The sequence below is a fragment of the Pseudomonas serboccidentalis genome (assembly GCF_028830055.1).
Taxonomy (GTDB): domain Bacteria; phylum Pseudomonadota; class Gammaproteobacteria; order Pseudomonadales; family Pseudomonadaceae; genus Aquipseudomonas; species Aquipseudomonas serboccidentalis.
Window position 1 is genome coordinate 4,384,599 of sequence record NZ_CP101655.1, and the last position, 57,671, is coordinate 4,442,269.

The following is a 57,671-nucleotide window of genomic DNA, read 5'->3' on the forward strand; positions in this document are numbered from 1 at the left end:
GCTGACGCTAGCGTCGTCGATGGCCGGTGCGCTGATGGTGCCGACGGGCAGCGTCAGCGCCTGGCTGTCGGCATGGGCGTTGTTCAGGCCGAACAGGCAGAGACTGGACAAGAGGTACTTGTTCATCGGGGCGGTGAATCACTTCTTCAAAAGAAAGCCCGCAGCTTTTGGTTGCGGGCAGAACGGCACATTTGCGTTATACAGTAACATTAAAAAATGCCGGAGTTTAAGCCCCGGCAGTTTAAAGATCTGCCTAAAACGCGCATCTCGCCTGCTTCACGATGAAGTTGAGGCAGATTCAGGTTGGCGGCCCAGACGCGACAACAGCAGGCGGTCCAGCAACCAGACCAGCACCAGCGAAGCCCCCACCAGCGGAAAAATCAGCGCCAGCACCAGCATGATCGCCACGCCGGTTTTCCATTTCGGCAGGTCATGGCGCAACGGCGGCACGCCGAACTTGCCCTGCGGTCGACGCTTCCACCAGATCACCACTCCGCTGACGGCGCTGAGCAGAATCATCAGGCAGATCAGCAGCACGACGATCTGGTTGAAGGTGCCGAACATCTTGCCTTCATGCAGCATCACGCCGATTTCCGTGGCCCGCGCCACCGCACCGTATTGCTCGAAGCGCACATCGGCGAGGACCTTGCCGGTGTACTGATCGATATGCAGGGTGGCGTCGTTACGCGGGTCATCGGCGAACACGGCAATGGTGAACACGCCGGTAGCGGTAGTCGGCAAAGTGATGCTGTAGCCTGGCTCGACCTTGCGTTCAGTCGCGATGTTCTGCACGTCTTGCAGGCTGATGGCTGGCGCGGCGGGGCCGTGTTGCATGCCACCGTGGGCCATGTGCTCGGCATGGTCGCCGGACATCGGCATCGGCGTGTTTTCCATCGCCCACGGTACGGTCTGGCGCGCGGCGTTGTTGAGGCTGCCGGCCTCGACGTCGGAGGTCGGCACGTTGTTCCACATGGCGGCCGGGAACACGTTCCACACCTGGGCGTACTGCTTGCCCCAGAACCCGGTCCAGGTCATGCCGCTGAGCAGCATCACCAGCAGCAACGCCGCGCCCCAGAACCCGGTGACGGCGTGCAGGTCACGCCACAACACGCGCCCGCGACTGTTCAGCCGAGGCCACAGAATGCCGGCGGACTGACCCCGCGGCCACCACAGGAATACCCCCGACACCACCAGCACCACGCCCCAACCGGCGGCGAGCTCGATCAGGCGATCACCGACGGTGCCGATCATCAATTCGCCGTGAATGGCGCGGGCGATGGCTTGCAGATTCTGCTTGGCATTCTGCTCGCCGAGGATGTCGCCGTGGTAAGGATCGATGAACACGTTGAGTTCGTGGCCTTCATTCTTGACGACAAATTGTGCGCTGCGTTCGGCGTTGGCCGGCGGCAGGTACTGGGTAATCTGGCCTTGTGGGTAAGCACTCTTGACCCGTTGCAGCAGCTCATCGGCCGGCACTGTGTGATGCGCGGCCGGCACGTTGAGCAGGCTGCTGTACATCAGTGAATCGAGTTGCGGTTTGAACAGGTAAATGATGCCGGTCAGGGCCAGCATCACCATGAAGGGGGCGACGAATAGCCCGGCGTAAAAATGCCAGCGCCAGGCCAGGTTGTAGAAATTCGGTTTGGGCTTTTGCATCACGTGTGCTCCGCTTGGCGAATCATTTTTTTAGATCAAAGGATCGCAGCCTTCGGCAGCTCCTACAGAGGGCGCGCGCTCCCATGTAGGAGCTGGCGCAGCCTGCGATCTTTTGACTTTTTCTTATCAGAAGCTCATATCGACCTTGGTCCAGAGCGTGCGCCCCGGTTCATTGATCGCTTGCGGGTCGTTGGCCGGGTAGCCGAAACCGGCGTTGCCTGCCAGGTTAAGGTGTTCGGCGTAAGCCTTGCCGAACAGGTTGTCGACGCCGGTGCTGACCTTCCAGTTCTTGTTGATCCGGTAGGCGCCGTTGAGCGAGAACACGCCAAAGCCGCCGCTCTTGTCGTAGTCCTTGCCGACCACGTTGCCCTTGTTCTGGTCGATGCGGTTTTGCGCCGCAACCACGCGCCACAGTGCCCCGGCGCTCCAGTTGTCTTCGCTGTAAGTAAGGCCGAAACGCGCATCCAGCGGTGGCATTTGCGGCAGGGCCTTGCCGTCGCTGCTGTTCTTGCCCCAGGCGTAGGCCAGGGTCGCGTCGGCTTTCCAGTTGTCGGTGAGCTTGTACGCAGCGCCAAGTTCGCCGCCCATGATCCGTGCGTCGATGTTTTCCGCGCGCGAAGTGCTCATGCCCATCCTCGTCGGCGTGTAGTCGAACAGGATGTAGTCGCGCACCACGCCGACGTAGCCCGAGGCCCAGGCTTCGAGTTCGGCGGTCTTGTAGTTCACGCCAAAATCGAACTGGGTGGTCTTTTCCGGCTTGATCGAGTCGAACGCATTCAGCGAACCCGCCGGACCGGACTTGGGCGAAAACAGCTCCCAGTAATCCGGGAAGCGCTGCGCGTGGCCGAGGCCGGCGTACAGCGTGGCCGGGCTGTCAGCGAGGTCATGCTCGTAACGCACGAAGCCGCTGGGCAGGGTGTCGGCACGAGTGTCGTCGGCGGTCGGATTCGGCCGGCTCATCATCCCGGAGCCGATGCTCTGCCGATAATCCTTGGCCGAGGCGCGGTCGACCCGGGCGCCGGTGATCAGGCGATCACGGTCGGCGGCGTACCAGGTCATTTCGCTGAACACGCCGTAGTTATGGAAGTCGGCGTCCTTGGTGTACGGCTGATCCTTGTAGGTGTCGATGCCCATGCCGCTGCGCTGGCGATGCTCGTTGGTCTGCGCGTCGAGGCCGGTGATCAACTGGATGTCGGTCCAGCGCCAGGTGGCCTTGATCCGCGCGCCGAGGGTACGGCGGTCGACGTTGGACGCCATGGGCCCGGCCATCATCCCGGTGCCGGACGGCGTGCGCAGGGTGTAGTTGTCCATCACGTGGTCGGCGTAGTTGTAGTAGACCTGCGCTTCGAGTTTCTCCAGCACATCCGTGATGTTGGATTTTTCGAAACGCAGCCCGAGGCTCTCGCGCAGGAACTGCGAACCGTCCATGCCGCGCCCGGCGTAGCGCGCTTCGCCGTCGCCCTTGCCGGCGGTGAGTTCGATCAGGGTGTCGGCATCCGGGGTCCAGCCGAGCGCGATATCACCGTTCCACTTGTCGTAGCGCGACGGCACGTTGTCATGGTTGCCGTCGCGATAGTCGTCGGAATGCGCGGTGTTGCCGATCACCCGCACGTAGCCCAATGGTCCGCCAGCGGCGGCGTCGACCACTTTGTCGAAGCGCCCGTTGGAACCGGCCAGCACGCTGGCATTCACTCGGGTACCGAGTTCGCCGAAGCTTTCCGGTTCACGGTCGAAGAGGATCGTGCCGGCCGATGCGCCCGGGCCCCAGAGCACGGTTTGCGGGCCTTTGATCACCGTGAGTTTGTCGTAAGTCTGCGGCGAGATGTACGAGGTGGGGGCATCCATGCGGCCGGGGCAGGCGCCGAGCAGCATGCTGCCGTTGGTGAGGATATTCAGGCGCGAACCGAACATGCCGCGCAGCACCGGATCGCCGTTGGTGCCGCCGTTGCGCACCAGGGCAAAGCCCGGAATGGTCTTCAGGTAATCGCCGCCGTCGCTGGCCGGCACCGGTTGGCGCGGGTCCTTGGGGTTGGTGACGATGGTCAGCGGCGAGCTTGGGGCGATCGCGGTGATCACCGTCGGGCTGAGTTCTTCGTTGTGCCCGGCGTGGTCATCGGCCAGCACCAGCGGGGACAGCAGAACGCCGCAAAGGACGGCGGTAGCGTGCGAGAAACGAATGCGCGATTCGTTCAAAGCGAAGGACGCCCGAGCGGCGCTCAAACGTGGAACAGCAGAAAACCTGGACATGACAATTTCCATCAAACAGTCGTAAACGACACGGCCGGCAGCCTGGAGCTGTCTTCTTGACCGTGTGCAATCAAAGGTGCGGTGTTTACGCGGCGATGGGCGGGGCGCGGGTGCGGGCGCCGGGGAAGAAGGTTTGCCGGGCATGGCCCAGGCGCGGGGAGGGCGGGGTGAAAGTGTTGACGTGGGCGATGCTGAACGTGGCGAAGCTGCCGCCACCGGTCAGCGCCGGGCAGTTGAACAGCAGGCTGCAATAACCACACTTTTCCCACAGGGCGTGGTGCGAGGATTGCGGCGGACAATGTTCGGCGCTGGGCTGCCCGTCATAACCGCCGTGATCCATGCCCGGCATGGCCATCGACATGTCCATGCGCATCGGCATGGAAGTCGAGGCGTGCTGATCCATCGGCATCGACTGAGAAATCAGCGGGCCGATGAAGATCATCAACATGGCGAACAGGGCGATCCAGCTACCGCGGGTCAGAGCCTGGCTCTGGCGATGCTTGTTGGACGCCCCGGCGCGTTGCAGGCGCACGGGCGTGGTCAGCCGGATCGATTACTGGGCGTGATCGTGCTCGGGCATCGCTTGCGGTGGTTTCTTCTGCACGGCGACTTCGACGGTGACGTTGCCGGCCTTCTCGAAGTGCAGGGTCAGCGGGAAGCGCTTGCCGTCGCTGAGCAGGCTGCGGTCTTTCGGGTTGAGCAGCATCACGTGATAAGCCATCGGCGCGAACGTCACCTTGCCGCCGGCCGGGATCAGCACATTGGGCACCTGCTGCATTTTCATCAGATCGCCCTGCATCACATGCTCGTGCAGTTGCGCTTGGTCAGTGATTGGCGAATCGACGCTGAGCAGACGGTCGTCGGTCTTGCCGGGATTGCTGATCACGAAGTAGGCGGCGACGGTCGGCGCGTTCGGCGGCAGCTCCTGCGACCACGGGTGAGCGATTTCCAGCTCGCCGGCCTTGTATTCGTGGGCATGGGCGAAGCACGCCGGCAGCAACAGCGCAGCGATGACGATGAGTTTGTTCAACATGGCAGATCTCCAGAACGATTTGATACGCAGGTCAATTGCGAGAACAAATCAAACCAGAGGCGAGGCGCGGGGATTGAGGCACGGCCATTGCTGGCGCGGTGTCGGTGTTTGCAACGAGGGTGGCGCCACGCTGCGATTGCTTTCGTAGCGGGCGAAATACAGCTGCGGCGCATGGCCCGGCAACGCCACCAGCGGTGCCGAACCCGAGCAGCACCAGCAATGCTGCATATTGGAATGGGTGTCGTTGGACGGGGCTTTCTGCTCCGGGGTGCCGATGTTGATCGCCACCATCTTCGTCCCGCTGCCGGTGCAGAAACTGCTCCACAGCAATTGTTCGGCCGGTGAATTGGCCGCCTGCGCCATCGCCCCGGTCATCGGCATGGCGAGCATGTTGAACAGCACTGCAAAGCAGGCGATCCAGGCAAATGCGAGCCGGTGTCGGTTCATGGGACAGATCCGTTGGGTGGGCGATCAGGCGCGGCTATTTAGCCTGATCAGGGCCGATAAGTAAAAAGACGTCATGCGGTTTGGTGTCGCAGATCAATAGCAAAGCAGTGTAGCGGTAGAAATTCGCAGTGCCAGAGCCGACCGCCGATCCTGTGGGAGCTGTCGAGTGAAACGAGGCTGCGATCTTTTGATGTTTAACAGCAAGATCAAAGTCGTCCGATCGCGGCCGGTGCCTTCGGCAGCGCCTACAAGGTTTTCAGTGCTAGGAGAGTTTCATTCGTCGTCAGAAACTCCCGATCAACCCCCGGCAACTCCGGCCGCTTCAACACCATCACCGGTACCCCCAACTCTCGCGCCACCTCCAGCTTCGGCTCGGTTGCAGTGCTGCCGCTGTTTTTGCTGATCAGCACATCGATCTGCCGTCGTGCGAACAGCGCACGCTCATCTTCAAGCAGAAACGGCCCACGGGCGCCGATGACTTCGCAGCGTTCGTTGCCGGGGTAGACGTCGAGGGCGCGCAGGGTCCAGAACTGCTCGGCGGGGATTTCGTCGAGGTGCTGCAGCGGTTCGCGGCCGAGGGTGAACAGCGGGCGGCGGAACGGTTTTAGCGCGCGGATCAGTTCGGGCCAGTCGCTGACTTCACGCCAGTCGTCGCCCGGTTGCGGCTGCCACGCGGGGCGGCGCAGGGCCCAGCAGGGGATGCCGGTGAGTTGCGCGGCACTGGCGGCGTTGTGGCTGATTTGTGCGGCGTAGGGGTGGGTCGCGTCGAGCAGCAGGTCGATGCCTTCATCACGAATGAACTGCGCCAGTCCTTCAGCGCCACCGTAACCACCGACGCGCACCTGACAGGTCAGATCGGTCGGCACCCGGCCAACACCGGCGAGGCTGTAAATGTGTTCTGGCCCCAACGTGCGGGCGATGGCCAGCGCTTCAGTGACGCCGCCGAGCAACAGAATCCGCTTCATGCAAAACCTCCGGCGTGGCCGACGATGCCGCCCTGACGATCAATCGCAAACACCTCGACCTGCACCTGTGTCGGCACCACGCTGCGGGCGAAATTCAGCGCATGGCGACAGACTTCATCACCCAGGGCGATGCCCGCCGCAGTGGCCATCGCCAAGGCTTGCTGACTGGTGTTGGCCGCACGAATGCTTTGCTGCAAGACCTCATCGGCGCCAATCGCCGCCGCCCATTCGGCCAGTTGCGGCAAGTCGATGCTCGAATGCCGCGAGTGCAGGTCCATGTGCCCGGCCGCCAGTTTACTGATCTTGCCAAAACCGCCGCACAGGCTGAGTTTATCCACAGGTACTTTGCGCAGATGCTTGAGCACCGCGCCGACAAAGTCGCCCATCTCGATCAGGGCGATTTCCGGCAGGTCGTAGACCCGGCGCATGGTGTCTTCGCTGGCGTTGCCGGTGCAGGCGGCGATGTGCAGGTAGCCGTTGGTCTTGGCGACATCGATGCCCTGATGGATCGAGGCGATGTACGCCGCGCAGGAGAATGGCCGAACAATGCCGCTGGTGCCGAGAATCGACAGGCCACCGAGAATGCCCAGACGCGGATTCATGGTTTTCAGCGCCAGCGCTTCGCCGCCCTCGACGTTGACCGTGACTTCGAAACCGCCGGTATATCCGCTCTCGGCGGCAAGCAGGCTCAGGTGATCGCTGATCATTTTGCGCGGCACCGGGTTGATCGCCGGCTCGCCGACGCCGAGCACCAGCCCTGGCCGGGTCACGGTGCCGACGCCAGTGCCCGCGATAAAGCGAATCCCCGGCCCGGTCATCAGCCGCACTTGCGAATAGAGCAGCGCACCGTGGGTTACGTCGGGGTCGTCACCGGCGTCCTTGATCGTCCCGGCTTCGGCGCCGCCCTCGATCAACCGGCAGAACTCCAGGCGCATCTGCACCTGTTTGCCCTTGGGCAGGACGATCTGCACGGCGTCCGCCGAAACGCCACCGAGCAGCAGGCGTGCGGCAGCGAGGCTGGTGGCGGTGGCGCAGCTGCCGGTGGTCAGGCCGCTGCGCAGGGGCGCGGGATGTTCGGCGGTTTCGTCACGCATCGAGGGGTTTGACCAGATCGAGCAAGGTGATGGGCAGCGCCTGGCGCCAGGTGTCGAATTCGCCCAGCGGCTGCGCCTGGGCGACATGGATGCGGGTCAGTTCACCGCCATGGCGTTCGCGCCAGTTCATCAGGGCCAGTTCACTTTGCAGGGTCACGGCGTTGGCAACCAGCCGGCCACCGGGTTTGAGCTGTTCCCAGCAGGTTTCAAACACACCCTCACGGGTCACGCCGCCGCCGATGAAGATCGCGTCCGGACGCTCCAGCCCTGCGAGTGCCTGCGGTGCGCGACCGCACACCAGTTGCAGGCCGGGCACTCCCAACGCGTCGCGGTTGTGTTCGATCAATTGCTGGCGACCCTCATCCGCTTCGATTGCCAGCGCCCGGCAACTCGGATGCGCGCGCATCCATTCGATGCCGATCGAGCCACAACCAGCGCCCACATCCCACAGCAGCTCGCCGGGCGTCGGCGCGAGGCGGGCGAGGGTGATCGCGCGCACGTCGCGTTTGGTCAGTTGGCCGTCGTGGCGGAAGGCCGAGTCAGGCAGGCCCGCGAGGCGCGACAGGCGCGGAGCATCGGCATCGGCGAGGCATTCGAGGGCGATCACATTCAGGTCGGCAATCGCCGGGGCGTTCCAGTCATTGGCGATGCCGTCGATGCGCCGTTCGGCATCGCCGCCCAGATGCTCCAGAACGCTGATGCGACTGCCGCCGAAACCGCGCTCGCGCAATAACCCCGCGACTGCTGCCGGACTCTGTCCGTCATTGCTCAGCAGCAACAGGCGCACACCGCTGAACAACTGCGCATTCAGCGCGGCCAGCGGCCGGGCCACCAGCGACAGCGTCACAACGTCCTGCAACGGCCAGCCGAGGCGCGCTGCCGCCAGCGCGCAGGAGGACGGCGCGGGCAGGATCAGCATCTCGTCGCTCGGCACCTGCCGCGCCAGGCTTGCGCCGACGCCATAAAACATTGGATCACCGCTGGCCAGCACGCAGACGGCTGTGCCGCGCTGCTCCAGCACCGGGGCGAGGGAAAACGGGCTTGGCCATAACTGCCGTTCGCCGCGAATGCACACCGGCAGCAAGTCCAGTTGACGTTGCCCGCCGACGATCCGCGATGCGCTCAGCAGGGCGCGCCGGGCATTTTTGCCCAGGCCCTTGAAGCCGTCTTCACCGATTCCCACAACCGTCAGCCAGGGTGTCATGCCGTTCCTTAAATCCAGGAGTGATCTCAAGGGCGGCATGATAACGCGGCTGTCGGCATCTGACGCGGGTCTGTCGTCGAGGCGTGTTGTCCGGGAAGCGGACACTTAATGTCGAGCAAAAATACTTTTTTGAATAAGTGATTTTGCTAGTTTGGGGCGGATTCAAATCTGATGTTTAAAACATCACTCATTCTTTTAATTAATTAAATGCCAGGATGGCAGGAAGTGATATGGATACCAGCGTTAGTACACGTTTGACTCAGCATGATGCGGTGGCCGTGAACAATATGTTGTTCACCGGTCTGGCAGGTCGGGCAGAGGCCGACAACGCTTTTGTGAAGAATTGCATTTGTCTCGCTCAACTCAAGGCAGACAGTGCCTTCGATAGCAACACTCGGCCGGCAGAGTGGTTCGATTATTTCGCCGGAATCCTCTGGTCATTTGGCTGGAGTCTCGATGAGCCGCCACGGGTGTTGGTGCAGCCGGATTTTTCCGGGAGTGTGCAGGAGGCCTGGCGGCGCTTGGCCGCACCCTTATTGACGCGCACACAACTGACGCAGGTTGAGGCAGGGCTTCGCGCGCTGGAGAGCGATGCGGTGCTTTTGCAACAGTTCTCGGGCCTGGGTGGCAAGACTTTCAAGTCGCACATTTTGCCAGTCAGTCAGGACGCCAGCGGCGACTGGGTGGTGGTTCTCAGCCACATCCGGTTCATCAAGTTGGTGCTGAACACGAACTATCTTTTCTGGCAGGTTCATCAGCCGATGTCGCAACTGGATATCCGCGCCAGAAAAATACTGATCAGGCGCCGGGCCATGGACGCCAATCGTGCAGGCGTGGAGCAAGCCATTCGTGAGGTGGCGTTCAAGTTCGAGGAATACGAACTCTAAAGCGACGGTATTTGTGGCCAGGGCGGGTTTTCCGACCGGCAGGCATTTTCATGCGCTCGGGCAAAGCAGGCATAATGGCGACCTTTCGCCTACCACAGCGCTGTCTGCCAGCCGGTCATCCCTTGAACGAACGCCCGATGTCCACCGCTCTACGCCCCTCGGCTTGTCCGGGGTTGCTGCGTATCGTCCAGGCACTGGATGGCGGTATCTGCCGGATCAAGCTCAATGGCGGTTCGATCAGCGCCGACCAGGCGGATGCGGTGGCTGATGCCGCCGAGCGCTTCGCCAGTGGCGCGATCGAGGCGACCAACCGCGCGAACCTGCAGATTCGCGGCATCGGTGAGCAGTCTGCCGCGTTGATCGACAGTCTGCTGGCCGCCGGTCTCGGGCCGCGCACGGCGGCCGGCGACGATGTGCGTAACCTGATGCTCAGCCCCAGTGCGGGGATCGACCGGCAGATGCAGTTCGACACCCGGCCCTTGGCGGAGCAGATACTCGCGACGCTGCAAGGCCATCCGCGTTTCCATGAGTTGAGCGCCAAGTTCGCCGTGCAACTGGATGGCGGTGAAGCGTTGGCGATGCTCGAACACCCCCATGACCTGTGGCTTTCGGCGTTCCATCGGGACGGTGAAACACACCTGGCTTTCGGTCTGGCCGGATGTCCGACCGATCCTGCGGTTGGCGCGGTGACGCTGGAACACGGCCATGCCCTGGTCGTTGCTGTGCTGGAACTGTTTCTCGACCTGGCCCGGCCGGAGCAGACGCGGATGCGCCATCTGCTCGATGAGCTGCCAATGCGGGCCTTTCTCGAGCCATTGCGCGAACGCGTGACGATCAACGCTGCCGTTGACTGGCAGCGCCCTGCGGCAGCGGATAATCTGCGCCTTGGTATGCACCGGCAAAACACCGATGACTTTGTCTATGTCGGCGCGGTGCCGGCGCTCGGTCGTCTTGACCCGGCCATGCTGCGCGGCGCGGCTCGACTGGCCCGCGAATTCGGCGATGGCAGTCTGCGCTTCACCCCGTGGCAAAGCCTGTTGCTGCCCAGCGTCAGGCATACCGACGCGGCGCTCGTGCTGAGCCAGCTGGCGCAATTGCAATGGCTGACTGATGACGGCGAGCCGCTGTCCCGGCTGATCGCCTGCACCGGTTCCAATGGCTGCGGCAAAGGTCTGGCCGACACCAAGCAGGATGCGCGGGCGTTGGCGACGTTGTTGGCGACGGCGCAGGACGTGCATCTGTCCGGTTGCCCACGCTCCTGCGCGGCGGCGCACCGCGCGCCAGCCACATTGCTGGCCGTCAGCCCCGGCCGTTACGACCTCTATTTTCGCGATGCAACGCAGCCGGGTTTTGGCGCGCTGCACGCACGCAACCTTACTATTGAAGCGGCCGCGACCCTGCTCGACGCCCGCTCACGGAGCCCCCTTGATGCTTGATTACATCCGCGACGGTCAGGAGATCTATCGCAACTCCTTCGCGATCATTCGCAGCGAGGCCAATCTGGCGCGCATCCCGGCCGATCTGGAAAAACTCGCAGTGCGGGTGATCCACGCCTGCGGCATGGTCGAGGCCGTTGATGGTCTGCAGTTCTGCGAAGGCGCGGGCAAGGCCGGGCGCGATGCGCTGGCGGCCGGCGCGCCGATCCTGTGCGATGCGCGGATGGTCTCCGAAGGCGTGACCCGTGCCCGCCTGCCGGCCAACAATCAGGTGATCTGCACCCTGCGCGACGACAGCGTTCCGGCGCTGGCCCGTGAGCTGGGCAACACCCGTTCCGCCGCTGCGCTGGAGTTGTGGCGTCCGCACCTGGAAGGCAGTGTGGTGGTGATTGGCAATGCGCCGACCGCGCTGTTCTATCTGCTGGAAATGCTCGACGCCGGTGCACCGAAACCGGCGCTGATCCTTGGCTTCCCGGTGGGCTTCGTCGGCGCTGCCGAGTCGAAAGCAGCGCTGGCGGCTGACAGTCGCGGCGTCCCGTTCGTGATCATGCAAGGTCGGCTCGGCGGCAGTGCCATGGCCGCCGCTGCAGTGAATGCCCTCGCCACGGAGATCGAATGATGCAAGCCAAAGGACGTTTGATCGGTCTGGGCGTCGGCCCGGGTGATCCGGAACTGATTACCGTGAAGGCCCTGCGCCTGCTGCGCGAATCCCCGGTGGTGGCGTACTTCGTCGCCAAGGGCAAGAAGGGCAACGCGTTCGGCATCATCGAGGCGCACCTGCAAGACGCACAGAATCTGCTGCCGCTGGTGTACCCGGTCACCACTGAAGTGTTGCCGGCGCCGCTGTCGTACGAGCAAGTGATCAGCGATTTCTACGATGAAGCCGCCGAAACGGTGGCCGCGCATCTGGACGCCGGCCGCGACGTGGCGGTGATCTGCGAAGGTGATCCGTTCTTCTACGGCTCCTACATGTATCTGCATGACCGGCTGTCCACCCGCTACGAAGCCGAAGTGGTACCGGGCGTGTGCTCGATGCTCGGCGGTGCGTCGGTGCTGGGGGCGCCGCTGGTGTATCGCAACCAGAGCTTGTCGGTGCTGTCCGGCGTGCTGCCGCATGATGATCTGAAGCGCCGCCTGGCCGATGCCGACGCGGCGGTGATCATGAAGCTGGGGCGCAACTTCCCGAAAGTCCGCCAGGTGCTCGAAGAACTCGGGCTGGCCGAGCGTGCGCTGTATGTCGAGCGCGCGACCATGGCCAACCAGAAGATCGTGCCGCTGGATCAGGTCGAGCCAATGTCCTCGCCGTACTTCTCGTTGATCATCGTTCCCGGTGAAAGGTGGCAAGGCTGATGGCCCATTCCGCTCCGGCGATTGTCATTCTCGGCAATGGCAGCCTCGCGACCGCACGCAAGATTCAGCAGGTGTATCCGGGCGCGCTGATCCATGGATTGGCCGAACGGGTCGAAGGCGCGGACCGTGTTTATCACGAGTTCGGCGCGACCCTGCGCGAACTTTATCAACAGGACACGCCGATCATCGCGCTGTGCGCCGCCGGGATTGTGATCCGCACCCTGGCGCCGTTGCTGCTGGAAAAAGGTGCCGAGCCACCGGTGCTGGCCGTGGCCGAAGACGGCAGCGCCGTGGTGCCACTGCTCGGCGGTCTCGGCGGAGTGAATGTCATGGCCCGTGAAATTGCCGCTGGCCTCGACGTCGCGGCGGCGATCACCACCAGCGGTGAATTGCGTTTCGGCACCTGTCTGCTCAATCCACCCAGCGGCTATGCCTTGGGTGATCTGGAGCTGGGCAAGCGCTTCGTTTCGGACTTGCTGGCCGGCGAACATGTGCGCATCGAAGGCGCTGCACCTTGGTTGGCGCAAGCACAGTTGCCGCAAGATCCTCAGGCGCATTTGTCGATCCATGTCGGCAGCGCCGAACGGACGCCGGCCGCCAATGAATTATTGATCTACCCGCGCAGTGTCTTGCTGGCGGTCAGTGCCAGTGTGGCGGATTTGCCCCAGGCGATACGCGCGGCGTTGCGTCAGGCGCGAGTCGCCGTTCAATCGCTGGCGTGCTTGCTGGCGCCAGCCACGGAGATGGCCAACCCGACGTTGCGCGAAGCGGCGCTTGAACTGAGTGTTCCGTTGCGTTTTGCCTCCCCCGCCAGCGATGCCAGCGAACTGGCTCGCGCGGCTGTTCCCGGTGCGACGATTATCCCGATCGACGCGAACCTGGCGCTGGCAATCGCCGAACAGCCCCTGGACGTTACGCAAATCGGCCGCCCTCGCGGTCGGCTGGCGGTGATCGGCCTGGGCCCGGGTGCTGCCGAATTGATGGTGCCTGCGGTGAAGGCCGAACTGGCCAAAGCCACGGATGTGCTTGGCTATGAAACCTATGTACGCATGGCCGGCCCGTTTCGACCTGATCAAGTGCTGCATTGCACCGACAACCGCGAGGAGATGCAGCGTGCCCGTCACGCTTTCGAACTGGCGGCCCAAGGGCGTTCGGTGATTGTGGTTTCGTCCGGTGACCCCGGCGTGTTCGCCATGGCCGCCGCGGTGCTCGAAGCCTTGCACGAGTCGAGTGAGCCGGCCTGGCACAGCGTCGATCTGGAGATTCTGCCGGGGGTTTCTGCTTCGCTGGCGACCGCCGCGCAGGCCGGTGCACCGCTGGGGCATGACTTCTGCGTGATGTCGCTGTCGGACAACCTCAAGCCGTGGTCGATCATCGAGAAGCGTCTGGACCTGGCCGCCGCAGCCGATCTGGCGCTGGCTTTCTATAACCCGATATCCCGTTCTCGGCCGTGGCAGTTAGGCCGTGCTCTGGAAATCGTCGCACAACATCGCACGCCTGAAACTCCAGTGGTTCTGGGCCGTGACATCGGCCGGCCCGGCCAGACGCTGCGGGTCACCACACTGGGTGCGCTCACGCCGGAGCAGGTGGACATGCGCACCATGGTGCTGATCGGCTCGTCCACCACCTGCGTTTTCCCTCGCGCCGAAGGTGGCGACTGGGTCTACACACCGCGCTGGTATGGCAACAAACCCCTCTGCTGAACCCTGGCGGCCCGTTCGGGCCGCCTTCATCACCCGAATCCCGCTTTTTTCCCGATTGTTACGGCATTTGTGCGTGTAAGCCTGTTCGGTCATTCGAGTGGGATCGGGTTGTCTGTCCAGGCAGAACTTTAATCCTGCGCTGTAGGACGTTTGACTTGTATGTCAGTGTTTTTCAAGTGTGACAACTCATAACTTAAGACGGCTGTTACAAGGTCCGGCTATGACGAGCTTTTTCAGGGCTTTAATGTGTATGTCATTAGTCAGCGAGGCTGTTTGCGTCAAGTCTGTAACAGTGGATGTGCTGTTTGCTCTGTAATTAATTGAATTCCTTGTTGGTTGAGCCGTGTTTGTGTGGCGGGTTAGTTTTGTTTCGGGTTTTTGGTGTTAGTTGGTTTTAGAGGTTTTATATGGCGCTCTTTCGATATTAAGTGATGTTGGCGTTCGTCCAGGAACGGCGGCGCCTGTTTGTATTGTTACAAATCGGTGGAATGCACGAATGTCTGAGTGCGCGTGTGGAATCATCATTGTCTAGAGTCGATCCCGGCTATTTATATACGATAAATGGAAGTGTTGTTTATGAGTGAATCCAAGTTCTCGATTGCGGATGGCTATGTCGATTTTGTAGGTCTGTTTAATCGGGAGGACCTTGAGCAGGCCTTAATATCGTACAAAGGTACCGAACAATATGATGCAGTGTTTCGATATTACTTTGGTTGTTTCAATGTGCCGGACTCTTCCCGGTTATTGGAGCCGTTAGGGCTGCTCAAGCAAGCGTTGGGGGCCCTGGAAGGAGGTGCTCGGCGTCGTCGCGCGGCAGAGGCGGAAGCGCCCATGAGTCCTGGTGTCGCCGAGGGGCCTGATCTGGCGGATATCTGCAACAGAGTGGAGGATTTCCAGGCGCGCCTGCACAACAGTCTCGAACAGCTGAAAATACCCGCCACCGAGGTGCCGAAAAATCTGCATTTTGTCTGGCTGGGTGGGGGCGTCGGGGAGGTCCAGCGCGATTACATCAACATTTGGAAGCAGGTGATGGTCGCAGAGGGTTATAACCTCAGTCTCTGGTACGACAGCGACGCGCTGCTGGCCTATGAAACCAACCGGATCATTGTCGAAGCCGCCAAGGCCGATGCCATGCTCAATGGCGGGCAAACCAGTGCCGATGCAAATGAATTGGGCGACCGCTATGAAGAGCGCGCCATCGTTCTGAAGCAGCAAATGTACGCGCACATTACGAAGGCCGTAGAAAGCGGCAGCAGCGCGGATGCTGCCAGAATCGATTTACTGGTTCGAGCCTATGGCCAGGACGAGGCGCGCCTGAACGCCTTGAAAAGCAGTAACCGACTCAGCCTCTTGGCATTGGTCGAAGGGGGGCTGGCACTGCGCGATTTGGCTGTCGCTGAGGCACCGCTGCATTTGGCGGATATCTACGAGCGCGAGATCAGTCTGCGAGGCAATTTTGCGGCGGCTTCCGATGTCGTTCGTGTCGAGGCCCTGATTGCCGAGGGTGGCAGTTATGCCGATGTCGATAATCTACCGCCGTTGCTGGAAAAACTGGGCGGGGTGGATATCCTTGCATTCAAGACTGACGCGCGTCTGGGCGTGCTGCAGTTGATGCTCGACCGCAATCCCGAGTGGATGCCCGGCCGTCAGGCATTGCGCAGCAGGTACACCAATTATTTTGAGCAGATCCCGCTGGAGCATCGCGAAGCACTCGAGCGCTTCGCTGAAAGCCAACCTGAATTGAACCGCGTTTTTCGTCCCCCGGTAGAACGTCTGGTTCAACCGGATGGTCTACGAGCCGTCGCCGAACAAAGTAGCCTGAGCAACGCTTTCCTGATGGCTCATCCCGGGTCAGCGATGCTCAAAACCGTGCGCGAGCGTTTCAGGCTCAATTATGAAATTGTCGATGCCACGGCCCGCCTGGCCGATGAGAAAAATGTTGCCCTCACTGATGCCGAGGCCATGATTGGCCTAGCGCAAGAGGCCGCGACGCAGGTTTTCGGTGCGCTACACAACCTGCCGGAGGAACAAGACCTGGCGGTGTCTTTTCTGGTTCAGGCGGCCGCAACCTACTACAGCGACGGCATCCGCCCCCAGAGCGAGGTGACCATCTATCTGACCGGTCCTGCGGCCATGCGCGATGGCATGATGGACTACGAAAGGACGCATTTTACGTCGCGAACCGCCGAAGCATGGCGAGCGGAGGCTGCAATCCCGGCCATTGCCACCGTCAACCGGGCGACTGAGGAGGAGCTCGATCATTCTTGGAAAGAGAATGAAAGTGACACCGGACAATGGCTGAGCAACGAGGTAAGTCGTTGGCAAGCGGGGCAATTCAAAACCCGTTACGCGGGCGATCTGGCACAGTTGCTCAAATACCGCACCATTGATTTCGCAGAAGGCTGGCCGGTGATCGAGGGGCGTCATGTCGTGTCCACCGACCTGTTGCAGCATCTGGCCGATGAGTTGGGTGAACCGTTCATGCGCATGATGAATAACTGCCATGACGGAGCAGTGACTTTCGACAAGGCTGTCCGACTGAGCTTTGATGAGCGTCAGTCGATCCTCGCGCAAAGTGTTAGTACACGGCCTCCTGGATTGTTGAGCGATCCGCAGACGCAACAGCTATCGATCGATGAACTGCTGAGCCGACTCGCCAAGGGCACGGTCATAGCCAATCAGGTGAGCCCCTTGCAGCGCCTGCTGCTGGCAGCCTTGATCGGCGCACCGGCGGTGGATAACCAGAGCTTCGACGCGGCTCGCCCGCAACTGGAGAGTCTCGCCAATAGCCTCGGCAAGCTGGGGACGGCGGGCCGCTACGCGATGATCGAGCACGCACTGTACCAACGCCAGGCTCCGGCGTTTCTGGCCGGGCTTGCCAGCCCTGCCGATCATCCGCCAGCCCACTCCGAAACCGCCTTGGGGTTGAAAAAAAATGCGCTGGAGCAACCACTGACTTTGCGTCAATGGGGCAAGCACGTCGCCAGAATCCAGCAGGTGGCGAAACTTGAATTCCGTGATCAGGTTGCCGAGCGCGTCGGGGTTGTTATGGGCGGCATTGAAGCGGCCAACACCAAGCTTGTACCGCAAGATTTAATGCTTCAAGGCACAGGGGATGCGTTGGGTGGACGTTGTTATCCACTGGCCTTGGTGATGGCGGCGGCATTGTCGGAGGGAAAGGCTGCGGCCAATACCCTGCGCGAGCGATTCTATTTGGGGGTTCTGGAGCCTGAGACAAGCGATTCAGCAATTTTTCTACACAGTCTGGAAGCATTGCGTGGCGTGCAAATCAGCGAGGTGGGCAGCGCGCTGGCGCGCTCGGATCTGAATCAGGTCGTCGACATACTGAGCACCAGAACAATCACCAGCACGCTGATGCTCAACTCCGATAATCACGCCATGCTCGTGGCCAAAACCATTGAGGGCGAACACAGCACCTATCACTTTTACGATCCGAATTTCGGTGTTTTGGAGTTCGATCAACCGGCCGCGTTCAGACGGGCACTGGAGCAGTTCTTCCTTGAACAGAAGATGGCCGGACCCTATGCAGCCTATGGCGATACGGCGCATCCGACCTTCGATCTGATCGAGCTGGATGGCGCGCGGGTGTCGAAGGTGGCATTGCCTGGCGCAATTCGGGTCTCGCAACTTCTGCAACCCGGCACATTGCCGGGAGAGTCGCGACGCCCGGTGAGGCAGCGTCTGGCCAGCGCCCGCGGACAATCATTGATGAGTAACTCTCGTCTGGGCAGTTGTCTGCTGGAACTGGACGGTCATTGGTGGGGGCAACAAATCGAGCAAGTGACATCCCGCCTCCGGCAGCAAAATCAGCTGGCACCAAAGCTTGTGCCGTTGTTCGAAACCCTGGAGGTCATGCCGGACGGGGCCTACCGGATGAGCCTGATCAACCCTGAAAACCCTGAGCACCTGGTACGAATCACCACCGACGACCATCGGCTCTTGCGCATTAAAAACTACCTCTCGGAACGTTTTGCAGCCTTGGCCAACAAACCATCCGTCCCGGGGGACCCCGTCGATCCCACTGATGTGGGTAGCGTTCACACCCTGAACGCCGGCTTCGCCATTCAAGCGCTGATGAATGCGCTGAGGAGACAGGAAGGGCCGGACAAACCCCTGACTATGGCTGTCCGGTTGCACGCCTATGTCAATTACGCGCAATTGGTGCATGGCAACGTTGCCGATGTAGCGGGCCTGGTGGGTTTGGTCCGGCAGGCGCTGGCTGAAGAGAAACTGATTGCCCGTACCGTCGCCCCAGTGGTCAAAGCCGCTGTGGGGCCGAGCGTGGGCGAAGCGACCGGCGGACTGTTGCAACTGGCGAATGTCGGGTTCGACATTTATCAATTGGCGACTGCGGACAATGATGTTGAGCGAGCCCAGTTCGGGACGCAATTGGCCTTCGACTCGGCGAGTCTGGTGTTGTCGTTGGGCGCTTACGCTGCCGGCGCCACAGTCGCCGGGGCGTTTCTGGGCGGGGCAGCCGTGATTCTGGGGGGGCTGGCAGTGGGATTGGCGGCAGTGGTCCAGGGCTTCGCCACCATTGCCGAAGAAGCCAAACAGGTCGGGCTGTTTTTCGATGAAATCGAGAAGGCGCATCGTCAAGGCTATCGATTCGACGGCGCTTTAGGGGCTTGGGTACCGCACTCATCGCTGATCGTCCAGGCGCTGGATCTGGCCGCCGGCAAACTGCTGCTCGACAGCCCGAAACTGTACCCGCTGCGCGACCATTTCGGGGTACCGACCTTTGACGACGATTACGAGCGGGCGATCAACATCCGTCGGGAACTGAATCTGCCTAGCCAGATAAAATTCACTCCGCCCACCGGGCAGATCATCGTGCTGCCCTGCACACCACAAACCTGTTACAGCTACGAGTACAAGGCGCTGCCCTTCGCCACGCTGCGCCATGACCCCGGGTTCGACACGGCCCGGCGCCTGGAGAAAAAGAAAGCGGACGGCGCAAGGCTGTTCCTGTTTTCCTTCTATTCGTTTCCGAGTGAGTACATTCTTTATCGCCTGTTCCCGGTCTATACGCCGACAGTGATCGATGTGCTGCTCGATGCCGTCGAGCGCTCGCTGGTGATACCCGTTCTGCCGCCGGTATGGCACGGGAAAGTCGCCTATCGGGTTCAGGGCGCCGGCAAGCAATGTGCATTGGTGCTCAATCCCGGGGTGAGTCTGACACTTGAGTCACCCAGCATTACTACCTCCCCATGGGTGCTGGAGGCGTCGTGGGCCAACGAGAGCGATGTTGTTCTGGGGGGAGCGGCGGGCCTGCAGATCGGTACCGTCAAGGTGGAGTTCAAGGGCCGGGGACTTCATGAAGTCCTGATCCGGATCGCCAACAATCAGCTGTTCCAGCTTGATCGCGGAAAACGGCAGATGAGCCTCGTCGAGCAGGATGTGCCTTCGGGCATGGATCGGCAGACGTTGCAGGAGCATCTCAAGGGACTGGCTCAGGAGCATCGTTTGGTGATGCCGTATACGCCGGTTCATCACTATCTGATTCCGTACGAGGAGCCGAGTGAGCCCCGTTACACCACCGCCTGGTACGACGCGAAGGAGGAACGCCTCCTGTACATCCGCAGCAAGGATGTACTCGCCGCGGATGAAGCGCTGTTAGGAACGGTAGCTGGCGGCTACGGCTATTTCTACGAACCGCAGGGTTTCGTGATTTGGCAAGTCGACGCAGTCACCGGATTGCTCAGTTATCGTTATCGGATACTGCCTAAAGACACGGGAGCCACCATCAAGAGCATTGAGGCGGACGCGCAGGGGGTGATTCATGTCGTACAGGAAATTGCTCGCGAAGGTCAGATCAGCGATGTGTTGGTGTACGTGATCCATGACGGGCAACTGCTGCTGAGTTCGGTCACCCGCGACATGGATCCGGGGCTGGAATCAGTCTTCAGTGCCAGCGACACACTGGCTGACTGGTCGCAGGTGCTTGGCAGCTATTACGTTCTTAGGCCTGTTGTTGACGATGATGACGTTTCCAACGTCGACTGGCAGCCGGCGCCCTTTGTTTCGGTCTGCTGGAAGTTCGAAGCAAATGCACGGGACATGGCCTGGGTTCGCGACAGTGACCATCTGATCATCCGCCCCTCTCCGCGGCGTCACCGCGGGCGCGGCTGGGCCGATTCGATCAAGAACATGACCGACCTGACATTGCTTACACCCGCGGACGGCAGTGATGTGTTTGTCATCTACGACAGGCTCAGGCAGCAGCTGTGCCGTAAGCAACGCACCCTGGTGGAGGGCAAAGGACAGTGGTCCGAAACATGGCGACAGCCGGCGAACCTGCAGAATGTCGAGGCAGTCCAAGGCGGGTACCTGGCGCTGACGTCGGAGGGCCTGTTCTTCAATCTGTCTCCCCAGGGGTACCTGACACTGGGAGGTCTTGGCGAGTCATGGTTAAAGAATCGGATGCACTGGTGGTCCGCATTGGAACCGCTTGCCCGGCAGTACGCGGCTGAGAGCTTTGCTCTGGTCGGCCTGAGCAACTTCAACGATAACGCGAAGTTGTGCGCCTGGTACGTCGGCAATCGATTGTTGCTGGCTGATTTGGGCCATGGCAAAGAAGTGCGCCTGCTCAGCGTTACCCCTGATAGCGAAGCCGCCTGGTTATTCGATGTGTCGAGCGGCGAAGTCTATCGTCAGGCGTTCATCGATCCGCAGCGCCTGGAACCTGCATTTGGCGAAGGCTCGCGATTGCTGCTAGCTGATGCGCTACCCGCCGCCGAGCGTGAATGGGCGCCTTGGCAGTTCGCCGAGGTGACGGTTGAGGGAGCCGGACTGCGCGGTACGACACTTGAAGGCGTGGTACTCAAGCTGCGTTATCAAGAACCGGCATTGCTCACCGGCATCACCCATGAGTGGGTCCTGTCTCAGGAGGGGCGAGCGCACGATAACCTCAAACAATTGGTGGACAGCCAACCTCATGAGGCAGTGCTGTCGGTAGAGGATGTTGGCAGTCTGATATGGTTCGTAGTCGATACCGAACGTGTGATTCGGGTGGCAAAAACCGCGCTTCCAGAGTCCTTCGAGCTATTGGGAACGCAACGGCAAACCAACGTATTGCTTCATGAAAACAAGAATGGACTGCTGCTGACTTATCCGGGCAGGGGGCATGCCGGGCCACTCAGTTATGTCTGGCGTAATGCCGAGGTACTGGTCATTGAAGGCCAGAAGCAGGTTGGCGATGTTCTGCCACTGATGCCCGACGACGTCACGACCCTGATTCTGCGCATGGGGCAAGGTGCGGTCAGTTACCTATTGTCGAAGGCTGCCTGGCTGAGGCTTGAGTCGGTGATCCTCGACTGTCGGCATGCGCTGGGCAATGCACAAACGATTCCCGGCAAGTTGATCTGGGAGCTGGATAGTCCTGAAAAACTGTTGCTGAGCATCGTTCAGGAACACTTGGTGATCATTGACCCGGACAGCGGGCACAGCGTGATTTTTCGTGAAGTGTATGCAGCGGATGTCACCTTGCGCGGCGACGCTTTGCTCGGGTTCGAAGGGCATCGACCTTATGCCGTTTCGACCCTGGTGCAGAGGCTGGTCGCTCGACGGAGCGCGCATGACAGTGCAACGCTGGGTGAACTTCTAACGGTATCGACTGCTGAGCTGGAAGGCAGTCTGGTGGGATAGCTTTGAGCTCGTACCGATAAAAAAAGGCCGCGAAAGATTCTGTTCGCGGCCTTTTACTTTCGTCAGTGAATTCAGGGAACCAGATAGCCCTTCACGCCGGTAAAGATGATCTGCGCCGCCAGCGCGCAGACAAACAGCCCCATCAGCCGGCTGACGATCTGCAAACCCTGATCGCCCAGAATCCGCTCGATCCGGTTCGACAGATACAGCACCACGCCGACAGTGAAACTGGCCAGGGCGATGCTCATGATGGCGGTGAGCTTGTCATCCCAGTGTGGCTGGCTGACGCCCATCACCAGCAGGGCACCAATGGTGCCGGGACCGACCGTGAGTGGAATGGTCAGCGGCACGATGGTCACGTCCTGTTGCACGTTATCCGCCTGTACGGCCGGCTTGCCCTGGGCCATGCCCAGCGCCGAGATGAACAGCACACTGCCGGCGCCGATCCGGAAGGCGTCCACGGTGATCCCGAACACATCGAAAATCACTCGCCCGAACAGGTACAGCAGAACGCTGGAAACCAGGGTGGCCACCGCCACCTTCCAGGCCAGGCGCCGCTGTTCCTTGCGCGAATAACCACGGGTCAGGCTGATGAAGCAGGACAACACGAAGAACGGGCTGTAGAGCACCAGCATCTTCAGGTAAACGCTGAATAACACGTGGAGCATGGGAGCGGCTCGCATACGGAGAGTGATGGCAGCGAGTCTATCAGTCGGTTAGTTGTTTGTGGGGGTGAAAGAGAAGGTACTGGAAGAAATGCTTTTGGATTGCTTGTTGTTAGTTGTCGAGATTTAGTGGTGGTCTGTTTGTCTGGATATCATGTTACAGGTTAAGGTTTGTGGTTGTTTGTTAGTTTGGTTATTGTTGATTTGCAAGTTCAAGAGGAGCTTGTTTATATTTAATAAGGATGTCTGTTGTGCATAATAAAATTATTCGTGAAAGTTATATTTCTGCCTGTATCAAGGCGATTGAAGAGTGCGATGTCGGCGAGCAGTTGACTATTCGTCCTCGTGCCTTGATGGCAGCGGCTGACGAAGTCGAGGCGCCATCCAAAGGTTCCATTGTCGGTGAAGGTGCCCTGGGTTTTTCCGGAAAACTCAGTGCCCAGAATCGTTCTGATGCTGAAAACGCTTTTCTCTTCGCCACCCGTGCGGCGAACAAACTGTACCCTGAAGAACATCAGGGCAAAGAATGGTATCTGCGCTTTCGCGAAGTCATGACCCTCGCGGGCTGGACGCCAGTCAGCAAGTACTACAGTGACCTGCAGGTCGGCGGCACCAGCGTTCGCATGGACAAACTGGTGCTGGAGATTCTCGGTTCGCTGGTGGCCGGTGTGGCCTTGCCGGGTCCGACCAGCGCATTGATGCTCAAGGTCGCGAGTGATGCGATTGGAGCCCTGCAGAAGCGTGATACCGCAGCGCTGACGGCTTATGAGCGCAACCTGTTGGAACAGGGTGTCGGCGGCATTTCGGCGGGCGCGTGTGTCGAAGTCGAAGGTGAAGCCATCATGGCGGTGGGAGCCGTGCGTTTTCAGCGCGGGAGCACATCGACCCAAGTGTTGTTTGTGGATGTCGATGTGCGCAATGTAAACCTGTATCGAGGCGAAACGGTATTTGCCAAAAATACATGGGTTGCCGATGCCGTTCGTGAATCGATCAAAAGCAAACTGATTCCGCATAAAGACCTGATCGTAGACATTGAAATCTGATTGATCCAAATAAGGTAGCCATTGATTGGCTGCCTTATTGTTGTCGAGGGCGTTGAAGTGAGTGGCGAATATTCTGTATTGATCATCGGAGCCGCTGTCGTGCTACTGCCGAAAGCGGATGAACCCGCGCGCTATAAGGATTTGATCGAATCGATGTTGCTCGCGCAGTTGGCGGCCAACAAAAAACTCGAAAAAACTGCGGATATCGACTGGTATAACGCCTACATGGAGTTGCTCGATAACTATTGGCTACGGCATTCGAGAGCACGAAGGGATTGGACTGTCGGAAAAGAAATCAGCGGTTCTGTCGGCGATTGGGTTGTCGCAGCGATGTGCAGCGAAGCGGTGGATAACGGCGGCGCGGTGTCTCTGGCGCTGCAACAACTGACTGGGCTGTCCGGTACCGAGCCGGCGATGGATTTGTTACGCAGGCATATGCAGAAAATCTCCCCGGCGCAATCCGCTGATGGGCCTGCTTGCGCCAAGGCTGTGCGCTTGCTGGTAGCTGTCGCGAACACGCCGACGTCGGTGACAAGTGTCTACCTCGAGCTTCAGACCGGCCAGGTTCTCGGTAGCAACCCTTTGGCTGAGCAATTTCAGTCTGGGGAGGTGCACGGCAGCGTGTGCATGCGTTATGCCGCGGCCTGCTTGTCCGAAACCCTCTACGCGTCGGTACGCGAAGCCATTGCCTTGAAAATCAAGGACAGGCTGGAGGACAACGTTGCGTTGTTGACGTTGGCCGATGAAGTGATTGTCGCAGCCGATTGAGTCTCGGCCGGGCAGGCGCGGTGCGCCCGCTCAAAAGGTCGAGGCGGTGCGGTTCTGCTGATCGCGCTGCGCAACCCAATGTTCAATCAGTTCGCGCAACTGCGACAACTCCACCGGTTTGGCCATGTGTCCGTCCATTCCGGCCTGCCGTGCGCGCTCTTTGTGTTCGGCGAGGATGTGCGCGGTCAGCGCGACGATGGGTGTGCGGATACGCTGGTTGCTGACTTCCCACGCGCGCAGTTGCTGGGTTGCCGAGAAGCCGTCGAGGATCGGCATTTCGCAGTCCATCAGCACCAGGTCGTAACGCTGGGCCTTCATCGCCTGCAGGGCTTCTTCGCCGTTGCTGGCGGTGTCCGGTTGCAGGTTGAGCTTGCCGAGCATGCCGCGAATCACTTTGGTCGAAATCGTGTTGTCTTCGGCGACGAGGATGCGGAAGTCGCTCGGCACCTTGGCTGCTGTGGCAGGCGTGACCACTTGCGGCTGGAACACCACCTGGCCCTTGTTGCGCTGGTTCAATTCGTCGGCCAGCGTGGTCTTGAGCGTATAGCCGGCCACCGGTTTGGCGAGGATGCGCTTGATCCCGGAATTGCGCGCGATGATCTTGCTCGGCGCGTTGCTGATGCCGGTGAGCATGATCAGCAGGATGTCGTGGTTCAGGCTTGGGTCTTCCTTGATCTTGGCCGCCAGCTGCATGCCGGTCATGCCGGGCATGTTCTGGTCCAGCAGCACCACATCGAAGTAGTCGCGCAGGTGCGCCTTGGTGCGCAGCAGCGCCAGCGCTTCCTTGCCCGACGGCACGGCGCTGACGTTCAGGCCCCAGGCGCTGCATTGCTGCACCAGCACCTTGCGGCAAGTGTCGTTGTCGTCCACCACCAGTACTCGTGCGCCTTGCAGCGGGCCGTCGAGGTCGGAGGTCGGGTGTTCGAGACGGTCGGGGTCCAGCGGCAGGGTCAGCCACAAGGTGCTGCCCTGATTGGCACCGCTCTTGATCCCGAACTCGCCGTGCATCAGGCGGATCAGTTGCCGGGCGATCACCAGCCCGAGGTTGCCGCCCAGACGGTTGGCGGAGAGGAAGTGCTTGCTGTGCAGTTCGGCGTGCAGCAGCGCGTCGCGCTCTTCCGCATCCATCGGCTGTCCGCTGTCCTGCACGGCGATGCGCAGGCGCGGTTTGACACTGCGCTCGTCGAGGGCGACGACGATCAGCACCTCGCCTTCATCGGTTTTCTTCAGGGCGTTTTCCAGCAGGCTCAGCAATGTCTGGCGCAAACGGGTCGGGTCGCCGCTGATGACGCGCGGCACTTGCGGCTGGATGAAACTGATCAGCTCGACGTTCTGCTGTTCGGCCTTGGCCCGGTAGATGCTCAGGCAATCGTCGATCAGCGCGTTGAGGTCGAACTGCACGTCGTCCAGTTCGATCTGCCCGGATTCGAGTTTGGAGATGTCGAGAATCTCGTTGATCAACGTCAGCAGTTCGTTGCCGGCGCTGTGGATGGTTTGCACGTAATCGCGTTGCTTGACCGACAGTGGCGTGCCCAGCAGCAACTCGGTCATGCCCAGCACGCCGTTCATCGGGGTGCGGATTTCGTGGCTGATCTTGGCGAGGAATTCGGCCTTGGCGTTGATCTCGGCGTTGCTCGCGGCGAGGTCGCGGCTGATGCTGAAACGGCTTTCGGTGATGCTGCGCTGACGTTCACCCAAGGCGATGCTCATCAGCAGGCCGCTGACGCAAATGAAGGCCATCAGCGTCATGATCAGGCCTTGCGGTGCCACCAGGGTCAACCCCAGCAGTGCCGGCAGGATGATCAACGTGCCGACGTTGAACACCACCATCGCGGCAACGAACAGCCGCGCCGGACGGTAACCCTTCTGCCAGTGATAGACGCCGACCAGCAGCATGCTCAGACCGGCCAGGGCCACCAGCGCATAGGTGATGATGTTCAGCGGCAGGGTGTTGACGAACAACAGCAGCAGGCTGCAGATCACGATGAACAGAATGTCGCCCAGCAACAATTTGTTCAGCGGGTGCGCGCCGAGCGGGGCGAAGAAGCGCAGGGCGAACATCAGCCCGGCCGGGGCGGTCAGCAGCAGCGCCAGATAAGCGCCCGGGGTCTGGATCGCGTGCCAGTTCGGCAGCCACGGACCGGCGAGGTTGAGCAACAGCAGCAGGCTCAGGCCCAGCAGGCCTTCGCAGATGGCCAGCCACAGACTGCTGCGCGAACGTGAGTAGGCGTAGCGCACGATATTGTGCAGCAGCAACATGCCGAGGCAGCCGAACAGCAGGCCGAAGATCAGTGTCTGGTTCTGGTTGGCAGCGCTCATCACTGCCGATTGCAGGGTGATGTGCGGGCGCAACTGATGATCGGAAACCATCCGCAGGTAGACGTCGAGGGGCTTGTCGCTTTGCGGCAGCGGCAGCAGGAAATCGCTGCTCGGCAGCGGCCGTTCGACCTGTGGCTGGAGGGTGCCGGAGGTTCGTTGCTCGATCAGCTTGTCGCCGTCCAGCACGTAAAGGCTGAGGCTGGACAGGTCGGGGGCGAAGATTCGCAGCACTTGTTCGTGCTTGCCCGGCGCCAGTTTGAAGCGCAGCCACAGTGCGCCATCGGGCTCGGCGGCCGTGAGGCGGTCCAGTTCGATGGGGCTGAATTGATTGGTGTAGCGAGTCGAGCGGATGTCGCTCAGTTGCAGGTTGCCTTGATCGTCAAGCAATACCGACCAGCCACTGCCTTGCGCGGCCTGGGCCGGGAGCATGCAGAGCAAGGTCAACAGCGTGACGGTGAAACTTATGGCAATCCTGAGCCAGCGCACGGCGAAATCCCTTCGTAGGTTGATGCCAGAATATAACGATGCGCGGCGGCGGAACAGCCCGGCGAGGGACTGCATCCCGCGCCGGACGTGAAGGACAGCTTATTCCTGGGTTTCGCCACGTTCACGGGCAATGGCGCGGTAGCCAATGTCCTTGCGGTAGAAGCAGCCTTCCCAGTCGATGGCGGCGGCCAGCTTGTAGGCTTGCTGCTGGGCTTCGCTCACGCTGGCGCCCATTGCCGTGGCGCAGAGTACGCGACCACCGGCAGTGACCACCTTGCCATCTTTGAGCGCGGTACCGGCGTGGAAGACTTTGCCTTCCAGGCTGGCGGCTGCGTCCAGACCGTTGATCGCTGCGCCCTTGGCGTAGTCGCCCGGGTAGCCGCCAGCGGCCAATACGATGCCGACGCTCGGACGTGGATCCCACTGCGCTTCAACCTTGTCCAGCGCTTGCGCCAGGGCGGCTTCGACCAGCAGCACCAGGCTCGACTGCAGACGCAGCATCACCGGTTGAGTCTCCGGGTCGCCGAAGCGGCAGTTGAACTCGATGACTTTCGGGTTGCCGGCCTTGTCGATCATCAGACCGGCATACAGGAAGCCAGTGTAGACGTTGCCTTCTTCGGCCATGCCGCGAACGGTCGGCCAGATCACCAGATCCATCACGCGCTGGTGCACGTCGGCGGTGACCACCGGGGCAGGGGAGTAGGCACCCATGCCGCCAGTGTTCGGGCCGCTGTCGCCGTCGCCGACACGTTTGTGGTCCTGACTGGTGGCCATCGGCAGGACGTTCTTGCCGTCGACCATGACGATGAACGAGGCTTCTTCGCCGTCGAGGAACTCTTCAATCACGACGCGCGAACCGGCGTCGCCGAACGCATTGCCGGCGAGCATGTCGCGCACGGCGTCTTCGGCTTCGGCCAGAGTCATGGCAACGATCACGCCTTTACCGGCGGCCAGGCCATCGGCCTTGATCACGATCGGTGCGCCTTTTTCACGCAGATAAGCCAGGGCCGGCTCGATCTCGGTGAAGTTCTGGTAGTCGGCCGTCGGGATCTTGTGGCGAGCCAGGAAGTCCTTGGTGAAGGCTTTCGAACCTTCCAGCTGCGCAGCGCCAGCGGTCGGACCGAAGCAGTCCAGGCCGCGGGAGCGGAACAGATCGACCACGCCAGCCACCAGCGGCACTTCCGGACCGACGATGGTCAGGGAAACGTTTTTCTCGGCGAAGTCGGCCAGTTGCTCAAGGGCCAGCACGTCGATGGCGACGTTCTCGCACTTGGCTTCAATCGCGGTACCGGCGTTGCCCGGCGCGACAAAAACCTTCTGCACACGCGGATCCTGAGCCACTTTCCAGGCCAGGGCGTGTTCACGGCCACCGCTGCCAATGATCAAAACATTCATTTCAAAAACCTCAAATTCTGTGGGGCGCTTCCAAACCTCTGCGGACTGAACCTGTAGGAGCTGCCGAAGGCTGCGATCTTTTGCTCTTTCAACAGCAAGATCAAAAGATCGCAGCCTGCGGCAGCTCCTACACAGAGGGAGCGGTGTATCAGTGACGGAAGTGGCGCATGCCGGTGAACACCATGGCGATGCCGGCTTCGTCAGCAGCAGCAATCACCTCAGCATCACGCATCGAACCGCCCGGCTGGATCACCGCCGTGATACCGACCTTGGCCGCATTGTCCAGGCCGTCGCGGAACGGGAAGAACGCATCCGATGCCATCACCGAACCAGCCACTTGCAGACCGGCGTGTTCAGCCTTGATTGCAGCGATACGTGCCGAGTTGACGCGGCTCATCTGGCCGGCGCCGACACCGATGGTCTGACGGTTCTTGGCGTAGACGATGGCGTTGGACTTAACGTACTTGGCGACTTTCCAGGCGAAGATCAGGTCGTGGATTTCCTGTTCGGTCGGTGCACGCTTGGTCACCACTTTCAGGTCGTCGGCGCCGATCATGCCGATGTCGCGGCTCTGTACCAGCAGGCCACCGTTGACGCGCTTGTAGTCCCAGGCCGGAACACGATCCGCCGACCATTCGCCACAGGCCAGCAGGCGCACGTTGGCTTTGGCGGCGACGATGGCGCGAGCTTCTTCGCTGACGCTTGGGGCAATGATCACTTCAACGAACTGACGCTCGACGATCGCCTTGGCGGTCTCGGCATCCAGTTCACGGTTGAAGGCGATGATGCCGCCGAAGGCCGACTCGGTGTCGGTGGCGTAGGCCAGTTCGTAGGCCTGACGGATACCGCCTTCGGCGTCCGGGCTCACGGCCACGCCGCACGGGTTGGCGTGCTTGACGATCACGCAGGCTGGCTTGACGAAGCTCTTCACGCATTCCAGCGCGGCGTCGGTGTCGGCCACGTTGTTGTACGACAGCTCTTTGCCTTGCAGTTGGGTCGCGGTGGCGATGCCGACTTCGGCCGGCTTGGCTTCCACGTAGAACGCCGCGCTCTGGTGCGGGTTCTCGCCGTAGCGCATTTCCTGGGCCTTGATGAACTGGCTGTTGAAGGTGCGCGGGAATTCGCTGCGGCCTTCGGTGCTCAGGGTCTCGGCAGCTTGGTTCACGGTGCCCATGTAGTTGGCGATCATGCCGTCGTAGGCCGCGGTGTGTTCGAAGGCCTTGAGCATCAGGTCGAAACGCTGAGCGTAGGTCAGGCCACCGGCCTTGAGGTTTTCCAGAACGTTGGCGTAATCGCTGGCGTTGACCACGATCGCCACGTCTTTATGGTTTTTCGCCGCCGAACGGACCATGGTCGGGCCGCCGATGTCGATGTTTTCGATGGCGGTCGGCAGGTCGCAGCCTGGCTTGCTGATGGTGGCTTCGAACGGGTAGAGGTTGACGGCAACCAGGTCGATCGGCTTGATGCCGTGTTCGTTCATGATTGCGTCGTCGATACCGCGACGACCGAGGATCCCGCCGTGGATTTTCGGGTGCAGGGTCTTCACCCGACCGTCCATCATTTCCGCGAAGCCGGTGTAGTCCGCGACTTCCACTGCAGCAACACCGTTGTCGCGCAGCAGCTTGAACGTCCCGCCGGTGGAGAGGATCTCGACGCCCAGAGCTTCAAGCTCCTTGGCGAATTCGAGGATCCCGGTCTTGTCGGAAACGCTGATCAAGGCGCGGCGGATCGGCAGGCGGGTAGTCTGGTCGGTCATCTCAATTTCCATCAAAAGCAAGGGAAGTCAGCAAAAAAGGCGACCGGTTTTACGCGGGCGCCTTTCTGGTTTGATTGAATGCTTACAGCAGATCGTACTGCTTGAGTTTCTTGCGCAGTGTGCCGCGGTTGAGTCCCAGCAGCTCACTGGCCTTGGTCTGGTTGCCCTTGACGTAGTTCATCACGCTTTCGAGCAGGGGAGCCTCGACTTCGGAGAGCACCAGGTTGTACACATCCGTGACGGACGCGCCCTCAAGGTGGGCGAAATAATTGTGCAGCGCCTTCTCGACACTCCCGCGAAGGGTCTGACCTTCTTCGCTCGGGGTATTGAGGTGCTGTTTCAAATTCACGTTGTCGCTCACGGGTGCTGTTCCACTCACTAAAGTCTCGGTCATCATCGTCATGCGGCCACCCCTTCTTCGTCCCCTGTCAGGCTCTTGTAACGTTCGGCGAAGAACTCCCGAACGTTGGCGCATTGTGTTTCCGTACCATCCAAACGATTGAAGTGGGCGCGAAACTCCCTGGCGCCCGGCAAGGTTGCGAGATACCAGCCCACATGCTTGCGGGCAATACGTACGCCCATCACGTCCCCATAGAAGGCATGAAGTGCGGCCAGATGCTCCAGCAGGATGCGTTCCACTTCGATCAGCTCCGGCGCCGGCAATTTTTCGCCGGTACGCAGGAAGTGTTCGATCTCACGAAAAATCCATGGCCGCCCCTGGGCAGCCCGGCCGATCAGCAGGCCATCGGCACCGGTCGCGTCGAGCACGTAACGGGCCTTTTCCGGCGAATCTATATCGCCATTGGCAAACACCGGGATCGACACCGCCTGCTTGATCGCGGCAATCGTGTCGTACTCGGCAACACCTGTGTACAGATCGGCGCGCGTGCGGCCATGCACTGCGAGCGCGGTGATCCCGGCCTGCTCGGCGATCTTCGCCACGGTCAGGCCGTTCTTGTTGTCGCGATCCCATCCGGTGCGGATCTTCAGGGTCACCGGCACATCCACTGCAGCGACGACGGCCTGCAGGATCTCGGTAACCAGTGCTTCATCTTTCAATAACGCGGAGCCGGCGGCCTTGTTACAGACCTTCTTTGCCGGGCAACCCATGTTGATATCAATAATCTGTGCGCCCAGCTCGACGTTGGCCCGGGCTGCATCCGCCAGCATTTGCGCGTCACCACCGGCAATCTGTACCGAGCGTGGCTCGGGATCGCCTTCGTGGATCATGCGCATGCGCGACTTGCGGGTATTCCACAGGCTCATGTCACTGGTGACCATTTCCGAGACTACAAGCCCTGCGCCCAAACGCTTGCAAAGCTGACGAAAGGGCTGATCGGTAACCCCCGCCATCGGGGCGAGAATCAAACCGTTCTGCAATGTATATGGGCCGATGCGTACCGCCGACATAGGACTTCCCTGAAGTGGGGCCGGATCATGAGAGTTCGAAAAAGGGTTGGCATGATACCCGCTCTCGATGACTGGATAAAGGCTGAATTGAACAAAATCTGAACAGTTATTCTGTTATTGCCAGCGGTTTGGTTGGCCTGAGCCCAGTCAGAAAACCGCCGTCAAACCTGAAGCGGTGCAGCGGTTCACTCGGGTGAGTGGAAACTCAGGCTGTAATTCACCGCTTTGGGACCTGGATCGAGGATATCCAGCGCGATGTGGATCGGCGTTTGCGGCGGCATTTCCGCCAGGCCTTCGAGGTCGCCGTTGAGGTATTCGCCGGGTTTGAAGCGACGACTGGCGATCAGATGGCCGTTGAGATCGGCGAAGCGCAGCTCCAGCAGCGGGAATGGCTGGGAGAACGTCGCGCGGTTATAGATGATCGCGTCGACCACCAGTGCACCGCTGAATTCCGGATGGCTGCGCACCACCAGATTACTGCTCTTGATCTTGGCGATGTCGACCTTGGACGGCACCGTGCAGCCAATCTGCGGACAGAATTGCTGGAACCACGGACGGTACTGATCCTGACGCGCCAGTTCGTCGAAATGATAGGCGATGTACTGCCCGGCAAGGCCGGCAGCAGCCAGCAGCACCAGCAAACTCCAGAGCAGGCGCCGGCCCCAGGGCGAGCGGCGTTTCTGCCAGTCCAGTTGCAGCGGGTCGTCGGTCAGGTCCTGCAGGACTTCGGCGCGAACGCCGGGTTCTGCGCGGTCACGCTTTTTGCGCAGCGGTTCGACTGACGGCAGTTCGTCATCTTCGGGTTCAGCGCTGGCTGACAGGCGTTCGCGACGGGCATTCGGATCGATCGGATCGTGCAGGCGCAGTTGCGGAATCGGCGGCTCGTCGTCCAGGTCCACCGGTTCCAGCGACAACGAAGGCTCGGTGCGCGCGGTTTTTGCCGGCTCGGGCTCGATGATCTGCTGTTCGGCCTCATCTTCGGGCTCGGGCAGGCGCTCATCATCGCGTGCACTGAACAGGCTGTCGCGCCACACCGTTTCATCGGCTTCAGGGCTGTCACGTCGGGCGCTCAGGGATTCTTCGCGCTGGCGGCCGAATTCGGTGGTCGGCTGGATTTCCCGTTGTTCGAGGCGGGCCAGTTCTTCGTCCAGATCCAGGCTGTCCAGATCCATCTCGTTGGCGTTCCATTGCTTTTGGCTGATGGCGCGCGGTGCGGGCAGGTCGTCGATGGCCGGTGGCTGGATGGGTTCAGGTGGTTGTGCAGCCTGCTCGGCAATCGCTGGCGCGACCGGCGTCACCGCTTCCTTGCCCGCGTGTTGTTCCAGCAGCTGTTTGGCCGCGTTGAACACTTGCAGGCAGGAGCCGCAGCGAACCACCCCACGGGCCACGCTCAATTGAGCATGGCTGACGCGGAAGCTGGTTTGGCAATGCGGGCACTGGGTGACGAAACTGTCGGTCATGCGGCGATCCGGTTTATGCAGGCGGTCATTCTAGCGCCGACGGCCAGTGATACGCACCCAGCCATCGCGATTGGCGATCGGGTCAAGATCGAAGTCCTGCGCATAAGCGGCGGCGACTTCATCGCCCTGTTCGGCGAGGATGCCCGACAGCGCCAGACGACCGCCGGACTTGACCAGGCTGGACAGTTGCGGCGCCAGGGAAACCAGCGGGCCGGCCAGAATGTTGGCGACCAGTACGTCGGCTTTGACCTGCGGCAGATCTTGCGGCAGGTACAGCGGGAACAGTTCGTCGGCAATATTGTTGCGCCCGGCGTTATCGCGCGAGGCTTCCAGCGCCTGCACGTCGATGTCGGTGCCGACGGCTTCTTTCGCGCCGAGCAGCAGGGCGGCGATCGCCAGAATCCCCGAGCCGCAGCCGAAGTCCAGCACGTTGCAGTCTTTGAGGTCCTGACCGTCGAGCCATTCCAGACACAGTGCGGTGGTCGGGTGTGTGCCGGTGCCGAACGCCAGGCCCGGGTCCAGCAGCAGGTTGACCGCATCAGGCTCCGGGGCGGCGTGCCAGCTCGGCACGATCCACAGACGCTGGCCGAAACGCATCGGCTGGAAACCGTCCATCCAGCTGCGTTCCCAATCCTGGTCTTCGATGACTTCGCTGTGGTGCTCCGGCAGCGGGCTGCCGGTCAGCAGTTCCAGATGCGCCAGTACCGGCGCAGGCTCGGTGCCGCCCTCGAACAGGGCCAGCAGATGAGTGTGCGCCCACAGCGGGGTGGTGTTGAGTTCCGGCTCGAAGATCGGCTGATCTTCGGCGTCCATGAAGGTCACCGAAACGGCGCCGACTTCAAGGAAAGCGTCTTCGTAGGTTTCGGCTTGTTCCGGGCTGATGGCGAGGCGTACTTGCAGCCAAGGCATGGCGGGCACCTTTGAAAAAAATATGATTGCAGCCTAGCGGCCAGCGAGAAGCGCGCAAGTTTACGCGAGCGCGCGCGGTTTGTGGGAGAGACTTGAAACGCCATTCCCTTGTAGGAGTGAGCCTGCTCGCGATGAGGTCGGCACATCCAGTACATGTGTCGACAGCACCATCGCCATCGCGAGCAGACTCACTCCTACAGGGGGATGTAATGTGCTGAAACAACAAAGCCGCCCGAAGGCGGCTTTGTCAGGTGCGGGCTGAAGCTTAGTGCTTCTCGCCAGCCAGCTTGTGCTCGAGGTAGTGAATGTTCACGCCCCCTTTGCAGAAGCCTTCGTCGCGGGTCAGATCACGGTGCAGCGGGATGTTGGTCTTGATCCCGTCAACCACGATTTCGTCCAGGGCGTTGCGCATGCGGGCCATGGCTTCGTCGCGGGTAGCGCCGTAAGTGATCAGCTTGCCGATCAGCGAGTCGTAGTTCGGCGGAACGGCATAACCGCTGTACAGGTGCGAATCGACGCGAACGCCGTTGCCGCCTGGGGCGTGGAAATGCTTGACCGTGCCCGGGCTCGGCATGAAGGTTTTCGGGTCTTCAGCGTTGATCCGGCACTCCAGCGAGTGACCGCGGATCACCACGTCATCCTGCGTGAACGACAGCTTGTTGCCAGCGGCGATGCTGAGCATCTCCTTGACGATGTCGATACCGGTGACCATTTCCGAAACCGGGTGCTCCACCTGAACACGGGTGTTCATTTCGATGAAGTAGAAACGACCGTTCTCGTACAGGAACTCGAAAGTGCCGGCGCCACGGTAGCCGATGTCGATGCACGCCTTGACGCAGCGAGCCAGAACTTCCTGGCGCGCTTGCTCGTCGATGCCCGGTGCCGGCGCTTCTTCGAGAACCTTCTGGTGACGACGTTGCAGCGAGCAATCGCGGTCGCCCAGATGGATAGCGTGACCCTGGCCGTCGGACAGGACCTGGACTTCGACGTGACGCGGGTTGGTCAGGAATTTTTCCAGATAGACCATCGGATTGCCGAACGCCGCGCCTGCTTCGGAGCGGGTCAGTTTCGCCGAGGCGATCAGGTCTTCTTCCTTGTGCACCACGCGCATGCCGCGACCACCACCGCCGCCAGCGGCCTTGATGATCACCGGGTAGCCGACTTCACGACCGATGCGCAGCGCCGTCTCTTCGTCTTCCGGCAGCGGGCCGTCAGAACCTGGAACGGTTGGAACGCCTGCTTCGATCATCGCGTGCTTGGCCGATACCTTGTCGCCCATCAGGCGAATGGTGTCGGCTTTCGGGCCGATGAAAGCGAAGCCGGAGTTCTCGACCTGCTCGGCGAAGTCGGCGTTTTCCGCAAGGAAACCGTAGCCTGGGTGAATGGCGGTGGCGCCAGTCACTTCAGCGGCAGCGATGATGGCCGGGATGTGCAGGTAGGACTGAGCGGCAGAAGCCGGGCCGATGCAGACGGATTCGTCTGCCAGACCCAGGTGCATCAGCTCTTTGTCGGCCTTGGAGTAAACGGCGACGGTCTTGATGCCCATCTCTTTGCAGGCACGCAGAATCCGCAGGGCGATCTCACCGCGGTTAGCGATCAGAACTTTTTCCAACTTCGCAGTCATCAAAGGCTCTCCGCAGTTCAAACGATGGTGAACAGCGGTTGGTCGTACTCAACCGGCTGGCCGTCTTCGACGAGGATGGATTCGATCACACCGCTGGTTTCAGCTTCGATGTGGTTCATCATCTTCATGGCTTCGACGATGCACAGGGTGTCGCCTTTCTTCACGGTCTGGCCGACTTCAACAAAGGCTGGCGAGGTTGGCGAAGATTTACGGTAGAAGGTACCTACCATTGGCGAGCGGGCAACGGTGCCGTTCAGCGCAGGCGCAGCAGCGACAGCCGGGGCTGCAGCAGCAACCGGAGCCGCAGCGGCAGGTGCGGCAGCAGGTGCCTGCATTGGCGCAGGAGCGTAGTACTGCTGAGCCGGGGTCTTGCTGTGACGGCTGATGCGAACGGACTCTTCGCCTTCCTTGATCTCGAGCTCGTCGATGCCGGACTCTTCCAGCAATTCGATCAGTTTCTTAACTTTACGGATATCCATGAATCATCAACTCCCAAGGGTCGGTCAGGGGCGTATAGCTTGTTGTTCAAGCTGCTCTAATGCAGCCTCCAAGGCCAGTCGGTAACCGCTGGCGCCAAGGCCGCAGATCACTCCCACCGCTACGTCGGAGAAGTAAGAGTGATGGCGGAAAGGTTCGCGTTTGTGCACGTTGGACAAATGCACTTCGATGAATGGGATGCTCACTCCCAGCAGCGCGTCACGTAATGCGACACTTGTGTGCGTAAAAGCTGCTGGATTGATCAGAATGAAGTCGACACCTTCGCCGCGGGCGGCGTGGATGCGGTCGATCAATTCGTACTCGGCATTGCTTTGCAGGTGCAGCAGATGATGACCGGCTTCACGGGCGCGACGCTCCAGATCCTGATTGATCTGCGCCAGGGTCGTTGAACCGTAAGTGCCGGGTTCGCGGGTGCCGAGCAGGTTCAGGTTGGGGCCGTGCAGCACCAGTAGCGTTGCCATCTGCGTGTTCCTTGTTATGAATGAGCAGTCGTCAGAACCCGGCGACTATGCCGCAAAGGCTTTGTGACTGTCCAGTTCTCTGCAATAGCCAGCACGATGACCGATGTTTGCGCGAAATTTGTGACTGAGTGATTTGATCCGGTCACTGTGGGCAAGCCCTGTAGGAACTGCCGCAGGCTGCGATCTTTTGATCTTGGTCTTTAACAGCAAGATCAAAAGATCGCAGCCTCGTTTCTCTCGACAGCTCCTACAGGGATCGTGATCAGACCCGAAAGGCTTGTACGGCTGTATGCAGTTGCCCACCCAATACCAGCAGGTTCTCGCCCTGTTCCCGGCCTTCGCCGATGCGCAGCAGGTTATCCCCGCCCAATTGATGGATCCGCTCACTGTGATCACGAATCTCGCTGACCGCGCCGCTTTGCTGGGCGGTGATATCGGCAATGCGGATCGCCGTGTCGGAAATGGTCTGGATCGCGCCGACGATTTTATCCAGCGCACCGTCCGCGGCTTGCGCCTGATTGGCCGTGGCTTCGGCGTGTTCGACCTGGGCGCGCATGCCCTCGACCGATTGTCGGGCGGCGGTCTGCAGGCCGGCGATCAGCGTCTGGATTTCCGCGGTGGCGCCCGCCGTGCGTTGCGCCAGTGAGCGCACTTCCTCGGCCACCACCGCAAAACCACGGCCCATTTCTCCGGCCCGCGCTGCTTCAATGGCTGCGTTCAGCGCCAGCAGGTTGGTCTGGTCAGCGATCGAGCGGATCACCGTCAGCACGCCGCCAATGGTCGCCGACTCTTCGGCCAGGTGCTCGATCATCTGCGCGTTGCCTTGCACTTCGCCGACCAGCGCATGCAGGCCGGTGAGGCTCTGGCCGATCACGGTTTGCCCGTGCTCGACGGCCAGCCCTGCATGGCGGCTGGCGTCCGCTGCCTGACGCGCGTCGCCAGCGACTTGCTGAATGGTGGCTTCCAGTTCACCCAGAGAATCACGAATCAGCGCCGTGTCGCCAGCCTGATGCTCGGCGCCCGTGTGCAAGTCATTGCTCAGTTCGGCCAGCGTGCGGCTGCTGCCGGCGACCTGTTCGGCGTTGCCGCGAATGGTTCCGACCAGATCCACCAGATACGCACGCAGACGATTGAGCGACGCTTCGATGTCGTGCAGTTCGCGGTTGGTCTTGCCCAGATGAATGTCGCGACTGAAATCGCCCTCGGCCCAGGTCGACAGCGCCGGGGCGAGGTTGGTCAGGGTGCGGGCGAGGCGCCGTTGCAAGGTGTCGATCAGCAGCGCGATCAGCAGAATCAGGCCAATCATCACGCCTTGCATCAGCCGCACTTCGCCCTGGATCTGCCCGTGCTGAGCGCGCACCACCGGCTCGAGGCCGGCGATGGCTTGCTGCACGGCGGCAATCTTCAGGTGTGTCGCGGTGCTCAGGTCCGTGCGTTTCTGGATCAGCTCGCGGGTGCGTTCCAGCTCCGCCGGGTAGCGCCCCAGCAGGCTGTTGAGTTCGCGCTTGAGGCCGACGCCGGCGTCTTCGGTAGCGGCTTTTTCGCTGCTTTCGATGCCCATCATCGCGGCGAAATCATCACTGCCGGATTCATTCTTGGCGACCACGCCGAGCAGGGGCAGGGCGTCGATGGCCTGGGACTGAGTGCGGATGCTGGCGACTTCACGCTCGACATCGGCGGCCAGTTCACTGCGGCCACTGCTGACCAGTTTGTCGCGGGCCAGCGACAGTTTGCCCAGATGCTGGGAAGCGGCGAGCAGCGGCGCCAGGTACGTCGCGTTGCCGTTGGCGTAGGTATTCAACTGGTCGAGGCTGGCGCTCAGTTCGCGTTCGGCCTGCAACAACAGCGCTTGCGGATCGCCGGCCAGTTTGCCGGCGGCGAGGAGGTCGGTCTTGCTGAATTCTTCGAGGCTCGACAGGCTCGGGCGCAGGGTCTCGGCCAGCGCCGGCGGCAGTTCGCCGAGTTCTTTCTGCAAGTCGTCGATGGCCTGGCTGGCGCTGCTCAGGCGCAGGGCGTCGCCGCTGGCGAGGTAATCCTCGACATTGCGCGCCACGTCATTCTGAAATTGCTGCGACAGACCCAGGTAACGCTCCATCAACAGATACGGACGTTCCAGCGCTTTTTGCGACCACCAGAGCGTCGCGCCGAGGGCTACGCAGACGGCGACCAGCAGCAGAGTGTTGAGATTGGTGAGCAACTTCAGGCGCATGACGGCTACCAACGGCAGGAATGGTAAGCGCCTGAATTTATTGCGGTTCTGTTACAGGGTTATGACCGAGTCGGTGGATTCCGATGAAAAAGTGGCACTTTGCTTTGATTCGCGCGCGGTCTGCACCCGGTTGCGTCCGGCACCCTTGGCGCGGTACAGCGCTTCGTCGGCCTGGCTGGCCATCATCAGGCTGTCGGAGTCCTCGTGCATTTCCACCACGCCGGCGCTGAAGGTGCACCACAAATCCTGCGGTTGGGCCGGGTAGTGGATTTCCGCGAAGCGCTGGCGAATATCGTCGAGCACTTTGTGCGCTGCTTCTATATCGGTGTCGGGCATGACGATGGCGAATTCTTCGCCGCCATAACGGCCGATGAAATCGGTCTTGCGCAGGCGTTGCTTGAGGAACAGCGCCAGGCTCTTGATCACCCGGTCGCCCATCGGGTGACCGTGGCTGTCGTTGACCCGTTTGAAGTGGTCGATGTCGAGCATGGCAAAGCTCAGCGGTTTGTTCTCGCGGCGGGCGCGGAACGAACAATCCTCAAGCAATTGCAGGATGTGTGTGTGGTTGTACAGGCCGGTAAGGCTGTCGCGGACCATCCGTGCTTTGAGATTACGCGCGCGGGCGGCGCGGTTGCGCACGGTGGTGATCAGGTGTCGCGGCTTGATCGGCTTGGTCAGGAAGTCGTCGCCGCCTTCACTCATGGCGTCGAGCTGCTTGTCCAGATCGTCCTCGGCGGACAGATAAATGATCGGTACGCTGACGTAGCGGTCGTTGTGGCGAATGACCTTGGCCAGTTCAGTGCCGGTGCAGGCCGGCATGTACATGTCGAGGATGATCAGGTCCGGCTGGAAATCCGCCAGCTCGGCCATCGCCTGGATCGGTTCGATCAGGGTGCGAGTGACGATGCCGGCGCTGTTGAGCAGGCGTTCGGTGTGCAACGCCTGGGCGCGGGAGTCGTCGATGATCAGCACTTTATAAGGTTCGTACTGGGCGACGCAGGTCAGAACCTCGATTTTCTCCAGCAGGCTCGACGCTTCGAGGGTGCCGGTGAGGAATTCCTGGCCGCCGGCGCGTACCGCGGCGAGGCGGGTCGGGGTGTCGGTTTCGTGCAGGCTGAAGAACAGCAGCGGCAGCGGTTCCTCCAGACCCACTTGCGCTTCCGCAGCAAGCTGCAGGCCGACGCCGGGCCCGCTGAAGTCCACGTCCATGACGATCGCGGCCGGCAAGCGTTCGACCATCGAGGAGCGAAACGCCGACACACTGTCCAGCGCCTGGGCGGTCAGCCCGAAGAATTCCAGTTGCTTGGCCAGCCGCTCGGCGCGGTCGTGATCCTGCAGCAGCACATAGATCGGTTTGCGCAGCGGCGGCAGAAAGGTCTGGTCGAGTTGGTCGCCATGACGCAGGCCGGTGCGCGACAGGCGTTGCATCAAGCGATTGAGGTCGGTGATCAGGCCACTGCTCAGGCGGCCGCGATTGGCATCGACGGCGTCCAGCGACTGGCTGATGTGGTGGGCCAGTTGTGTGTGCTCAGGCTGCTCGAAGCGCTCGGCAAAACGCAGCAGGCGCAGGTTGGCCTCGCTCAATTCGGCGAGGTCGGCAGTGGACCACTCACTGCGTTGCAGGCGTTGCCATATCTCAAGAATCTGACGTGCCTGATGAATTACCCGCTGGGCAAAGTGGTGCTTGAGGCGCTCACGGCTGGGGTCTTCTGGCTCGGTCATATCCTGACTACTAGTTAGGGTGCATGCTGAGATCGACTGGTGGCTCTATGCTAGCACCTCTTTTCCCTTATATGAGTGTCGCGCGTCAATAATCTGCGGTGCTGCACAATTCAGTTTCTGACCCGTTGGTATCGGATTGGACCTGTTCGTCGGGGATCCCCCCGCAAACCGGGCACATGCTGCACATCACCCAGCGAAAAAGCTTTTGTGAACAACGCTGTGGTGCACACCCGCATTCCTCCGTTATGGCTTCGCCCGGACCTTTTCTGATGACGCTGCATCAGGGAAACCCTTAGAAAAATTGCCGGCCCGTGTCGCACCTTCTGTGGATTTTCTGCTTCTCTTCAATGGCGGGTGCCGGCCTCGGCACGTTGTTGTATGGTTGTGGTCGAACCGTTGAACCCAAGTGATTGAAAGGATATCGCCATGCTGGACTGGAAGAACCGCGCGGGCAGCGCGCCTGAACGTGCCGCTGAGCCGAAGTCGGCCGCCCGCAGCTATGTGGGCGGGCTGTTATTCAGCCGCGCGCTGGCCACGCTGATCGGCATTTACCTGCTGGTGACCATCGGCCTGGGCTGGTACTGGAGCCAGGAACCGGCGCTGTTCCCGGTGGCGCAAAACGCCCAGGCGGCCGCCGAGAAAGAAGGCAAGCAAATGGTCGTCGGCTACACCACGGTCGAAACCCTCAAGACCGTTGCCGGTACTTTGCTGAACAAACCGGGCGGTTACATTTCCAACGACCGTTTCCCGCCAGGCCTGTGGATGGACAACACCCCGAGCTGGGAATACGGCGTACTGGTGCAGGTCCGTGACCTGACCCGTGCCTTGCGCAAAGACTTCGCCCGTTCGCAGTCGCAGTCGGCCGAAGACGCCGATCTGGCCAAGGCCGAACCGCGTTTCAACTTCGACAACAAGAGCTGGATCCTGCCGTCGAGCGAGTCGGAATATCAGGAAGGCATCAACTCCCTGAGCCGTTACCAGGCGCGTCTGTCTGACCCGACGCAGAAAAACGCCTTGTTCTATGCCCGTGCCGACAACCTGAACAACTGGCTGGGCGATGTCGGCACCCGTCTGGGGTCGCTGTCGCAACGTCTGTCGGCCAGTGTCGGCCGGGTGAAGCTCAACACCGCACTGAAAACCGAAGTCCCGGCTGTTGGCGAAGTGCCGCAGGTTGACGAAGAAGTCGTCGAGACGCCGTGGATGCAGATCGACAACGTGTTCTACGAAGCCCGCGGTCAGGCCTGGGCGCTGTCGCACCTGCTGCGCGCCATCGAAGTGGACTTCGCCGATGTGCTGGCGAAGAAGAACGCCACGGTCAGCGTGCGCCAGATCATCCGTGAACTGGAAGCGTCGCAGGAGCCGGTCTGGAGCCCGATGATCCTCAACGGCAGCGGCTTCGGTGTATTGGCTAACCACTCGCTGGTCATGGCCAACTACATCTCCCGCGCCAACGCCGCAGTGATCGATCTGCGTCAACTGCTCAATCAGGGCTGAGTCATGGTCGATAGCGCCAAAGAGACGGCGCACCGCGCCGCCTCCGATGCCGAACAGATCGCCTGGGTCGACGAGCAGGACAACCTGCTCGGCGCCTTGGTGCGGGCCGATTTGCGTGAGCGTGGCCTGATCGGTCGCGGCACCTACATCATGCTGTTCAACTCCGCCGGTGAGCTCTGCGTGCATCGGCGTACCTTGAGCAAAGCGATCTATCCCGGTTACTGGGACGTAGCGGCCGGCGGTATGGTGCAGGCTGACGAGACCTACGCCGAGTCGGCTGCCCGTGAGCTGGAAGAGGAGCTGGGCGTGAGCGGAGTGGAACTGACCGCCCACGATCATTTCTACTTCGAAGACACCGGCAATCGCCTCTGGTGCTCGGCGTTTTCAGCCGTGTGGGACGGCCCGCTGAAACTGCAGCCGGAAGAAGTCCTGGAAGCGCGCTTCATTCCGGTCGAGCAAGTACTGCTGGAAATCGAGCAAAAGCCTTACTGCCCGGACTCTCTGGCAGCGTTGAAGCGCTATCTGAAGGCTCAGCAAAGCGGCGTCGCAAAGAACACATAAATTGGCGCCGATTGGCTCTTAGCAATTGCGCTTTTTGCCGTTACACTGCGCGACCTTTTCAAGCTGCACCGAATGGTTTGACGTGGGCCTGCTGACCCACTGTAGGAGCTGCCGAAGGCTGCGATCTTTTGATCTTGTTTTTCAAGAGCAGGATCAAAAGATCGCAGCCTTCGGCAGCTCCTACAGGTCAGCAGTCTCGTTGCCAAATTCCGGTGCAGTAGCGCTGCCCCTGCCTGAGTGGGGCTTCGCGGTCGATAACCTTGCCCAAGGTTGCGATCAGTCTTTGTCCTCCCAAGAGGATTGCCGGTGGCCAAAAAAGCCGCATCCTTCGCCGCCCTTGGTGGCCTGGTATTTTCCACCGACGCAGGTCGTCATTGCCCGGAATGCAGTAAGCCGGTGGACGCCTGTATCTGCAAACAAACCGTGATCCCGGCCGGCGACGGCATTGCCCGCGTGCGTCGCGAGAGCAAGGGTCGTGGCGGCAAGACGGTGACCACCATCACCGGTGTGCCACTGGCCGAAGATGCCCTTAAAGAGTTGGCGACAACGTTGAAGAAACGTTGCGGCACCGGTGGGGCGTTGAAGGACGGGGTCATCGAAATCCAGGGCGATCATGTCGAGCTACTCTTGGCAGAGCTGATCAAGCACGGTTTCAAAGCGAAGAAGTCCGGCGGCTAGCAGCCTCTGTGAAAACCACCCGCGGCTTGATCCGGTTCTGCAATGTTCAGCGCCGGCGTCGTCTCCATGGTTTTCACAGAGCCTGTTCATACCGGTTTCTAAACTACACGCGGTCAGCGCGGTCTACCGCCGCGCTGACGAACCGTCATTTTCATTCTTTAGACTGCGCCGGCCTGAGATCAGGCGACGCACTATGACTTCTTTATAGGGGACTTCGATGTCCGTACGACGCACACGCAAAGACGATGGCAGCCAATGGACAGTTGCGGACAGCCGCAGTGTTTACGGGATTCGCCATTGGGGGGCCGGGTATTTCGCGATCAATGACGCCGGTCGCGTCGAAGTTCGTCCGAACGGCCCGAGCAGCTCGCCTATCGACCTGTTCGAACAAGTCGACCAACTGCGCAAGAGCGGCTTGTCCTTGCCGTTGCTGGTGCGTTTCCCCGACATCCTGCAAGACCGCGTCCGTCAGCTGACCGGTGCTTTCGACTCGAACATCGAGCGCCTGGAATACCAGAGCAAGTACACCGCGCTGTACCCGATCAAGGTCAACCAGCAGGAAGCGGTGATCGAGAACATCATCGCCACCCAGGATGTCTCCATCGGTCTGGAAGCCGGCTCCAAGCCTGAACTGCTGGCCGTGCTGGCGCTGGCGCCGAAGGGCGGCACCATCGTCTGCAACGGCTACAAGGACCGCGAGTTCATCCGTCTGGCGCTGATGGGCCAGAAGCTCGGCCACAACGTGTTCATCGTGATCGAGAAAGAATCCGAAGTCGGTCTGGTGATCGAAGAGGCCGCCTCGCTCAAGGTCAAGCCACAGGTCGGCCTGCGCGTGCGCCTGTCGTCGCTGGCTTCGTCGAAATGGGCGGACACCGGTGGCGAGAAATCCAAGTTCGGTCTGTCGGCGGCGCAACTGCTGTCGGTGGTCGAGCGCTTCCGCGTGGCCGGTCTGGATCAGGGCATCCGCCTGCTGCACTTCCACATGGGTTCGCAGATCGCCAACCTCGCTGACTACCAGCACGGTTTCAAGGAAGCGATCCGTTACTACGGCGAGCTGCGCAACCTGGGTCTGCCGGTCGATCACATCGACGTTGGCGGCGGTCTGGGTGTCGACTACGACGGTACCCACTCGCGCAACGCCAGCTCGATCAACTACGACATGGACGATTACGCCGGTGTGGTGGTCGGGATGCTCAAGGAGTTCTGCGACGCGCAGAGCCTGCCGCACCCGCACATCTTCTCCGAAAGCGGCCGCTCGCTGACCGCGCATCACGCGATGCTGGTGGTGCAGGTGACCGACGTCGAGAAGCACAACGACGAAATCCCGCTGATCGAAAACAAGGAAAACCTGCCGGAAACCGTGCAGTGGCTGGTGGACCTGCTCGGCCCGACCGACATCGAAATGGTCACCGAGACCTACTGGCGCGCCACCCACTACATGAGCGATGTGGCGTCGCAGTACGCCGACGGCAAGCTGACCCTGGCCGAAAAAGCCCTGGCCGAGCAGTGCTACTTCGCCGTGTGCCGTCGCCTGCACAACTCGTTGAAGGCGCGTCAGCGTTCGCACCGTCAGGTGCTCGACGAACTCAACGACAAGCTGGCCGACAAGTACATCTGCAACTTCTCGGTATTCCAGAGCCTGCCGGACACCTGGGCGATCGATCAGGTACTGCCGATCATCCCGCTGCATCGTCTGGACGAAGAGCCGCTGCGTCGCGCCGTGCTGCAAGACCTGACCTGCGACTCCGACGGCAAGATCAACCAGTACGTCGACGAGCAGAGCATCGAGACCAGCCTGCCGGTTCACGGTCTGAACGAGGGCGAAGACTACCTGCTGGGCGTGTTCCTGGTCGGCGCCTATCAGGAAATCCTCGGCGACATGCACAACCTGTTCGGTGACACCGACTCGGTGAACATCTACCAGAACGCCGATGGCAGCGTGTACCACGCCGGTATCGAAACCCACGACACCATCGAAGACATGTTGCGCTACGTGCACTTGTCGCCGGAAGAACTGATGACTCACTACCGCGACAAGTGCGCCAGTGCCCGCATCAGTGCCAGCGAACGCACGCAGTTCCTCGATGCCCTGCGTCTGGGCCTGACCCGCTCCTCCTACCTGTCTTCCTGAGATCAGGTGCGCTCCCGTCGGGTTGTCCGAAATTTTTCCGCAGGCTGCGGAAAATTCGGATGATCCGGTGGGACATCTCCCAAAAACCTCGCGAAATGTTGGGCTAACTGCACCAGCAAAGTCATCCGGTCTGCTTTTCGCGTAGGTCATTTCCTAAGTTGTACTTCAGCTCTCTACTCGGCCATGGCTCTCGGCGAGAATCCCCGGCCGCCCCTCCTGTAGAGATCCGCCCATGTTCGATTCAGTCAACGAGCCGTCGTTTCGTCTCGATGTAGCGGGGCTTTCCGCCTCCTTCGAGGTGCTGACCTTTACCGGAAGCGAGGGCATCAGCGAACCCTTCGCCGTTGACATCGATCTGTTGGTCGATGACCCGCACCTGGACCTTGCCAGCCTGCTGTATCGCTCGGCGTTTCTGCAGTTCGGCCCTTTGAACAATGGTCTGAACGGCCAGTTGCAGGGTGTCGTCCAGCATGAACACGGTGAGGGTTCCCGGCTGTGCCGGGTGACGCTGGGGCCGAAGCTCCGTTGTCTGCAACTGCGTTTCAGTCAGCGGATTTTCAGTAGCCAGAACGTACCGCAGATCCTCGCGCAAGTGCTCAAGGAACACGGGATTGTCGGCGTGCAACGGCGCTTCGATTTGCGCAGCGAGTACCCGGTCCGGACCTTTTGCACTCAGTATCGCGAATCAGACCTGCAGTTTGTGCAGCGGCTGTGCGCACAGGCGCGAATCCACTATTACTTCGAGCACAGGCCTGACGGGCACTGTCTGGTCTTCGCCGATGATCCACCGCGTTTGCCCGTGGTCGACGTGGCGTCGCTGGACCGTGGTTCCGCACCCACAGTGCGTCGCTGGCAAGTAGAAGCGGAAGCGGGGGATGTGCCCGAGCGTCCCGCCGGAACCCAAAGGGCCGAAGGCCACAGCGAACTGCCGACCTTGCGCAGCGCTCAGTGGCTGGTGCTGAGTGGATATCCGTTGGCCGAGTGCAACCGCCATTGGTTGCTCAGCCGGATCGAACATCGCGGCGACCCCGCCAGCGAACCGTCGTACAGCAACCGGATTTTCGCCACAGCCCAGGCGCCACTCCCGACACTGGCGAGTACCTGTGCCAGGCCGCGCATGCACAGCCTGCAACGGGCCTGGGTGGTGACGGTTGACGAACCACAGCCCGATGACCTGCGACCGGTGGCGGTGCAGTTCGATTGGCTGTATCAGGGCGAGGGCGCTGCCGCCAGCCACTGTTGGCTGCCGCTCGCACCGGCATTGAGCGAGACGGCGCTGGCGTCATTGCGCGAAGGCGTCGAAGTGGTGGTGAGCTTTCTGGAGGGCGACCCGGATCAACCGGTAATCAGCGGGGTCTTGCAGGTGTCGGCCGTGCTCGAAGACGACGATGAGGCTTCGCTCCCCGTACTGCCGGACGAACTGCCCAGCGCAGGCCTGATGCAATGGCTCAAGTCCGAAGAGCCGCTACTGCTGTTGTGCCTGATGCCCGGCGGAGGCAGTTACAGCCACTGCTCCGCGTCAATCTGCAGTTGCCGACTGGTCGCGTCGCTGGATCAGGGCGGCGCCACTTGAGCGGCGTGGGATTTGTCCAGCAGGCGAATTGGCTGTTGCTCGACAGCGTCGATGCGCAGCAGGCGCTGGCGACACTGCGTCAGGGCTTTGCCGGGGTGCGTTGCACGCGGCTGTTCGACGGCACCGAGTTTCAGGCCGTGAGCGAGCACGGTCCGCTGCTGGTCGATTTGCATGAGTGCCCGGCATTGGCCGCGTTGTGTCACCACGATCCGCAGACCTGGCGCGGTCTGCTGATCGCCAGCGAGGCCTCTGAGCAGGCCCTGCTGAGCCACCTGCAACGGATGCTGAGCGTTTCCTTCGGGCTCAACCACCGCGCCTTGCTCGGTTACTACAACCGCCAGACGGCCAGCTACTTCTTCGATGCCTGCGATGCCGCCGACCTGAGCCGCTGGCTCGGGCCGATCCGCCTGTTGCGCTGGTTCGGTGGCACCTGGGCCGACCTCGCCATTGGCAGTCAGGGCTGGCAGCAATTGCGCAACCCGCAATGGGCGGTCGAACGGCTGGGGATCGACGAAAGTCTCACCCGTCGTCAGCGTGAGCGCTTGCAAAGCTGCCTGCTGGAACAGCACATCTGGCGCTGGTGCCAATCGGCGGCAACTGACTATCCGACGATGGCTTCCCATGTGCAGCAGGGGCTGGCGTTGGGGTTTCGCGAAAGGCCGCTGCTCGATGACTGGCTGTGGCTACGCTTGCAGCATCCGCGTGCGCCATTGCTGTCGGCGCCGGACGGACTGAGTGCGTCAGCGCGGCTCGAACAATTGCGTCAACGCTGGCAACGCGATCAGCCCTGAGCATGGCGGCCGCTGAACCAGCCGTCATTACGCCGCAGCCACAGGGCCAGTGCGCCGAGGGTCAGACTGCGCAGCACCATGAACAACAGGAAAGATATCCACAGACCGTGATTGCCCAGCCCCTGCAACGCCCAGGCGAACGGCAGCAGCAGGGCGACGGTCAGCAGCATGCCGTTGCGCATTTCCCGCGCGCGGGTGGCGCCAATGAACAGGCCGTCGAGCAAGTAACTCCAGACCGCAATCAACGGCAACACCGCCAGATACGGCAGATAGATGAACGCGGTGTCGCGCACGCTCTGGATGTCAGTCTGCATTTCAATGAACAGGTGCCCGGCCAGCAGAAACAGCGCGGCGAAACCGAGGCTGGCCAGCAGCGACCAGCCCCCGGCCACCACCAATGAGCGACGCAAGGCGAGGCGATCACGGGCGCCGATGGCGTGTCCGCACAAGGCTTCGACCGCATGCGCCAGACCGTCCAGCGCGTGGGCGGTCAGCAACAGGCCGTTGAGCAACAGGGCATTGGCCGCCACGGTGGCATCGCCGAGCCGCGCGCCTTGCACGGTGATCAGGAAAAATACCGATTGCAGCGCCAGGCTGCGAATGAAGATGTCGCGGTTGACCGCCAGCAGCGGGCGCCAGCTCTGCCACACCTTCAGCGCCGCCCACGCAATGTGCCCGGGATACGCGCGCAATGCGCCACGGGTCAGCCACAGGCCGAGCAGGGCACCGCTCCACTCGGCGATCACCGAGGCTCGGGCCGAACCGACCACGCCCCATTCCAGACCCATGACGAACCACAGGTTGAGGGCGATGTTGATCAGGTTGGTGCTCAGCAGAATCGCCAGCGGCGCCCGGGCGTTCTGGGTGCCTAGAAACCAGCCGACCAGGGCGTAACTGGCCAGCGCCGCCGGCAGCCCGAATAACCGGGTGTGGAAAAAGTCGCGGGTCAGTTGATCGAGCTCGGCCGACGGCTGCATGAAATGCAAGGCCACGCCGCTCAACGGCACGCCCAGCGCGCCGAGCACGATCGCCAGCCCCAGGGCCAGCAACAAGCCCTGCAACAGTATCTGCCGCAACGCCGCACCATCGCTGCGCCCGGCGGCCTGCGCGGCAAACCCGGTGGTGCCCATGCGCAGAAAGCCCATGGCCCAGGCGAGAAAGGTGTAGAGGCTGGCGCCGACTGCCACGGCGCCCAGTTGATGGGCGTGGGGCAGGTGACCGATGACGGTGCTGTCGACCAGCGCCACCAGCGGCACGGAAATATTGGAAAGAATCATCGGCGCGGCGAGCGCCCAGACCTTGCGGTGAGTCGGGCGGTCGCGCCAGTCGGCAATCAGGTTGGACATGCGGGCTCCTTGGAGGAGCGGGGATTGTAGCGATTCATCTGGTCTGACACGCAATCCATTGCAGGCGAAGCCTACAGGGAGGCTGTGTCAGTGGATGATCCAGCTCAGCAACCACAACCCCAGCAGCAGCCAGATGATCCCGGCAATGATCGACGCATTCATGAACGCGCGGATCGCCGACCACAACAGCATCAAGCCGACGATCAGCGCGAGAATGCTGATGATCGAGGTGTCCATACCCAGCGTCTTGGCCAGACCGTCGACAAAGTTGCCGCCGGCGTTGCTCAGAATGTTGAACAGGCCGCTGAGCCCATCGACGATAAAGCGGATGATCGAGCCGAGTGCCTGGCCGAGCCATTCGAAAAAGCTTTCTACCTGCATGTGTGCATCCTGATGAAAGAGCTGAGCCTTGGGCCACGCCGAGGGTGGCCGAGTTCCCTGTCAGGAGTATGGCTCAATGCTGCGCCGAACGGAAAACCTGTAGGAGCTGCCGCAGGCTGCGATCTTTTGATCTTGATTTTCAAGGGCAAGATCAAAAGATCGCAGCCTGCGGCAGCTCCTACATGGGCCTTGCCTTCAGGACGTATCCCCCCGAAGCTATACGCCTTCAGGAGAACCCGATGAACCTTGTTGAACTGACCGAACGCCTGCACGCCATTCGCGACCGCAATGACTGGCGGCAATTTCACAGCCCGAAAAACCTGGCCATGGCCGCCAGTGTCGAGATGTCCGAGCTGGTGGAGATTTTCCAGTGGCTGACTGAAGACCAGTCGCGCCAGTTGCCGGCGGAAAAGCTGGCGCATGCCGGGCAGGAAGTCGGCGACATCGTGCTGTACCTGTTGCTGCTGTGCAGCGAGTTGGGGCTGGACATGAATGAAGTGGTGCGCAGCAAGCTCGCCGACAGCGAACGGCGGTTCAACTGATGAGCGACCGGCATTTCGATCAGTTGGCGACCCGGTTCGCCGAAAAAATCTACGGCGGCGCCAAAGGGGCGATTCGCCTCGCGGTGCTGCAGGCCGACCTTGCCGAAGCGCTGCCGGACCGGCCGTTGCGGGTGCTGGACATCGGTGGAGGCCTGGGCCACATGTCGCTGTGGCTGGCCGAACGCGGCCACGAAGTGACCTTCACCGAACCGGCCGAGCCGATGCTCGAAGGCGCCCGTCAGCGCTTCGCCGAGGCCGGGCAAACCGCGACGTTCATTCAGGCACCGTGGCAGGAGCTGCTCGGTCAGCTCACTGAACCGTACGATCTGGTGATCTGCCATGCCGTGCTCGAATGGCTGGCCGAACCCCACGCGATCCTTCCGGTGCTGCATCAGCTGACCAAACCTGGCGGCTGGCTGTCGCTGGCGTTCTACAACCGTGATGCACTGATTTATCGCAACCTGCTCAAGGGCCATTTCAAGAAAATGCGCAAGAACGTCATGGCCGGCGAAAAGCAGAGCCTGACTCCCCAGCAGCCGCTCGATCCACGGGAACTGGCGACGCAACTCGAAGGGTTGTGGCAGGTCGAAAGCCAGAGCGGGGTGCGGGTTTTTCACGATTACATGCCGGTGGAATTCCAGGCCCGTGCCGAACTGGCGGACTTGCTGGAAATGGAACTGGCGCACCGTCGTCACCCAAGCTTCGCCGGGCTTGGGCGTTACTTGCACTGGATCTGCCGGCCGATCTGATCGGAGCACGACATGAAAGCACAATCGGGGTTATTGCTGATCTGTCTGGGGTTGGCCGCCTGTCAGGGCAGCAACCCGTACGTGGCGCAATCGCGGCCCCTGCCGCCAGCGCCGCCGCAAGCCGCGACCACCTTCGACCGCAGTGCTTATCCGGCGCCACCGCGCGATTACGGGCGCTATCGCAGTTGGGCCTGGCTCAACGGGCAACTGCCGCCGGGCACCGCGTGGGCGGATTCTGCGCAAGTGGCCGAGGCGGTCAGCAATGCCCTCGACCAGCGCGGCTTGCGCCCGTTACACGACAATCGTCCGGCCGACCTGTTGGTCAGTGCCAACCTGAGTCTGCAAACCCGCCTGCGTCAGGTGCAGGACGATTACGGTTACGGCGGATACAGTGGCTATGATCGATACGGGCGCGGTTATGGCATGTACAACAGCGTGCCGATTGTTCGCACCTATCAGGAGCAGGTTGTCGTGGTGCAGGTCAATCTGTTCGACGCCGGCACTGGTCAACCGGTGTGGAGCGCCAGCGCCGAAACGGCCAGCCAGGGAAGCCAACTGGTGCGCACCGACGCCATTCGCGAGGCTGTGGAAAAAGCCATGTCAGCCTATCCGCCCAGCTAAACTCTATGTGAGAACACTTCGCGGGTTCAGGCCTTCAACCGGAGAAAACCATGTTCCGTCGTCTCGCTTTACTGGTCATGGCCGCGTTGCTCAGTGCCTGCGCCGCCCACCAGGTCAACCATGACTTCGATGCCAGTCGCGACTTTGCCGCGTATCGCAGCTGGAGCTGGAAAGACCCCGCCCTGCAATACCGCCCGGATGATCCCCGGATCAAAAGCGATTTGACCGAGCAACGTATCCGCCAGGCCGTCAGCGACCAGCTCGACCAGCGCGGCTTGCGTCCTGCCGCCGCAGGTACCAAGGGCGACCTGAGTGTGCAGACCTACCTGATCGTCGAGGATCGCCAGCAGCAAGTGACCACCAACTACGGCGGCGGTTGGGGTGGCCCGTGGAACGGTTACTGGGGCGCGCCGATGTACAACGAAACCCGCAACATCACCTACAAGGTAGCGACGATCCAGATTGACCTGCTCGACGGCAAGGACGGCAAACTGGTGTGGCGCGGCAGTGATGAGCAAATGCTCAGCAGTACGCCCAGTCCACAGGATCGCAGCAACTCGATCCGCGAGACGGTCGGCCGGATTCTGGCCAACTATCCACCGCGCTAAGCCGGTTTGAAGAATGGGAGCCCAGCGGCTCCCATTTTTTTGCCTGACACCAATCCCCTGTAGGCCTGAGCCTGCTCGCGATAGCGGTCTGTCTGCCACATAGTTGCTGGATGGATCACCGCCATCGCGAGCAGGCTCACTCCTACAAGGTTTTGCACTGTAGGAAATGGCGCGTTGCCACTAGCCCCGTCTACACTCAAATCCACCATCGGAGGTCGCGCTCGGCAACATGCCGGCAAAGGAGTGCGCCATGTCGCCTCGTTCGCAGTTCAACGGTCCGGCCCGGCAACACGGGGCGATCGGGTTGATGGCGGCTGCCACCCTCAGCCTGGCGCTGGTGCTGATGTTGCTGGTGGTCGACACCGGTCGGCTGTACATGGAGCAGCGCTCGTTGCAGCGGGTGGTGGACAGTGCGGCGCTGGAAGCCGTCAGTCGCGGCGGCAACTGCCAGTCAGGCCTCAGCGCAGCCACTTATGCCGGGCAAAGCGCTGTACGCAACGGCTACGTCGTCGATAGCAACAACACCTTGGCGACCACCTGTGGCAGCGTACAGACCGCGGCCAGCGGACTGCGCACGTTCACCGCCGATGCGACCCGGTCAACGGCGGTCAAAGTCGCGGCCAGTCGCACGGTGACCACCAGTTTTGCCGGTGGCGTACAAGCATTGTTCACCGGCTCAGCGGTCAGCCTCAACACCACCCTGAATGCCTCGGCCGTCGCCGCCCAGCCGACCCCGACGGTTGCGCAACTGAACATCCGCAGCACGCTGGCGAGCATCAATACTGCGCAGTCGAACATTCTCAATCCACTGTTCTCCGGCTTGCTGGGCGGCAACGTCAACCTCACGGCAGTGGGCTGGGATGGCCTGCTCAATACTGACATCAACCTGCTCAGCTACCTCAACCAACTGGCGATCAACCTCAACGTGGCCGCCGGCAACTACACGCAGCTACTCAATACCCAGGCCACGGTCACCCAACTGATTCAGGCGGCCGCGACGGTGGTGCAGCTCAATGGCGCGACGGCCGAGGTGATCACCGCGTTGGGGCAATTGCAGGTCGCGGCGGCCAACGCCGCACCGGTCAAGCTCGGCGACATCCTGCAGTTGCAGACCGGCACCACGGCGGCCGGGCTGGATGCCAACCTGCAGCTGCTGCAATTGATTCAGGGCGTGGTGCAGCTGGCCAACAGCAAAAGTGCGGTGGCCGCGACCTTGCCGATCAGCGTGCTGGGGCTGGCGAACGTCACGGTACGGGTCAAGGTGATCGAGCCGCCGCAGTTTTCGGCGATTGGCGATCCGGCGCGGGCCAAGGCCAACCCGTTGGGGCCGGACCGGATTTATGTGCGCACGGCGCAGGTTCGCACGATGCTCTCGGTGAATCTGCCGGTGCTGTCCGGGGTGACCGGGCTGACCAGTGCGGTGCTGGGGCTGGTCGGTACATTGACCCCGACCCTCAATGCGCTGTTGAGTCTGAATCTGGTCGACACGCTCAACTCAGTGGTCTGTCTGTTGGGCGCCGGTTGCGAGCAACTCGATCCGAAACTGCTGCCGAGCCCGCAAATCGATATCGCACTGGATGCCGGCGGCGCGAAAAGCTATGTCACCGATTACAGCTGCCCGACCGGCAACACCGGCACCAAAAGCCTGACGGCCCATACCATCACGTCGATCGCAGACCTCAAACTTGGCAAGATTGACCCGACCAATGCCTTCTCATCGGCAGCCGAGCCTACGGTCGCACCGTTGCCGCTGGTGGATCTGGGCATCGTGACCTGCCACAGGATTCTGGGCATCGGCAGTTGCGACGCCGCTACCCATGTTCAATACGATGCGGGCGGCATCGCGATCAAACTCGATACCTCCGTCGCGCAGAATACGCAGGACCTGGTGTTTTCCAGTGGCACGCCGTTCGCAACACCGCCCAACCTCAAACTGCCATCCAGCGTGCAATCGGCGGTCCCCACCAACAATATCGTCGGCAGCCTTAGCAACACCTTGGCCGGCATCAACCTGATCGTCTACCAACCGGTGGGCAGCAACCCGCTCGGCGCCATTGTCACCGGTGTGGCTTCGTTGATCAGTGAGGTCAGCAGCCGTTTGTTGCCTGCGGTCACCGGCGTGGTCAGCCCATTGCTCGACCCATTGCTCAACAACCTGCTCAAGTCCCTGGGCATCAACCTGATGGACGTCGACGTCGGCGCCAACATGACCTGCGGCCAGACCGGCAAGGCCTATCTGGTGATCTAGACGTCCGACGCCACCGGCAGTTCGATGCAGAAGCGGGCGCCCTCCACCGAGTTGCGCACGCTCAAATGGCCGCCCATGTTTTCGATGATGCCGTAGCTCACCGACAGGCCCAGCCCGGTGCCGACACCCACCGGTTTGGTGGTGAAGAACGGTTCGAAAATCCGCTCCAGCAAGCGCGGGTCGATGCCGCCGCCGTTGTCCTCGACCCACAGCCGCACCGTGTGCTCATCGCGTTCGGCGTAGATCGAGATCCATGGCTTGAACGTCGAGTCTTTCTCGCGTTTGCCGAGCAGTGCATCGCGGGCGTTGACCATCAGGTTGATCAGCACCTGTTCCAACTGATCGACATAGCCGCGTACTTGCACGGTAAAGCCGGTTTCGCTGATGTGCAGATCCACGCCCTTGCCGCGCATGCCTTCGGCCAGCAGCGACAATGTGCCTTCGATGGCCGAGGCCGGGTTGAACAGTTGCTGCTCGATCTCCGAGCGGCGGCCGAACACGCGCATGTGATCGACCACTTTCGCGGCACGCTGCACCTGGGCGTCGATGCGCTTGAGTTTATCGGTCAGGTAGTCGATCTGCGCGTCGCCGTTGCTCAGGCGCTTGAGCACGTTGACGATGGCCATGCGCATCACGTTCAGCGGCTGGTTGATTTCGTGGGCCAGGCCGGTGGCCATTTCGCCGAGGGTGGCCATTTTCGCGCTTTGTGTGAGTTGCTGCTGCGAGCGCCGCACTTCGGTGTTGTCACGGCCCACGGCCTGCACTTCGAGCAGGCGCCCGTGTTCATCGAACACCCCGCGATCGGACCACACCCACCACGCATGCTCACGCCCGGGCAGTTGCAGGCTGATTTCCGCGGTGCTCACCGGCAGCTCCGGGGTCAGCAGCGCCAGGCGTTGCACGAAGGCGGCGCGTTGCTCGTCGGACATCCAGCTGCCCAGATCGACCCCCGGCAATTGCTCCGGCGTGCATTCCAGATAGGTCGCCAGCGGCCGGTTGCCGAAGGTCAGGGTCAGGTCCGGGCGATAGCGGCAGATCATTGCCGGCGAGTCTTCTACCAGAATTCGATAGCGTTCTTCGCTGTGCCTGACCTGTTCGGCAGCGAGGGTCGCTTCGGTGACGTCCAGCCACAGGCCGACGGCTTCGACCGGCAGGCCAAGGTCATTGCGCAGCAGCTTGGCTTCGTCGAGCAGCCAATGGTATTCGCCGCGCGTGTCGCGCAGGCGATAACGCGCGCGCACCGAGCCTTCGCGCAATAACTGTCGGGTGCGGGTGAAATACAGTTCGCGGTCTTCGGGATGAATCAGCTGCACCCAGTCGGCGGCGCTGCACTCGTCCGGTGTCCAGCCCAGCAGAGGTTCCAGGCTGGCACTGAAGAAGGCCGGGATCAGTGCGCCTTCGACGTAGCGCTGGACATAAATCACCGCCGGCGAACTGGCGATCAGGTTGTCCAGTCGTGCATGGGCGGCTTCGGCCCGTTGCTGCTGGTTCCGGGTGTCGCTGATGTCGAGCATGAACCCCACCAGCCGCCGATGCTCACCCGTGCCGGCGACCTGCCCCTGCACGCGATACCACTGCGGTATTTGTTCGCGGTCGCTGCGGTGCAGACGAACGCTCAGCGTCAGGGGCTCGCCGTGCAGTTGCAGGGCGTGCAGGCGGCTGCGCAGTTCTTCGCGATCGGCCGGATGAATCAGCGCCAGCCAGTCTTGCAGCGGGATTCGAGCTCTGTCCGCCGGCAACACGTCGAGCAGCGACGGGGCCAGCAGCACGTCGTCACCGAGCATCTCCCACCAGCCGGTACCGAGCAGGGTTTGCAGCGATTCGAGCCGCTCGGTGTAGTGATGATGCTGCTGGTCACGCAAGCGGCTGAGCAGTGGGGCTGCCAAGGCACTGGTCAGTGACATCCAGTCGCGGTCGCTCAGGTGTGGCGCGGCAACGTCCACGGTGTAGAAGCCGCAGAGCAGCCACGCCATTACCCCGCGATCATCGCTGTAGGGCACAGCGAACCCATCGGCGTTGCCGAACGTGGTTTCCACTCGCGAATGTTCGTACAGCCCATGATGGGCGCCGAGACGCTGCGGCGCGCTACCGTTGAGGCTGTCGAGCGGTGTGCCCAGACGCTGGCCGTCCTGCCACAGCATCGGGGCATCGTGGGCGCGATATTGTTCGAAGATCTGCCAGCCCTGTTCCTGTTCGTCGAGCAGGGCGATGGCCAGGCACGGGATATGCCAGCGCTGGGCGATGGCCTGCAATTGCTCGCTGACCACCACCGGCAGGCGCGTCAGGCTACAGACGCGCAGGTGCTCGCTGATCTGCCCGGCGAGGGCCTGACAGGCGTCGCGATTGCGCGCTTGCTGGCGCTCGAGCAGCAGGTCACCGATGTCCATCAATTGCAGTACCCAACCCTCGGCCAAGGGCTGCACCCAGCCGCGCAAATGCAAGGTCTGATCACTGAGTCCGGGGAAGTCCAGGTCGAGCATTTGCCCTTGCCAGTCTTGCGGGCGGCCTTCAATCGCCAGTGTGCTGTGCGCCAGTAAATAAGCCGACAGCGGCAACGGTGACTCGTGGGGCGGCCGTTGGGCCAACTGTTGGCGCAACGGCCCGGCCACCTGCAATACGCAGCCTTCGTTGTCCAGGTGCAGGTGCAGGCCCAGCGCAGGAGAGCCGAGAAGGTCGGGCAATTCGCTGGCAGGCGTCGGCGCGCGTTTGAGCAAGCGTCCGAACAGATTGTCGCCGGAGGTCAAAATTTCAGGCTCGACGTGGCAGTAAGGTTGGCGGGCAGGCTCGGCACCGCACCCACGCCCGGCAAGACCAGAAACGGGATGACCTGATTGAGCTTGCTGGTGGGGTAATTGACGCTGACTGTCAGCGTGCCTTGAGTGGCGTCATACACCGCCGAGGTATCGACGCCGACCACCAGGTTCAGCGTTGATGGCACCCACTGCAATTGCTGGGTCAACGCGGCGTTGGCGGTACTCACCACCACGCTGGCATAACCGGGGGTATTGGGGTCGACCGCGACGCTGCGGCGCACCGCTTCGGACGTCGCCTCGTTGAACGTCTGCATCAATACAAACGGCAGGCTGTAGCTGACCAGTGCGTAGAACACAGCGAAAAAAATCACGAATACCAAGGCGAATTCGATCGCCACTGCGCCTGCCTGTGATTTTGCGAAGCCGGTTTTCATGACTGCGTCTACCCTGACGTTCACTGCGTAGTATCAGCATAGAATCAATCAGCAAAATCGGACGGGATTTAACCGGATGCAGAGTTTAGTTCTCCTGATCTGGCTGGCCGTGTGCGCCGCCCAGGATGCCCGGCAACGGCGTATTTCCAATGCTCTTACGTTCGGTGCGGGGGCGCTGGCGTTGATCCATCTGTCGGTGACTGGCACGACCTGGCTCGGGACCGATGCGCAGGAGGGGCTCTGGGCCGGCGTGATTGCCCTGGCGTTGACGCTGCCGGGGTATTTCATGGGCCGCATGGGCGCAGGCGATGTGAAATTAATGACAGCCCTGGGCCTTGCGACGAAC

Annotated in this window: 46 protein-coding genes (2 of these 46 cut by a window edge); 20 read left to right on the forward strand and 26 right to left on the reverse strand. The window is 61.4% G+C overall.

Translation table 11 applies throughout. The annotated features are described in order from the left end of the window. The 9 genes from NN484_RS20020 to cbiE form a co-directional block, all read right to left on the reverse strand. On the reverse strand, positions 1-126 hold the beginning of the coding sequence (locus NN484_RS20020) for a TonB-dependent receptor (protein WP_274657708.1). 1,998 nt of this gene lie to the left of the window's left edge; only the first 126 of its 2,124 coding nucleotides appear in the window; the start codon lies at positions 124-126; the stop codon falls past the left edge of the window. Positions 127-276: 150 nt separating this feature from the next. Next, complete coding sequence (locus NN484_RS20025) at positions 277-1,656, reverse strand: PepSY-associated TM helix domain-containing protein (RefSeq protein ID WP_215501351.1); 1,380 nt, start codon at positions 1,654-1,656, stop codon at positions 277-279. A 126-nt stretch (positions 1,657-1,782) separates the two neighbouring features. Beyond that, positions 1,783-3,903 (reverse strand): TonB-dependent copper receptor, encoded by a 2,121-nt coding sequence (locus tag NN484_RS20030; RefSeq protein WP_274657709.1) that lies wholly within the window; start codon positions 3,901-3,903, stop codon positions 1,783-1,785. An 85-nt stretch (positions 3,904-3,988) separates the two neighbouring features. Continuing rightward, positions 3,989-4,435: a DUF2946 domain-containing protein gene (locus tag NN484_RS20035; protein WP_215501353.1), complete on the reverse strand. Its 447-nt coding sequence runs from the start codon at positions 4,433-4,435 to the stop codon at positions 3,989-3,991. 21 nt (positions 4,436-4,456) lie between these two features. Beyond that, positions 4,457-4,936 carry a copper chaperone PCu(A)C gene (locus NN484_RS20040; protein WP_127649083.1) on the reverse strand — a complete coding sequence of 160 codons (480 nt, stop codon included), beginning with the start codon at positions 4,934-4,936 and terminating at the stop codon, positions 4,457-4,459. A 48-nt stretch (positions 4,937-4,984) separates the two neighbouring features. Beyond that, positions 4,985-5,383 carry a DUF2946 domain-containing protein gene (locus NN484_RS20045; protein WP_215501354.1) on the reverse strand — a complete coding sequence of 133 codons (399 nt, stop codon included), beginning with the start codon at positions 5,381-5,383 and terminating at the stop codon, positions 4,985-4,987. 245 nt (positions 5,384-5,628) lie between these two features. Continuing rightward, a complete protein-coding gene (locus tag NN484_RS20050; RefSeq protein ID WP_215501355.1) occupies positions 5,629-6,348 on the reverse strand; it encodes a cobalt-precorrin-6A reductase in 720 nt (239 codons plus the stop codon). Next, positions 6,345-7,442 (reverse strand): cobalt-precorrin-5B (C(1))-methyltransferase, encoded by a 1,098-nt coding sequence (locus NN484_RS20055; protein WP_215501356.1) that lies wholly within the window; start codon positions 7,440-7,442, stop codon positions 6,345-6,347. The genes NN484_RS20050 and NN484_RS20055 overlap by 4 nt, the downstream gene beginning before the upstream one ends. Next, a complete protein-coding gene (gene cbiE, locus NN484_RS20060) occupies positions 7,435-8,646 on the reverse strand; it encodes a precorrin-6y C5,15-methyltransferase (decarboxylating) subunit CbiE (protein ID WP_215501357.1) in 1,212 nt (403 codons plus the stop codon). Before cbiE ends, NN484_RS20055 begins: the two co-directional genes overlap by 8 nt. 230 nt (positions 8,647-8,876) lie before the next feature. On the opposite strand from cbiE, the gene NN484_RS20065 reads away from it, so the two are divergent. From NN484_RS20065 to NN484_RS20090, 6 genes are all read left to right on the forward strand, one after another. Beyond that, positions 8,877-9,533 (forward strand): hypothetical protein, encoded by a 657-nt coding sequence (locus NN484_RS20065; protein ID WP_215501358.1) that lies wholly within the window; start codon positions 8,877-8,879, stop codon positions 9,531-9,533. A 137-nt stretch (positions 9,534-9,670) separates the two neighbouring features. After that, positions 9,671-10,969, forward strand: coding sequence for a precorrin-3B synthase (gene cobG / locus NN484_RS20070; RefSeq protein ID WP_281430556.1), 1,299 nt, complete (start codon positions 9,671-9,673; stop codon positions 10,967-10,969). Then, positions 10,962-11,588, forward strand: a complete 627-nt coding sequence (locus NN484_RS20075) for a precorrin-8X methylmutase (protein WP_127649096.1) — start codon at positions 10,962-10,964, stop codon at positions 11,586-11,588. The genes cobG and NN484_RS20075 overlap by 8 nt, the downstream gene beginning before the upstream one ends. Next, positions 11,585-12,319, forward strand: coding sequence for a precorrin-2 C(20)-methyltransferase (locus NN484_RS20080; protein ID WP_115675182.1), 735 nt, complete (start codon positions 11,585-11,587; stop codon positions 12,317-12,319). Before NN484_RS20075 ends, NN484_RS20080 begins: the two co-directional genes overlap by 4 nt. Continuing rightward, positions 12,319-14,022: a precorrin-3B C(17)-methyltransferase gene (gene cobJ, locus NN484_RS20085; protein WP_274657711.1), complete on the forward strand. Its 1,704-nt coding sequence runs from the start codon at positions 12,319-12,321 to the stop codon at positions 14,020-14,022. Before NN484_RS20080 ends, cobJ begins: the two co-directional genes overlap by 1 nt. Before the next feature lie 576 nt (positions 14,023-14,598). Then, positions 14,599-21,690, forward strand: coding sequence for a TcdA/TcdB pore-forming domain-containing protein (locus NN484_RS20090; protein WP_274657712.1), 7,092 nt, complete (start codon positions 14,599-14,601; stop codon positions 21,688-21,690). A 71-nt stretch (positions 21,691-21,761) separates the two neighbouring features. Here NN484_RS20090 and NN484_RS20095 read toward each other — a convergent pair whose 3' ends face one another. Next, on the reverse strand, positions 21,762-22,358 hold the full coding sequence (locus tag NN484_RS20095) for a MarC family protein (protein WP_025111770.1): 597 nt from the start codon (positions 22,356-22,358) through the stop codon (positions 21,762-21,764). Between the two features lie 248 nt (positions 22,359-22,606). On the opposite strand from NN484_RS20095, the gene NN484_RS20100 reads away from it, so the two are divergent. After that, positions 22,607-23,398 carry a hypothetical protein gene (locus NN484_RS20100; RefSeq protein WP_215501411.1) on the forward strand — a complete coding sequence of 264 codons (792 nt, stop codon included), beginning with the start codon at positions 22,607-22,609 and terminating at the stop codon, positions 23,396-23,398. Between the two features lie 57 nt (positions 23,399-23,455). Then, positions 23,456-24,166: a hypothetical protein gene (locus tag NN484_RS20105; protein ID WP_274657713.1), complete on the forward strand. Its 711-nt coding sequence runs from the start codon at positions 23,456-23,458 to the stop codon at positions 24,164-24,166. 30 nt (positions 24,167-24,196) lie between these two features. Here the strand turns inward: NN484_RS20105 and NN484_RS20110 are convergent, their stop codons facing one another. The 12 genes from NN484_RS20110 to gcbA all read right to left on the reverse strand — a co-directional run bounded on the left by NN484_RS20110 (position 24,197) and on the right by gcbA (position 40,415). Next, positions 24,197-26,971, reverse strand: a complete 2,775-nt coding sequence (locus tag NN484_RS20110) for a hybrid sensor histidine kinase/response regulator (RefSeq protein ID WP_274657714.1) — start codon at positions 26,969-26,971, stop codon at positions 24,197-24,199. Positions 26,972-27,070: 99 nt separating this feature from the next. Next, on the reverse strand, positions 27,071-28,366 hold the full coding sequence (purD, locus tag NN484_RS20115; RefSeq protein ID WP_127649104.1) for a phosphoribosylamine--glycine ligase: 1,296 nt from the start codon (positions 28,364-28,366) through the stop codon (positions 27,071-27,073). Positions 28,367-28,514: 148 nt separating this feature from the next. Continuing rightward, the gene (purH, locus tag NN484_RS20120) at positions 28,515-30,122 is read right to left on the reverse strand and encodes a bifunctional phosphoribosylaminoimidazolecarboxamide formyltransferase/IMP cyclohydrolase (RefSeq protein WP_215501363.1); all 1,608 of its coding nucleotides are present in this window, start codon (positions 30,120-30,122) and stop codon (positions 28,515-28,517) included. A gap of 82 nt (positions 30,123-30,204) precedes the next feature. Further along, positions 30,205-30,525: a DNA-binding transcriptional regulator Fis gene (fis, locus tag NN484_RS20125; RefSeq protein WP_003221275.1), complete on the reverse strand. Its 321-nt coding sequence runs from the start codon at positions 30,523-30,525 to the stop codon at positions 30,205-30,207. After that, positions 30,522-31,532, reverse strand: a complete 1,011-nt coding sequence (dusB, locus tag NN484_RS20130; protein ID WP_025111764.1) for a tRNA dihydrouridine synthase DusB — start codon at positions 31,530-31,532, stop codon at positions 30,522-30,524. Before dusB ends, fis begins: the two co-directional genes overlap by 4 nt. A 185-nt stretch (positions 31,533-31,717) precedes the next feature. Next, on the reverse strand, positions 31,718-32,992 hold the full coding sequence (locus NN484_RS20135; protein WP_215501364.1) for a DUF3426 domain-containing protein: 1,275 nt from the start codon (positions 32,990-32,992) through the stop codon (positions 31,718-31,720). Positions 32,993-33,022: 30 nt separating this feature from the next. Beyond that, positions 33,023-33,901 (reverse strand): 50S ribosomal protein L11 methyltransferase, encoded by an 879-nt coding sequence (gene prmA / locus NN484_RS20140; RefSeq protein WP_042557472.1) that lies wholly within the window; start codon positions 33,899-33,901, stop codon positions 33,023-33,025. Between the two features lie 265 nt (positions 33,902-34,166). Beyond that, the gene (gene accC, locus NN484_RS20145; protein WP_045122275.1) at positions 34,167-35,525 is read right to left on the reverse strand and encodes an acetyl-CoA carboxylase biotin carboxylase subunit; all 1,359 of its coding nucleotides are present in this window, start codon (positions 35,523-35,525) and stop codon (positions 34,167-34,169) included. A 17-nt stretch (positions 35,526-35,542) separates the two neighbouring features. Continuing rightward, positions 35,543-36,004: an acetyl-CoA carboxylase biotin carboxyl carrier protein gene (accB, locus tag NN484_RS20150; protein ID WP_127649109.1), complete on the reverse strand. Its 462-nt coding sequence runs from the start codon at positions 36,002-36,004 to the stop codon at positions 35,543-35,545. A gap of 24 nt (positions 36,005-36,028) precedes the next feature. Next, positions 36,029-36,484 carry a type II 3-dehydroquinate dehydratase gene (aroQ, locus tag NN484_RS20155; RefSeq protein ID WP_064585783.1) on the reverse strand — a complete coding sequence of 152 codons (456 nt, stop codon included), beginning with the start codon at positions 36,482-36,484 and terminating at the stop codon, positions 36,029-36,031. Positions 36,485-36,746: 262 nt separating this feature from the next. Next, positions 36,747-38,693 carry a methyl-accepting chemotaxis protein gene (locus NN484_RS20160; RefSeq protein WP_215501365.1) on the reverse strand — a complete coding sequence of 649 codons (1,947 nt, stop codon included), beginning with the start codon at positions 38,691-38,693 and terminating at the stop codon, positions 36,747-36,749. A gap of 51 nt (positions 38,694-38,744) precedes the next feature. Then, positions 38,745-40,415, reverse strand: a complete 1,671-nt coding sequence (gene gcbA, locus NN484_RS20165; RefSeq protein WP_127649113.1) for a diguanylate cyclase GcbA — start codon at positions 40,413-40,415, stop codon at positions 38,745-38,747. A gap of 426 nt (positions 40,416-40,841) precedes the next feature. Between gcbA and NN484_RS20170 the strand changes: the two genes are divergently transcribed. The 6 genes from NN484_RS20170 (at position 40,842) to NN484_RS20195 (ending at position 47,643) form a co-directional block, all read left to right on the forward strand. Further along, entirely contained in the window at positions 40,842-41,909 is a 1,068-nt protein-coding gene (locus NN484_RS20170; RefSeq protein WP_064117268.1) for a DUF2333 family protein, read from the forward strand. 3 nt (positions 41,910-41,912) lie between these two features. Then, positions 41,913-42,470 (forward strand): NUDIX hydrolase, encoded by a 558-nt coding sequence (locus NN484_RS20175; protein ID WP_274657715.1) that lies wholly within the window; start codon positions 41,913-41,915, stop codon positions 42,468-42,470. Positions 42,471-42,776: 306 nt separating this feature from the next. Beyond that, positions 42,777-43,148 (forward strand): translation initiation factor Sui1, encoded by a 372-nt coding sequence (locus NN484_RS20180; RefSeq protein WP_041068080.1) that lies wholly within the window; start codon positions 42,777-42,779, stop codon positions 43,146-43,148. Between the two features lie 217 nt (positions 43,149-43,365). Continuing rightward, entirely contained in the window at positions 43,366-45,279 is a 1,914-nt protein-coding gene (speA, locus tag NN484_RS20185; protein ID WP_215501366.1) for an arginine decarboxylase, read from the forward strand. A 232-nt stretch (positions 45,280-45,511) separates the two neighbouring features. Next, positions 45,512-46,852 (forward strand): type VI secretion system Vgr family protein, encoded by a 1,341-nt coding sequence (locus tag NN484_RS20190; RefSeq protein ID WP_274657716.1) that lies wholly within the window; start codon positions 45,512-45,514, stop codon positions 46,850-46,852. Then, positions 46,849-47,643 carry a DUF4123 domain-containing protein gene (locus NN484_RS20195; protein WP_274657717.1) on the forward strand — a complete coding sequence of 265 codons (795 nt, stop codon included), beginning with the start codon at positions 46,849-46,851 and terminating at the stop codon, positions 47,641-47,643. The genes NN484_RS20190 and NN484_RS20195 overlap by 4 nt, the downstream gene beginning before the upstream one ends. On the opposite strand, the gene NN484_RS20200 is transcribed toward NN484_RS20195, so the two are convergent. Beyond that, entirely contained in the window at positions 47,634-48,989 is a 1,356-nt protein-coding gene (locus NN484_RS20200) for an MATE family efflux transporter (protein WP_274657718.1), read from the reverse strand. The two genes, NN484_RS20195 and NN484_RS20200, sit on opposite strands and share 10 nt — an antisense overlap. Positions 48,990-49,076: 87 nt before the next feature. After that, entirely contained in the window at positions 49,077-49,370 is a 294-nt protein-coding gene (locus NN484_RS20205) for a hypothetical protein (RefSeq protein ID WP_007963021.1), read from the reverse strand. Between the two features lie 239 nt (positions 49,371-49,609). Here NN484_RS20205 and NN484_RS20210 point away from each other — a divergent pair, with 239 nt between their 5' ends. The 5 genes from NN484_RS20210 to NN484_RS20230 all read left to right on the forward strand — a co-directional run bounded on the left by NN484_RS20210 (position 49,610) and on the right by NN484_RS20230 (position 54,138). Further along, entirely contained in the window at positions 49,610-49,912 is a 303-nt protein-coding gene (locus NN484_RS20210; protein ID WP_274657719.1) for a MazG-like family protein, read from the forward strand. Next, positions 49,912-50,661: a methyltransferase gene (locus NN484_RS20215; RefSeq protein WP_274657720.1), complete on the forward strand. Its 750-nt coding sequence runs from the start codon at positions 49,912-49,914 to the stop codon at positions 50,659-50,661. Before NN484_RS20210 ends, NN484_RS20215 begins: the two co-directional genes overlap by 1 nt. 12 nt (positions 50,662-50,673) lie before the next feature. Beyond that, entirely contained in the window at positions 50,674-51,282 is a 609-nt protein-coding gene (locus NN484_RS20220; RefSeq protein WP_274657721.1) for a DUF4136 domain-containing protein, read from the forward strand. A 50-nt stretch (positions 51,283-51,332) separates the two neighbouring features. Continuing rightward, complete coding sequence (locus NN484_RS20225) at positions 51,333-51,890, forward strand: DUF4136 domain-containing protein (protein ID WP_274657722.1); 558 nt, start codon at positions 51,333-51,335, stop codon at positions 51,888-51,890. A gap of 250 nt (positions 51,891-52,140) precedes the next feature. Continuing rightward, complete coding sequence (locus NN484_RS20230) at positions 52,141-54,138, forward strand: pilus assembly protein TadG-related protein (RefSeq protein ID WP_274657723.1); 1,998 nt, start codon at positions 52,141-52,143, stop codon at positions 54,136-54,138. On the opposite strand, the gene NN484_RS20235 is transcribed toward NN484_RS20230, so the two are convergent. Both NN484_RS20235 and NN484_RS20240 read right to left on the reverse strand, forming a co-directional pair. Beyond that, positions 54,135-56,882: a PAS domain-containing protein gene (locus NN484_RS20235; protein WP_215501373.1), complete on the reverse strand. Its 2,748-nt coding sequence runs from the start codon at positions 56,880-56,882 to the stop codon at positions 54,135-54,137. The two genes, NN484_RS20230 and NN484_RS20235, sit on opposite strands and share 4 nt — an antisense overlap. After that, positions 56,879-57,325, reverse strand: coding sequence for a TadE/TadG family type IV pilus assembly protein (locus tag NN484_RS20240; protein ID WP_127649136.1), 447 nt, complete (start codon positions 57,323-57,325; stop codon positions 56,879-56,881). Before NN484_RS20240 ends, NN484_RS20235 begins: the two co-directional genes overlap by 4 nt. A gap of 76 nt (positions 57,326-57,401) precedes the next feature. On the opposite strand from NN484_RS20240, the gene NN484_RS20245 reads away from it, so the two are divergent. Then, positions 57,402-57,671, forward strand: partial view of an A24 family peptidase gene (locus NN484_RS20245; protein WP_274657724.1) — the 5' portion only. The gene runs 201 nt beyond the window's last position; 270 of the gene's 471 nt are visible here — the first part of the coding sequence; its start codon is at positions 57,402-57,404; the stop codon falls past the right edge of the window.

What these genes read in the sequence shown, in the direction of transcription:
- NN484_RS20025 (WP_215501351.1), bottom strand. Translation starts at nt 1,656, where the DNA reads ATGCAAAAGCCCAAACCGAATTTCTACAACCTGGCCTGGCGCTGGCAT.
- NN484_RS20030 (WP_274657709.1), bottom strand. Translation starts at nt 3,903, where the DNA reads ATGTCCAGGTTTTCTGCTGTTCCACGTTTGAGCGCCGCTCGGGCGTCC.
- NN484_RS20040 (WP_127649083.1), bottom strand. Translation starts at nt 4,936, where the DNA reads ATGTTGAACAAACTCATCGTCATCGCTGCGCTGTTGCTGCCGGCGTGC.
- NN484_RS20045 (WP_215501354.1), bottom strand. Translation starts at nt 5,383, where the DNA reads ATGAACCGACACCGGCTCGCATTTGCCTGGATCGCCTGCTTTGCAGTG.
- NN484_RS20050 (WP_215501355.1), bottom strand. Translation starts at nt 6,348, where the DNA reads ATGAAGCGGATTCTGTTGCTCGGCGGCGTCACTGAAGCGCTGGCCATC.
- NN484_RS20055 (WP_215501356.1), bottom strand. Translation starts at nt 7,442, where the DNA reads ATGCGTGACGAAACCGCCGAACATCCCGCGCCCCTGCGCAGCGGCCTG.
- cbiE (WP_215501357.1), bottom strand. Translation starts at nt 8,646, where the DNA reads ATGACACCCTGGCTGACGGTTGTGGGAATCGGTGAAGACGGCTTCAAG.
- NN484_RS20065 (WP_215501358.1), top strand. Translation starts at nt 8,877, where the DNA reads ATGGATACCAGCGTTAGTACACGTTTGACTCAGCATGATGCGGTGGCC.
- cobG (WP_281430556.1), top strand. Translation starts at nt 9,671, where the DNA reads ATGTCCACCGCTCTACGCCCCTCGGCTTGTCCGGGGTTGCTGCGTATC.
- NN484_RS20075 (WP_127649096.1), top strand. Translation starts at nt 10,962, where the DNA reads ATGCTTGATTACATCCGCGACGGTCAGGAGATCTATCGCAACTCCTTC.
- NN484_RS20080 (WP_115675182.1), top strand. Translation starts at nt 11,585, where the DNA reads ATGATGCAAGCCAAAGGACGTTTGATCGGTCTGGGCGTCGGCCCGGGT.
- cobJ (WP_274657711.1), top strand. Translation starts at nt 12,319, where the DNA reads ATGGCCCATTCCGCTCCGGCGATTGTCATTCTCGGCAATGGCAGCCTC.
- NN484_RS20090 (WP_274657712.1), top strand. Translation starts at nt 14,599, where the DNA reads ATGAGTGAATCCAAGTTCTCGATTGCGGATGGCTATGTCGATTTTGTA.
- NN484_RS20095 (WP_025111770.1), bottom strand. Translation starts at nt 22,358, where the DNA reads ATGCTCCACGTGTTATTCAGCGTTTACCTGAAGATGCTGGTGCTCTAC.
- purD (WP_127649104.1), bottom strand. Translation starts at nt 28,366, where the DNA reads ATGAATGTTTTGATCATTGGCAGCGGTGGCCGTGAACACGCCCTGGCC.
- purH (WP_215501363.1), bottom strand. Translation starts at nt 30,122, where the DNA reads ATGACCGACCAGACTACCCGCCTGCCGATCCGCCGCGCCTTGATCAGC.
- fis (WP_003221275.1), bottom strand. Translation starts at nt 30,525, where the DNA reads ATGACGATGATGACCGAGACTTTAGTGAGTGGAACAGCACCCGTGAGC.
- dusB (WP_025111764.1), bottom strand. Translation starts at nt 31,532, where the DNA reads ATGTCGGCGGTACGCATCGGCCCATATACATTGCAGAACGGTTTGATT.
- NN484_RS20135 (WP_215501364.1), bottom strand. Translation starts at nt 32,992, where the DNA reads ATGACCGACAGTTTCGTCACCCAGTGCCCGCATTGCCAAACCAGCTTC.
- prmA (WP_042557472.1), bottom strand. Translation starts at nt 33,901, where the DNA reads ATGCCTTGGCTGCAAGTACGCCTCGCCATCAGCCCGGAACAAGCCGAA.
- accC (WP_045122275.1), bottom strand. Translation starts at nt 35,525, where the DNA reads ATGACTGCGAAGTTGGAAAAAGTTCTGATCGCTAACCGCGGTGAGATC.
- accB (WP_127649109.1), bottom strand. Translation starts at nt 36,004, where the DNA reads ATGGATATCCGTAAAGTTAAGAAACTGATCGAATTGCTGGAAGAGTCC.
- aroQ (WP_064585783.1), bottom strand. Translation starts at nt 36,484, where the DNA reads ATGGCAACGCTACTGGTGCTGCACGGCCCCAACCTGAACCTGCTCGGC.
- NN484_RS20160 (WP_215501365.1), bottom strand. Translation starts at nt 38,693, where the DNA reads ATGCGCCTGAAGTTGCTCACCAATCTCAACACTCTGCTGCTGGTCGCC.
- gcbA (WP_127649113.1), bottom strand. Translation starts at nt 40,415, where the DNA reads ATGACCGAGCCAGAAGACCCCAGCCGTGAGCGCCTCAAGCACCACTTT.
- NN484_RS20170 (WP_064117268.1), top strand. Translation starts at nt 40,842, where the DNA reads ATGCTGGACTGGAAGAACCGCGCGGGCAGCGCGCCTGAACGTGCCGCT.
- NN484_RS20175 (WP_274657715.1), top strand. Translation starts at nt 41,913, where the DNA reads ATGGTCGATAGCGCCAAAGAGACGGCGCACCGCGCCGCCTCCGATGCC.
- speA (WP_215501366.1), top strand. Translation starts at nt 43,366, where the DNA reads ATGTCCGTACGACGCACACGCAAAGACGATGGCAGCCAATGGACAGTT.
- NN484_RS20190 (WP_274657716.1), top strand. Translation starts at nt 45,512, where the DNA reads ATGTTCGATTCAGTCAACGAGCCGTCGTTTCGTCTCGATGTAGCGGGG.
- NN484_RS20200 (WP_274657718.1), bottom strand. Translation starts at nt 48,989, where the DNA reads ATGTCCAACCTGATTGCCGACTGGCGCGACCGCCCGACTCACCGCAAG.
- NN484_RS20205 (WP_007963021.1), bottom strand. Translation starts at nt 49,370, where the DNA reads ATGCAGGTAGAAAGCTTTTTCGAATGGCTCGGCCAGGCACTCGGCTCG.
- NN484_RS20210 (WP_274657719.1), top strand. Translation starts at nt 49,610, where the DNA reads ATGAACCTTGTTGAACTGACCGAACGCCTGCACGCCATTCGCGACCGC.
- NN484_RS20215 (WP_274657720.1), top strand. Translation starts at nt 49,912, where the DNA reads ATGAGCGACCGGCATTTCGATCAGTTGGCGACCCGGTTCGCCGAAAAA.
- NN484_RS20220 (WP_274657721.1), top strand. Translation starts at nt 50,674, where the DNA reads ATGAAAGCACAATCGGGGTTATTGCTGATCTGTCTGGGGTTGGCCGCC.
- NN484_RS20225 (WP_274657722.1), top strand. Translation starts at nt 51,333, where the DNA reads ATGTTCCGTCGTCTCGCTTTACTGGTCATGGCCGCGTTGCTCAGTGCC.
- NN484_RS20230 (WP_274657723.1), top strand. Translation starts at nt 52,141, where the DNA reads ATGTCGCCTCGTTCGCAGTTCAACGGTCCGGCCCGGCAACACGGGGCG.
- NN484_RS20240 (WP_127649136.1), bottom strand. Translation starts at nt 57,325, where the DNA reads ATGAAAACCGGCTTCGCAAAATCACAGGCAGGCGCAGTGGCGATCGAA.